We start from the raw sequence: 43,550 nt of genomic DNA, 5'->3' as shown, positions 1-43,550 counted from the left end.
TCCACCGCGGTGACGGCGCCGGTGCCCGTCCGGGCGCCCCAGGGGCCCCAGGACCCCGCTCCGGGCCGGACGAGCGGCTCCCAGCCAGTAGAGTCAGCCGCCATCGGCGGGCGCCCGCCCGCCGGATTGCCAGGGAGCGAAGCGTGCTGATCCCACACGACACCCGGATCGCCCTCGACACGGTGGTCGATCTGGTGAACACCGCACCGGAGTCAGAGCTGCCGGAGAGCGAGCAGACCGACGGGCTCGCCGATGTCGAGGCGCTGTACGACTTCGCGGAGCGCCATCTCATCAGCGGCGTCGGCGGGCTCGCCGAGAAGGATCTGCGAGCCGTACAGGATGTACGCGGGCGGTTCGCGGAGATCTTCGCGGCGCCCGACGCCCGTACGGCGGCCGATCTCGTCAACCGGCTGGTGGCCGCCGCGGGGACCACCCCTCAGCTCACCGACCACGACGGCTACGACTGGCACGTCCACTACTTCGCCCCGGACGCCTCGATCGCCGACCACCTCGCGGCCGACTGCGGCATGGCGCTGGCGTTCATCGTCGTGGCGGGCGAGCAGGAACGGCTGCGGCGCTGCGAGGCACCGGACTGCCGGCACGCGTTCGTCGATCTGTCCCGCAACCGCTCCCGCCGCTACTGCTCCAGCCGCACCTGCGGTAATCGGCTGCATGTCGCCGCGTACCGGGCCCGGCGCAAGGAAGCGGCCGGCTGACGCTCCCCGCACCGGCGCCCCGTACGCGGGGGCGGGTCGGGGACGGGCGCCGTTCCGGGGCTCACAGCAGGAAGAGATCGTGCAGCGCGGCCATCAGCAGCAGACTGCCGATCACCGTGAGGAAGATCATCAGGGGCGGCTGGGAGAGCGCGAAGAGGCAGCCGCGCGGCTCTTCGGCAGGGGGTGCGGGGGCTTCGCCCCGGGATGTGTCCACCATCTCGGGTTGATCATGGCGCAGTTGCCCCCGCGTTGGCGATCAACACGCCTTTTCCGGAAGGGAGTTCACTCCCTTCGTGGCCGGGAGGAATCGCTACGGCGTCCGATCCGCCGTCACACTTTCGGAACGCCGGGTTTCAGCGCGGGGCGGCGCTGGAGGAGCGCACGACGAGTTCCGGCTGGAGCACCACGCTGCGGTGCTCATGGGTGCCGTCGTCGTCCGCCTCCTCCAGAAGGAGTTCCGCCGCCATCCGCCCCATCACCATGGCGGGCTGACGTACCGACGTGAGCGGTACGGCGGCCGCGGCGGCGAACTCGATGTCGTCGTAGCCGACGATGGCCACGTCCTGCGGGACGCGCACCCCGGCGGCGTACAGCGACTGCAGGACGCCCAGGGCGAGCAGGTCGTTGGCGCAGAAGACGGCGGTGGGGCGGGGCACGAGGCCGAGCAGCCTGGCTCCCGCGTCACGTCCCGCGGCGACGTCCAGACGGTCGGAGGGGATCTCGACGAGGGCCTCGGGCGGGAGTCCGGCCGCGGCGAGGGCGGTCAGCGCGCCCTCTCGGCGGTCCCTGATCTGCTGGAGGTCGCCGGGGCCGCTCACAAAGGCGACGGAGCGGTGGCCTGCCGAGACGAGGTGCCCGACGGCGAGTGCGCCGCCGCGGACGTCGTCGACGGAGACGGCGCAGGACTCTCCGCCGGAGGAGACACGGTCCACCAGCACGAACGGAATCCGGTGGCGGCTGAACGCCTCCAGATTGCGGCCCGTGGCGTCCGCGGGGGTGACCAGCACTCCGCAGACCCGTTGCTCAGCGAAGAGTCCGAGGTAGTCGGCCTCCTCAGTGGGGCTCTGGTCGCTGTTGCACACCATGACGCCGAGCCCGGCCTGCCGTGCTGCCCGCTCGGCACCGCGGGCCACGTCCACGAAGAACGGGTTGCCCATGTCGAGGACGAGCAGCGCCATGATCCGGCTCCGGCCGGCCCTGAGCTGCCGGGCCGACTCACTGCGTACGTATCCGAGGTCCTCGATGGCGGCCAGCACCCGGGCACGAGTGTCCGGCAGCACCGCCTCGGGCCGGTTGATCACGTTGGAGACGGTGCCCACCGAGACTCCGGCCTGCCGGGCCACGTCCTTGATCCCTGCCACACGCCCCACTTGCCCTGCCCCACTGGTCACACCGAATGAATTGTTTCAATTCGAACCGGACGGTAACCCCATCAGCGTGGGCCGTCAAGAAACCACGTCGTGAATCGATTCACACCGAAATCGGCCCGGCGCTCAGAGACCGTGCTTCTTCAGGATGGCCTCGATGTCGCTGAAGTCCTCGCCGGGCGCCGCGGCCTGCTCCTTCTTCGGCTGCGGCCTGGGCCGCTCCCCCTGGACGCCGGACGTCAGCGGGGGCGCAGACGCGGCAGGGGCCACCGCCGACTTCTGTGCCGCACGGGCAGCCTTGCGCTCCTCGCGGGTGGTGCCGCGCCTGCGCTCGACCGTCCGCGTGGTCATGAAGAGCAGCCAGGCCAGCCCGAGCACCCCGAAGCCGAGCCAGACACTCGGCTTGAAGGCGATACCGGACACCCACTCGACGACCCCGGTCATCACCAGTCCGACCGGTACGAGCGAGTACGCGGCGATCCGGGTGGCCGTGAGGAACCGCTTGCGGTACGCGGTGACCGCGGCGATCCCGAGTCCCGCCGCCGACGCCGCGGAAAAGATGGTCTCGGCAAGCATCGCGGCCTCCAGGGGCATGGGGAAACGTCCCTTCCATCCTGCACCGCCGCTCCTGCCGGGGCCACGACCCGCGCCCACATCAGGGACTTTTCAGGGCCGCCCTCCTCCCCAGGTCCCGATTGGGAAGCTTCCTCCCGGCCTGAAAGACTGAATTCATGAGCGAATCCACACCCTCGGCACCGGTCGTCCTCGACATCTGGTGCGACCTCGAGTGCCCCGACTGCCATCAGGCCCTCACCGACGTACACGCCCTGCGCGCCCGGTACGGCGACCGGCTGGACGTACGACTGCGGCACTTCCCGCTGGAGAAGCACAAGCACGCCTACGCCGCGGCGCAGGCCTCCGAGGAGGCGTACGTACAGGGCAAGGGCTGGCCGTACATCGAGGCCGTGCTCGCCCGGAGCGCCGACCTGTCCCGCGCGGGCGAGCCGACGCTGATCGATGTGGCACGTGAACTCGGGCTGGACGACGACGAGTTCGACACCGCACTGATCGACGGCCGGCATCTCCTGATCGTCGACGCCGATCAGGCCGAGGGCAAGGCCATCGGTGTGACCGGGACTCCGACGTATGTGATCGGCGACGAGCGTCTGGACGGCGGCAAGAGCCAGGAGGGGCTCCGCGAGCGGATCGAGGAGATCGCCGACCGGCTGCTCGCCGCGCGGGGCTGACAGCCGGACCGGATCGCCGCGGGCCCGGCCAGACCGTCTACAGCGCCTTGGCCAGGTTGTGTTTCGTCGTCCCGTAACCGAGGGACTCGTACAGCCGGACTGCCGGTGTGTTGGTCGCGAAGACATGCAGACCGAGCCGGTCGACGCCCGCGGCGAGCGCCATGCCTTCCGCCTGGAGCATCAGCGTGCGGCCGTATCCGCGCCCCCGGTACTCCTCGCGCACCTCGACGTCGTAGACCCACCCGATCCGGTCCCCTGGGGCCTTTTCGTACCGTCCCACCCACACGTGGCCCACCGTCACGCCGTCGTGGACGAGGACATGCAGGTGCATGCCGTCGGTGGAGAGTCCGTTCGGCAGCTCCCTGGCGTGGTCGGACTCGGACTTCAGCCTGGCCTGCTCCTCGGGGACACCGCGGTCGACCCAGTCCTGCGCGTAGGCGGCGACGGCGGCGCTCTCCCACAGCGCGAACTCCTCCTGGGACATGGAGCGCGCGATGTGCCCGCCGGGCAGTGCGGGCGCGTCCTGCGGGAGCTGCTTGACCATGTTCCGGCTGCGCTCCGTGTATCCGAGCGCGGTGGCCAGCCGCCGGGCGGGCTCGTTGTCCGCGGGGGCCTCCAGGCGGACCTGGACGCAGCCCCACCCCCTCAGCACCTCCTCGGCTGCGAGTGCGGCGATGGTGCCGCGGCCCCGCCTCCGGTGCGACTCGTCGATGCGCAGGGCGCGGAGCACCCCTGCCGTCGCGCCGAACGCCGGGTCGGTGGCGATCTCCAGGCCGCCGACGGGGCGTCCGTTGTCGCACACGTCGTAGGCGCGTTCCCGTGCGCCGTCGGCGCCTTGTCTGCTCGGCCCGGTCGGCCGCAGGGTGGTGGTCATCAGAGGTGTTCTATCCGCTGCGCGGCGGCCCGTCACCCGCTTTTGCGGCTTTACGGGTCGAGGTCGTTCCCCGCACGCTCGTCGAAGACGCGCATGGCCTTCGCCGTCACCGGGCCGGGGGCGCCGGGAAGTTCCCGCGCGTCGACCCGGTGAACGGCCTGGATGTCGCGCGTGGTGGAGGTCAGGAAGATCTCCTCGGCACGGTCGAGCACATCCGGCGACAGCTCGGTCTCCTGGGCTCCGGTCCATTCCACGGCCAGGGCGCGGGTGATCCCGGCGAGGCAGCCCGAGGCGACCGGCGGCGTGTGGATCTGCCCGTCGATCACCACGAAGACGTTGGATCCTGTGCCCTCGCAGAGCTGCCCGGCCGTGTTGGCGAAGAGCGCCTCGGAGGCGCCCTGGCTGCGGGCGCGGGCGAGTGCGACGACGTTCTCGGCGTACGAGGTGGTCTTGAGTCCGGCGACCGCGCTGTGTTCGTTACGCGTCCAGGGGACGGTGATCACGGCCGTGGAGTCGGGGCGGCGCCCCACCTCCCCCAGGGCGACGACGAGACCGGGCGCGTTGTCGCCGCGGTCCGAGCCGAGCGGGGAGATACCGCCGGTGTACGTGATGCGCAGCCGTCCGAGCGGCAGGGGTGTGGCGTCGATCACCGTCTGTGCGGCACGGCGGATCTCGTCGTGGTCCGGGTCCGGGAGGCCGAGCCCCCTGGCCGAACGGGTCAGCCGGTCCAGGTGCCGGGTCAGGGCGAAGGGGCGGCCCTCGACGGTCTTGACCGTCTCGAAGACACCGTCCCCGACGGTGAGCCCGTGGTCGAGCACGGACACCCGTGCGTCGTCGGCCTCGCGCAGCTCGCCGTTGACCCAGATCCTCATGACGCGGTCCTTCCTGTCTCCTCGTAGGTGCCCGACGCTACAGCGAGCAGCCTGGACGCCTTCAGTTCGGTCTCGTCCCATTCGCGCTCGGGGTCGGAGCCCCAGGTGATGCCCGCTCCGGTTCCGAAGCGCAGGACCGGGGCGCCGCCGGTGCGGTCGATCCAGAACGTCCGTATCCCGACGGCGAGGCCCGCGGTGGCGCGGTCGGCGTCCACCCAGCCGATCCCTCCGCAGTACGGTCCGCGCGGCGATGTCTCCAGGGCTTCGATGATCCGCAGCGCACTGGACTTCGGTGCCCCGGTGACGGAGCCGGGCGGGAACGCCGCCGCGAGCAGTTCCGGCCACCCCGCACCGTCCGCCAGCTGCCCCCGGACAGTGGAGACGAGGTGGACGAGGCCGGGGTGCTTCTCGATCACACAGAGATCGGGGACGGTGACGCTCCCGGTCGCGCAGACCCGTCCCAGGTCGTTGCGGACCAGGTCGACGATCATCACGTTCTCCGCGTGGTCCTTCTCCAGCAGATCGCCCTCGGTGCGCCCCGTGCCCTTGATCGGTCCGGACTCGACCGTCCGGCCGTCACGCTTCAGGAAGAGCTCGGGGGACGCGGTGGCGATCTCGACGCCCTGCGCCGGCAGCCGGATCGTTCCCGCGTACGGGGCGGGGTTGCCGCGCGCGAGCAGCGCGGTGAGGGCGTCCACATCGCTGCCCGCCGGGTCCGGCAGCGGCGCGGACATCACCCGGCAGAGGTTCGCCTGATAGACCTCACCCGCGGCGATGTGTTCACGGATACGCCGCACACCGGCCATGTAGGCGGCCTTGTCCAGGGACGAGGACCAGTCCCCGACAGCGGGCCCGCGCCAGGCTCCGGGCAGCGGCGGCGGCACCTGCTCGGTCCGTACGTCGGAGAAGCGGGCGCAGACGAGACCGCCTTCGAAATCGGCACAGACGGCCCAGAAACCGGAGGAGTCGAGGGCCGCGGGATCACTGGTCACATCCCGCAGACCGGAGGCGACGAGGCCGCCGAAGCGGGCCATGGGAGCGAGGTCGTACACCCTGGTGAGTCTAGGACGGTGTGCCGTGACCTGCGTCGGGGCGAGTGCACCTCGGCAAGCTGCGCAAACGCGTTTTTGTACTGGCCCGGGAATCCGCTAGAGTTCAACACGTCGCCGGGACGCGCAAGCGAACCGGGAATGACAAGCGGACGTAGCTCAGTTGGTAGAGCGCAACCTTGCCAAGGTTGAGGTCGCCAGTTCGAACCTGGTCGTCCGCTCGCAGAAAGTGAGGGATCTTCCCGACCCCTCACTCCTGGTGGAGTGGCCGAGAGGCGAGGCAACGGCCTGCAAAGCCGTCTACACGGGTTCAAATCCCGTCTCCACCTCCAAGGACGATTAGCTCAGCGGGAGAGCACTTCCCTGACACGGAAGGGGTCACTGGTTCAATCCCAGTATCGTCCACCGGTCCGCAAGGATCCCCGCGCGATTAGCTCAGCGGGAGAGCGCTTCCCTGACACGGAAGAGGTCACTGGTTCAATCCCAGTATCGCGCACGCAGTACACGCAGGGTCACCCTGCGCGATTAGCTCAGCGGGAGAGCGCTTCCCTGACACGGAAGAGGTCACTGGTTCAATCCCAGTATCGCGCACCATCCGAAACCCCCGGTCGTCTCGACGACCGGGGGTTTCAGCGTTTCACGGGGAGAGCATCCTGCGGGCCCGGACGCGGAGCGCCCGGGCCGTGCTGCGGATATGCGGGGCTCAGGAGGAGAAGAGCATCCGGCCGAAGCCCTTCTGGCGGTGGTGACCGCCGTGGTGCCCGCCCTGGTGGTGCTGCGGGGCACCCCACGCGGGGGCGGGCGCGGCGGCGGGATACCCCTGCTGGACCGGCGGCGCGGGAGCGGGCGGGGCCTGCTGCGTCCACTGCGACTCCAGGCGGGTCAGGGACTCCAGCTCGCCGTAGTCGAGGAATATCCCGCGGCATCCGCTGCACTGCTCGATCTGGACACCGTTGCGGTTGTACGTGTGCATCTGCGCGTGACACTTGGGGCACTGCATCATCTGGTCGGCTCCTCGCCGTCGGTTAGCCGTCGCCGGAATTCATTCCCGGCTGCGGTCGGTTCACCCTACGACGAGCGTTCTGCGGCCAACTCGGGCGGGAGGGACGCAATTCGGGCGCAGGCGTCGATCATCAACTGCTCCACTTCATCCGGACTGCGTGCCTCCGCAGCGGACTTGGCGAAGGCGAGTGCGGCGGTCTGCACCGTCAGCGCCCGCGCAGGTACGTCCAGCTCGGGCCACGGGTCCCCCTGGGCACGCACGGCCGGGCCGCCCGCGGCGCGGTAGGCGTCGAGGAAGCGCAGCCAGATGTCGGGCGGCAGCAGTCCGGCCGCGTACCAGGCCGCGGGCCGCGCGAGGTCCCAGGCCGCGTCGCCGAGACCCGTGTCGTCCACGTCGATGAGCAGCCAGGGGCCGTGCGGTGCGGGGTGCCGGACCAACTGGCCGAGGTGCAGGTCGCCGTGGCAGAGGAACGCGGCCCGGTGCGCGGGCGCGGGTGCTTCGTCGCGGGCCCAGGCGGGCAGACTGCGCCAGGCCGCCAGGACGGGGTGGGTGGCCGGGTCGTGCGGCCGGGCCGCGCACATCCGGGCGACGGCCAGGGCGGCCTTGGCGGGGCCGCGCATCGGCGGGAGCGGCAGGGGCGGCTGCGTGCCGTGGAGCCGGGCGAGGAGGACGGCCGCCTCCTCCCAGGGAGCGGCGTCGGGGTACGAGGGGTCGACGGGTACGCCGTGCGGCCAGAGCGTGACGGGGCGGCCTTCGAGGAGCGTGGGAGTGGGGTCCGGTTCATGGTGGGCGGGGCCGTGATCGTTCGTCGCGACCGGGTCACCGGCTCGTGGTGCCGGGACGGGCGGGAGGAGGATGCCGGCCAGGGCGGGCGTCGCGGCCAGGGCCAGGCGGGCGGCCAGGGCCGGCCCGTCCGTGCCCGGGGCGTGGGCCTTGGCCACGATCTTCCCTCTGCGGACGACCGTGCCGTCCGCACGGTCCGCCAGCACCTGAGCGGGGGCGCAGTCGCAGGCCGTGGCCCGTGGATGGGCGCTGTCGTGCGCCAGGTCGCCCAGTGCGCGTACGACCGTGGTGGTGGTCATGGACTCCCCCGGCGATGACGGGTCCGGCCCGGTCGGCGGTCCCGGCCATGAGCGTACGTGCCGGGCCCGGGACTGGGCCGGGGCCGGTCCTGGTCCGGTCCTGGTCCCGGTCCGCCGTGCTGAAAAGGGTCCGGACAGCGCGATGTCCGGCCAGCTCCCCAGCTGGCCGGACAAACGCTGCCGTCCGCCGCACCCCCGTCCCCACGGGGTTGTTGGCCGGATGTCCCGGTCCGGACCGCTCTTCCGGACCCGGGGCGCCGCTCAGCGCCCCAGCATCACGCCCACGGACGACGCTTGTGTGACCACTGCGTCCCAGCCGCCGAAGACGACTACGAGCAGGGCCGCCAGAGGAAGAACCATGGCCGTCGCCACCAGCGGGTGGCGCGTACCGGACGGGCGGGTGCCGAACGAGGCGTACGCCTTGCGTCCCTGCGTGCGGATCGTGGTCCGCATGGCCGTGTCCGACATGGTTCCTCTCCTGACCTGATGTGGAGCGGCGGGCGTGTTACCTCGGGGGACGAGTGCTGCGCCCGCCGCTTGACCTCAACATTAGGGAACCCTGGGGCACGGGTCGTCATGCCCGCGTACCGATTGCCGGGCCTCCCGGAGGATGAGCTGTCGGTAGTCGGCGTACTCCCCTGGGTGGAGATCCTGCGCTACGCCTTGGGGTCATCCCGGAGGGGTCGCTCGGAGGCGTCCTCCCTGGGAACCGGTTGTTCGACCAGGGCCAGCACCCTGGTCGCCATGAAGCGGGCGGTGCGGACGATTGATCCACTGCGCGTGACTTCACTCACTTCGACCACCCCTCGGCGGACGGCCGTCTCCACCCTGCGGCCTGCCCTGGAGGCCACCACCTCGTACGTCCTGGTCGTGTCTCCCGCGTCCACGACTATCTCCACGCGATCGCCCTTCACTGATCCAATCCCCCTTCTGCGACGCTCCATTGAGATCTCGCACGGGCCGGGGCGCCTGGATCCACCGCTCCCTGACCACTCCTCAAGTTTCCCACCCGGCACTGACAATCGATTCTCGGGCGAGGGCGCGGCCTCTGAGCGTGCCGGGCGCCGGGTACGTAAGCTGTGCCTCGTCAGGCGGACCAGGCAGCGGGGATGGGCAGACGATGGCGATGATGCGGCTCCGGCGCGAGGACCCGCGTCTCGTCGGCTCGTTCAGGCTGCACCGGCGGCTCGGCGCGGGTGGTATGGGCGTCGTCTATCTGGGTTCCGACCGGCGGGGCCAGCGCGTGGCGCTCAAGGTGATCCGCCCGGATCTGGCGGAGGATCAGGAGTTCCGTTCACGTTTCGCGCGCGAGGTGTCCGCCGCCAGGCGGATTCGCGGCGGCTGTACGGCGCGCCTGGTGGCCGCCGACCTGGAGGCGGACCGCCCGTGGTTCGCGACGCAGTACGTGCCCGGCCCCTCGCTCCACGACAAGGTCGCCGAGGAGGGTCCGTTGTCGGCCGCCGAGGTCGCCTCGATCGGGGCGGCGCTCTCGGAAGGTCTTGTGGCGGTCCACGAGGCCGGTGTCGTCCACCGTGACCTGAAGCCGTCGAACATCCTCCTCTCCCCCAAGGGCCCCCGGATCATCGACTTCGGTATCGCCTGGGCGACCGGGGCGAGCACTCTCACGCATGTCGGTACGGCGGTGGGCTCCCCCGGCTTTCTGGCGCCCGAGCAGGTGCGGGGCGCGGCGGTGACGCCCGCCACGGACGTCTTCTCGCTGGGAGCCACGCTGGCTTACGCGGCGATGGCCGATTCGCCCTTCGGGCACGGCAGTTCCGAAGTGATGCTGTACCGCGTGGTGCACGAGGAGCCGCAGCTGTACGACGTGCACGACGCGCTCGCCCCGCTGGTCCGTGCCTGCCTGGCGAAGGACCCGGAGGAGCGGCCGAGCACGCTGCAACTCTCCATGCGGCTGAAGGAGATCGCGGCGCGCGAGGCACAGGGCTTGCACGACAGCCGGCCTCCCGCGCAGCGGTCGGCTCCGGACACGGACCGGCCCACCGGCCGTCTGGACGGCCCGTACACCGAGCAGCAGACGCGGCGCGCGGGCGACGGTTCCGATTCGGTCTCCAGGCCGCAGGGGCAGCGGCCCTCTTCGTCCCGGTCCTCCGCGCCCCGTACCGGCGGCTCGCGTCCGCAGCCGGCGCGCAGCACGACACGCTCGGGGAAGCGTCCGAACGGAACGCAGGGGACCAACGGGGCGCAGGGGCGTCCGGGTACCCGTCCCGGGGCCCGGACCACCTCGACCGGCCGGCGGCCGGCCAATCCTCGTCTGCTGCGGCAGCGGCTGGTCGTCTTCGTGGTCGTGACGTTGCTGGTGGCGCTGGGAATCGCGGCGGCCCAGGGGTGCCAGGGCCCGGCGCGCGGGCTGGGCGGCGGGCAGCCGCAGGAGCGGACCCACGAGCTGACGCAGACGCAGTTGCTGGAGTAGGGGCGGGGTTCCGTCAGCTCCGGGGGCGTCCGGTTGCCACCGCGTAGAAGGCGACGGCCGCCGCCGCACCCACGTTGAGCGAGTCGACGCCGTGCGCCATGGGGATGCGTACCCATTCGTCGGCGGCCATGAGCGCCTGGGTGGAGAGGCCGTCGCCCTCGGCGCCGAGCATCAGCGCGACCCGTTCCAGCTGGTGGGGTGCGGCGTCGTCGATGCTCGAAGCCTTCTCGTCCGGGGTGAGGGCGAGGAGTTTGAAGCCCGCCTCCCGTACCCCGTCCAGGGCCTTGGGCCAGGTGTCGAGGCGGGCGTACGGGACGGAGAACACGGCGCCCATGGACACCTTGACCGAGCGCCGGTAGAGCGGGTCGGCGCAGTCCGGGGAGAGCAGGACCGCGTCCATGCCGAGGGCGGCGGCGCTCCGGAAGATCGCGCCGATGTTGGTGTGGTCGTTGACCGCCTCCATGACGACCACCCGACGGGCGGTGCGCAGCAGTTCGTCGGCCGTGGGCAGCGGTTTGCGCTGCATGGAGGCGAGGGCGCCGCGGTGCACGTGGTAGCCGGTCACCCGCTCGGCGAGCTCGGGCGTGACCGCGTACACCGGGGCGGGGACCTCGTCCATGACGTCGCGCATCACGTCGACCCACTTGGCGGAGAGCAGCATGGAGCGCATCTCGTACCCGGCGTGCTTGGCGCGCCTGATGACCTTCTCGCCCTCGGCGATGAAAAGGCCCTCGGCGGGCTCGCGCCGGCGTCGGAGTTCGACGTCGGTCAGGCCGGTGTAGTCGCGCAGGCGGGGGTCGTCGGGGTCGTCGACGGTGATGATGTCAGCCACAGGGTGATACTGCCTTGTCCGGTGTGTCGTGCCAACGGCTCGGAAGAAGATCCGTTACCGCTGGTTACTCGGCGGGGGTGATGACGGAGTCCGGACCGACGGTGACGACATCGCCGATGACGATCACGGCCGGCGGGCGTACGTCCTCGGCGACGGCCCGTTCGCCGACGTTCGCGAGGGTGGCGTCGACCCGGCGCTGGGCTGCCGTGGTGCCCTCCTGGACCAGCGCGACCGGGGTGTCGGGGGACTTGCCGTGGGCGATGAGCGCGGCTGCGATGGCGCCGATCTTGTCGACGGCCATCAGGAGGACGAGGGTGCCGCGCAGCTGCGCGAGGGCCGCCCAGTCGACCAGGGAACGCGGGTCCTCGGGGGCCACGTGGCCGCTGACCACGGTGAACTCGTGGGCGACACCGCGGTGGGTGACGGGGATTCCGGCCGCGCTCGGGACGGAGATGGAGCTGGAGATACCGGGGACGACCGTGCAGGGGATGCCCTCCGCGGCCAGCGCCTGGGCCTCCTCCATGCCGCGGCCGAAGACGAAGGGGTCGCCGCCCTTGAGGCGGACGACGGCCTTGCCCGCCTTGGCGTGCTCGATGAGCGCCTGGTTGATCGCCTCCTGGGCCATGAAACGGCCGTACGGGATCTTGGCGGCGTCTATCACCTCGACGTGCGGCGGGAGTTCGTCGAGGAGGTCGCGGGGGCCGAGCCGGTCGGCGATGACGACGTCGGCCTCGGCGAGGAGGCGGCGGCCCCGGACCGTGATCAGGTCGGGGTCGCCCGGTCCGCCGCCGACCAGCGAGACGCCGGGGGCGTGGGTGCGGTGGTGCGGGGCGGCGAGGGTGCCGTCGCGCAGTCCCTCGACGATGGCGTCGCGGATGGCGGCCGAGTGGCGGGGGTCGCGGCCCTGCGAGGTGGTGGTGAGCACGGCGACGGTGACACCCTCGCTGCGGCCGGTGGCCGGGGTCCACGCGGTGGCGGCCTCGGCGTCGTCACTGCGGACGCACCAGGTGCGGGTGCGTTCGGCCTCGGCGGACGCGGCGTCGTTCGCCGCGGCGTCGGTGGAGGCGATGAGGGCGTACCAGGTGTCGGTGAGGTCGCCGTCCTGGTAGCGGCGGCGCTCCCAGCGGATCTCGCCGGCGTCGGCCATGGCCTCGACGGAAGGGGTCGCGGACGGGGACACCAGGGTGATGTCCGCGCCGGCCGCGATGAGCGCGGGCAGACGGCGCTGCGCGACCTGGCCGCCGCCGACGACGACTACGCGGCGCCCGCGCAGGCGCAGTCCGACGGGGTAGGCGGGGTGCTCGGCGTGCTCGGCCATGGTTGTGCGGGCTCCTCGGGCAGGGTGCGGTGCAGTGCGTGCGCGGGTGCAGTGCGGGTGCGGTGCGTGTGCATTGCAGTGCAGGTGCGGTGTGCTGCGGGCCGCTGCGGCGGTGGAGCGGCTGTGACGTGCGGGTTCTGGGTGTGGTGGGGCGTGGGACCACGATACGGGGTGTGAGGGTGGGGACGTCGTGTGTGCGGGGGTGGCGGGTGGGTGCGGGGGTGGCGGCGCCGGCGGCGGGCTTGTTCCCCTACCCGCCCCTTCCCGTAACCGGGGCTCCGCCCCGGACCCCGCTCCTCAAACGCCGGAGGGGCTGAAAGATGGGGACGCCGGGCGGGCTGCGGTGCAGGCCGCCCGGCGTCACGGGTTACTTCTCCGTCACGCCTGCCGAGTCGAACGTCGCCACCTCGTGCATCGCGCGGGCCGCGCTCTGCACGATGGGGAGCGCGAGGAGTGCGCCCGTGCCCTCGCCGAGGCGGAGGTCGAGGTCGACCAGGGGACGCAGGCCCAGCTTGTTGAGGGCCGCGATGTGGCCCGGCTCGGCGCTGCGGTGGCCTGCGATGCAGGCGGCGAGGGCCTCCGGGGCGATCGCCCTGGCGACCAGTGCCGCCGCTCCCGCGCTGACACCGTCCAGGATGACCGGCGTACGCAGCGAAGCACCGCCTAGCAGGAATCCGGCCATCGCCGCGTGCTCCAGACCGCCGACCGCGGCGAGCACGCCGATGGGGTCGGACGGGTCGGGCTGGTGGAGGTCCAGAGCGCGGCGGACGACGTCGACCTTGCGGGCGTGCATCTCGTCGTTGATCCCGGTGCCGCGGCCGGTCACCTCGGCCGGGTCGATCCCCGTGTACACGCAGATCAGCGCCGCCGAAGCCGTCGTGTTGGCGATGCCCATCTCGCCGGTCAGCAGGCCCTTGTTGCCTGCCGCCACAAGGTCGCGGGCCGTCTCGATACCCACCTCGATGGCGGCCAGCACCTCCTCGCGGCTCAGTGCGGGGCCGGTCGTGAAGTCGGCCGTTCCCGCACGGACCTTCCGGGGAAGGAGTCCGGGCGTCGCGGGCAGGTCGGACGCGACACCGACGTCGACCACACAGACCTCCGCGCCCACCTGGGCCGCGAAGGCGTTGCACACCGCTCCGCCGCCGAGGAAGTTGGCGACCATCTGCGCCGTCACTTCCTGCGGCCACGCCGTAACGCCCTGGGCGTGCACGCCGTGGTCCCCGGCGAAGATCGCGACTGCCGCGGGCTCCGGGATCGGCGGCGGGCACATCCGGGAGAGCCCGGACAGCTGTGCGGAGATGATCTCCAGCATGCCGAGGGCGCCCGCAGGCTTGGTCATCCGCTTCTGGCGTTCCCATGCCTCGCCGAGCGCCTTCGCGTCCAGCGGGCGGATGTTGGAGATGGTCTCCTGGAGCAGGTCGTGCGGCTCCTCGCCGGGGAGCGCGCGGCGGCCGTACGTCTCCTCGTGCACGACCCACGAGAGCGGGCGGCGCTTGGACCAGCCGGCCTGCATCAGCTCGGGCTCCTCGGGGAACTCGTCGACGTAACCGACACAGAGGTACGCGACGACTTCGAGGTGATCGGGCAGTCCGAGCGCACGGACCATCTCGCGCTCGTCGAAGAAGCTGACCCAGCCGACGCCGAGCCCTTCGGCCCGGGCGGCGAGCCAGAGGTTCTCCACAGCGAGGGCCGAGGAGTACGGGGCCATCTGCGGCTGCGTGTGACGGCCGAGGGTGTGGCGGCCACCGCGGGTGGGGTCGGCGGTGACGACGATGTTCACCGGGGTGTCGAGGATGGCCTCGATCTTCAGTTCCTTGAACTGCTTGGCCCGGCCCTTGGGGAGCGAGTTGGCGTACGCGTCGCGCTGGCGCTGTGCCAGTTCGTGCATGGACCGCCGCGTCTCCGCCGAGCGGATGACGACGAAGTCCCAGGGCTGCGAGTGGCCCACGCTGGGCGCCGTGTGCGCGGCCTCCAGGACGCGGAGCAGCACCTCGTGCGGGATCGGGTCGCTGCGGAAGCCATTGCGGATGTCGCGGCGCTCGCGCATCACCCGGAGCACCGCCTCGCGCTCGGCGTCGTCGTAGCCGGGGGCGGGCGGGGAGACCGCGGCGGGTGCGGCGGTCTCCTCGGGCAGCTGGGGTGCGGCGGCCTCGTCGAGCGGCTGGGGTGCGGGGGTCTCCGCGAGCGGCTGGGGCGCGGCGGCGTCGTCGAGCGGCTGGGGCGCGGACGCTGTCTCGGTCGGCTCGGGTACGGAAGCTGTCGCGGGAGGCTGGGGTGCGGGGCTCTCCTCTACCGGCTGCGGTGCGGGGGTCTCCGCGAGGGGCTGCGGTGCGGGGGTCTCCGCGACCGGCTGGGGTTCGGCGGGTGTCGCGGACGGCTCGGGTGCGGGGACTGTCGCGGACGGCTCGGGTGCGGCGGGTGTCGCAGTCGGCTGGGGTGCTTCGGCGGCCAGCGGCGTGGGCTCCTCGGCGGGGGCTTCTGTCGGGATCTCTGCCGGAGGTGCTGCCGGAGCCGCTGCAGCAACGGCCGTCTGTGCCGGTTCCGCGATTTCCGGGGTCTCGATGATCTCGGGGCCCGTGACAGGTTCCGGTTCGACCGTTGCCACCGGTTCTGCCGGGGCGGCGGGGGCCGGTGCGGCCTCGACCACGGGCTCCGGAGGGGCCGTCACCTCGGGAGCCGCCTCCTGCTCGGGCTCCGCGATTGCTGCTTCGGCTTCTGCGGCTACCGGCGCCGGTTCGGGCACAGGAACAGGAACGGGAACAGGTTCCGGGGCGACTGCCACGGACTCGGGCTGCGGCTGCGGTGCCGGGGTGGCGGGCACCGGCTCCGGCGGGGCCGGCTGCTCGGCGACCGGCGTCGGGGCGAGGTGCGGCGGCGTCGGTACGAAGCCCTCCACCGCCACGAACCGGCCCAGGGTGTCGCTCTCGAGCACGGGGGTGGGGACGGGGGCAGGGGTGGTGGGGGCCACCGGCTCGGCAATGGCCTCCGCCGCGGACTCGACCGGAAGCTCTGCCGGAACCTCGACCGGGGCCTCGGCCACCGGCTCGGGGACGACCGTTTCTGCTGGGGCCGCCTGCTCGGGCTGCGGTGCCTCGGGGATCCACGGGGCCGGGGCCTGGGCCTGGGGCGGGATCTCGCTCAGTTGGGCGGCGGGCAAGGGCGCCGGCCCTTCGGCCGGAACGTCGAAGTATTCGGGACCCGTGGTCGGCGGACCCGCGTGCCGGGCCGGCGGCGGGGTCTGCGGTGCGGCCGTGGGGCCGCGGTCGGCCAGGGAGCGGACCACTCCGCCGCTCGGCGTGCCGCCGAACGAGGGCGCCTCGGTGGAGGCGGGGCCCCGGTGCAGCGGCCGGCGCGTGGGAGCGGTGGCGGTGACCGTGGCGGTCTGGGCGCCCACGGCGACCGGTGCGGGGGCCTGCGCCTGAACCGGTGCCTGTGCGGGCGCGGGGATGCGTACACCGTTGAGGTCGACGGAACCGGTGTCGCGGCCACCGGACTCGTGCGTGCCGGCGGTCTGTTCGGCCTGCGCGGCCTGGACCTGCCCGCCGTACGAGTGGCCATGCGCCGGGGCCGGGGCCTGCGCGTACTGCGGCTGGTACGTGGCCTGCTCGGGTGCCGGTGCGTACGCCGCCGGCTCGGCCGGGGCCGCCTGCGGGTCGCTCCAGGCGCCCTGGGAAGTGGGCATCAGGAGAAGATCGTCGTCCTCGGGTGCGTGCTCGGAGGGATCGAGGAAGGTGTAGGCGTCCGGGGCGGGGACGCCCGGCTGCTCCACCATGCCTGCGTTCTCCGGCAGTCCCTCGCCCGGGATCTGGCCGGTGTCAGTCATGCGTACCCCTCGCCCATCGTCAGTGCTCCTTCGGCCCTTCGCCCGGGACGCCCGAACCACGGCACGCCGGTGCTCGTCAACAAGAACGAGCGGGCTCGCCGCGCGGCACGAATCGCCCGCGGACCTATACATTCTCGCGGCCGTTCGCCGCCGCGGCAGCTACTTCTGCCACGGCTAGCTGTGGACTGCGCCACGTTGCGCGTCCCCCGGTTGTGCCGTACCACAGCGAGGACCAAAACGGTCCCCTTTTCCGGACATTGACGAACGAAGCGACGAACGACCGGGCGCGGTACAACGATCGGCCAGCCTACCTCCCGTCGTGTCCGACCGGGTCAGGGGGCGAGGTCCGAACGCACTCCGGAGAGCAGGAAGACGACAGAACGTTCTCGCTCCGACCATGCGGACGTGTCGAGTTCGACGGTCTGCAGGAGGGCGCAGTCGACCCGGTATCCGTTCGCGGAGAGTGCGCCGCCGAGTGCTTCCGCCTCGTCCCTGGTCGAGGCGTGCGTGACGATGCGTTCGGGGCGGCGGTCCGCCACGGCGGTGACGACGGGGACGCCGCCGCCTCCGATGCGTACGACATCCGGTTCGGGCAGGCGTTCCAGGACGTGCGGGGCGCGGCCCTGGACGACCTGGAGCGGGACGCCGAAGGTGCGGGCCGCGGCCGTCGTACGGGCGCAGGCCTCCGGGTCGCTGTCCACGGCCAGGACGGCCGCGCCGAAGCGGGCGGCCTCCACCGCGAGGGCGCCGCTGCCGGAGCCGATGTCCCAGACGAGGTCGCCGGTCCGGGGGCCGAGGCGGGCCAACTGGGCGGCGCGCAGGCCCGGGAACTCGCCTTCGCCGGTCTCCGCCGGGTCCGCGGCGCCGTCGCGGTACGCCCCGGCGGGCAGCCCCCAGCCCCGTACGCCCTGGGGGTACGCGGGGTGGCGGCCGGCGATCCAGGCGCCGGTGGCGGTGGTTTCGGGGCCGCCGCCGATGACGATGACGACGTTCGGGTCGCGCCAGGTGTGGTCGGCGGCCTTGTCGGAGGTGAGGACGGTGACCTGTTCGCGGGCGGTGCCGAGTTCCTCGCAGATCACGAAGGTGCGGTGGACGCCGTCGAGGAGAAGGGCGAGTTCGGCGGGGCCCGCACCGGGCGAGGTGAGGACGGCGACCTTGTGGTGGGCGCGGCAGACGTTGACGGCCCGGCGCAGGGTGCGGGGGTGGGCGACGACGACCTGGGCGTCGTCCCACGGCATTCCGGCGCGGGCGAAGGCGGTGGCGACGGAGGAGACGGCGGGGACGACTTCGACTTCCAGGCCGTGTTCGGGTGCGTGCAGGGTGCGTACGACGCCGAAGAAGCCGGGGTCGCCGTCGGCGAGGACCACGGCGCTGCCGCGGTGTCCGGCGATCCTGCGGGCGGCGAGGTCGACGCTGCCTAGGCGGATGCGTTCGGCGCGCTCAGGGACTTCGGGGAGCGCGAGGTGGTGCGCGGCTCCGGCGACGAGCGTGGCGGCCGAGAGCGCGGCCGTGGCGGCGCGGCTGAGCGGCGAGCCGTCCCAGCCGATCACCGTGACCCGGTCGGCCATCGTCGTCAGTCTCCTGGGGGTGTAGCAGGCGGGGGCTGCCCGGGGGTGGCGGGCACGGTGAGAGTACCTGGTCCGTACCTGGCGGTGGCCAGGGGCTCCGGTTGTCAGTTCCAGTCGTTGTAGCTGCCGTAGCCGCCCGCGTCGGCCAGCTGCTCGGCGACCCCTTCGAGGTCCTCGGGGAGGAGGCCCCAGACGATCAGGTCGGTCCTGATGTCGGTCCAGCCGCCGTCGGTGCCGTTCTCGGTCCTGGTACGCGCTATCCGCGCGTTGCGCAGGACCCCTTCGCTGATGCAGCCCAGTTTCTGGGCGACCTGCTGGGATGCGGTGTTGTCGGCGGGGGTGCGCAGTTCGATGCGCTCGAAGCGCTGGTCGCGGAAGAGCCATTCGGCGAGTGCCAGCACGGATTCGGTGGCGTAACCCTCGCCGCGCGCCCAGGGGGCGGTGATGTAGCGGACCTCGGTCGCGAGGGTGCGCCAGTCGGTGTTGAGGAGGCGGACGGAGCCGACGAGGCGCTGGGTGAGGAATTCGGTGACGGCGAAGACGATGCCGTTGCCCTGGGTGCGTTCAGCAGGAGCGATCCTGCGGACCCACCGTTCGGCGTCGACCTGCGTGTAGGGGTGCGGTCCGTCGGTCCAGGCGGTGACGAGCTCGTCGTTCATCATCTCGATGTACGCGGGTACGTCGGCCATGTCGAAGGGGCGCAGCACCAATCTGTCCGTGCTGATGGAGATGGACGGAAAGGTGGATGTCATGCGCAGCTCCATGCCGAAGACCGTGTAAAGGCACAGCATGCAGCATCCGCCCGGCGTTGCGCATGGCCGGGTCGGTACGGCGGAGCCCCGCACACCCCGATGGGGTGTGCGGGGCTCGGTGCGCAAGTGCCCTGCGGGGGTCAGGACTTGGCGGGGGTACCGAAGGACGGGACGATCGAGCCCTGGTAGGTGTCCTCGATGAACTTCTCGACCTCGTCGGAGTTCAGGAGCTTCGCGAGCTTCTCGACGCGGGCGTCCTTCTCGTTGCCCTCCTTGACGGCCAGGAAGTTGGCGTACGGGTTGCCCTCGGACTTCTCCAGGGCGAGGGAGTCCTTGCCGGGCTTGAGCTTGGCCTCGATGGCGTAGTTGCCGTTGATGACGGCGGCGTCCACGTCGCTCAGGGCGCGGGGCACGGTGGCGGCCTCCAGCTCCTTGAACTCCAGGCCCTTCTTGTCCGTGATGTCGCTGAGCTTGGCGTTGGTGCCGACGCCGGGCTTGAGGGTGATCAGGCCGTTCTCGGCGAGGAGCTGAAGGGCGCGGCCCTCGTTGGTGGTGTCGTTCGGTACGGCGATGGTCTGGCCGGACTTGATGTCCTTGATGTCCTTGACGCTCTTGGAGTAGAGGCCCAGGGGCTCCAGGTGCACGTTGACGACCGGGACGATGTGGGTGTTGTTCTGCTTGTTGAAGTCGTCCAGGTAAGGCTTGTGCTGGAAGAAGTTGGCGTCGACCTGGCCGGTCTCGGTCGCGGTGTTCGGCAGGACGTAGTCCGTGAACTCCTTGACCTCCAGCTTGAGGCCCGCCTTGTCCGCCAGGTTCTTCTTGACGAAGTTCAGGATGTCGCCGTGGGGCGTCGGGGACGCCGCGACGACGAGCGCCTTGGAGGTGTCGGCCTTGGCACCGGTCTCGCCCTTGGCGGCCGGGTCGGAGTCCGTACCGCAGGCGCTGAGCCCGAGGGCGAGGGCGGCGGTGGCGGCGGCAGCTGCGGTGATCTTGATGTTCTTACGCACGAAAAGTGCCTCTTTCGGTGGTGATGGTGGAGCGCCCGGACAAGGAGTTCGGGCTTGGGGGAGGTAAGACCGTCCGGCGAATGGGGGGTGGAAGAAGGAGCGGGGCTGGGTGCGTGCAGCTGCAAGGCGGAGGATTGAGCCAACGCGGAGCGTTGGTGATTGACGACAACGCCGCAGATGTGCGTGCCCAGCCCCGCGACGCCGCCCCCCATTTGCCGGACGGTCTTAAGTCTCAGGTGGTGGTGCGGCCTCGGCGGGCCAGCAGGCGTACGGCTCCGTCGCCGATCAGCTGGACCACGGTCACGATGACGACCAGGAGCACGACGGTGACGAGCATGAACTGGTTGTCGAAGCGCTGGAATCCGTACGTGACGGCCTTGGAGCCGAGCCCTTCGCCGCCGACGGCGCCCGCCATCGCGGAGTAGCCGATGAGGACGATGACGGTCGTGGTGACGCCCGAGATCAGCGAGGGCAGGGCCTGCGGGAGGAGGACCTTGCGGACGATCGTCGGGATGGACCCGCCCATGGACTGGACGGCTTCGACGAGCCCGTGGTCGACCTCGCGGATCGCCGTCTCGACGAGCCGGGCGAAGAAGGGGACGGCGCCCACGGCGAGCGGGACGATCATGGCGGTCGGGCCGATGAACGTGCCGACGACCCAAGTGGTGAACGGGATCAGCGCGATCAGCAGGATGATGAAGGGCAGTGAGCGGCCGATGTTCACGATCACGCCGATGACCTTGTTCACCGCGGTGTTCTGCAGCAGGCCGCCCTTGTCCGTGAGGACCAGGAGGACGCCGAGCGGCAGGCCGGCCAGGACCGTGACGAGCGCGGACCACAGCACCATGTAGAGGGTGTCGACGGTGCCCTGGGTCAGCAGTGGCTGCATTTCGGACCAGGTCACTTGACGGCCTCCTTGGCGAGCGGGGCGGGGGTCTGCGCGGGTACGCCGGGTGCTGCGGGTTCCACGACCTCGGCCTGGAGTCCCTGCTCGCGCAGGAAGCCGATCGGGACGACGTTCTCCTCGAAGCGGCCGGGGAGCTCGATGCGCATCCGTCCGATCTGGTTGCCGCCGACGGTGTCCATGGCGGCGCCCAGGATCGAGATGTCGATGTTGTACGTACGGGAGAGCTGGGAGATCACCGGCCGGCCGGCGGCCTCACCGTGGAAGGTGACGTCGACGACCGTGCTGTCCGGGCCGGATGCCGTGCCGCCGACGGGGAACAGCTCGTGGGCCAGTTCGGAGCCGGGGGTAGCGAGGAGTTCGCGGACGGTGCCGGACTCGATGACGCGGCCCTTGCGCATCAGCGCGGCCGAGTCGCAGACCGTCTTGACGACGTCCATCTCGTGCGTGATGAGCAGGACGGTGAGACCGAGCTGCTGGTTGAGGTCGCGCAGCAGCTGGAGGATCGAGCGGGTGGTCTCGGGGTCGAGGGCGGAGGTCGCCTCGTCGGAGAGCAGCACCTTGGGGTCGCCGGCCAGGGCGCGGGCGATGCCGACGCGCTGCTTCTGGCCGCCGGAGAGCTGGCCGGGGTACGCCTTCGCCTTGTCGGAGAGGCCGACCAGGTCGAGAAGTTCGAGTGCCTTGCGGGCCCGGTCGCGGCCGGAGACGCCGAGGATCTCCAGGGGGAGTTCGACGTTGTCCTGGACGGTGCGGGAGGCCAGCAGGTTGAAGTGCTGGAAGACCATGCCGATGCGGCTGCGGGCCTCCCGCAGCTCCTTGCCGGCGCGGTGGCCCCGGCCCGCGAGCGCGGTGAGGTCCTGGCCCGCGACGGTCACGGTGCCGGAGGTGGGGCGTTCCAGCAGGTTGACGCAGCGGATCAGGGAGGACTTACCGGCGCCGCTCTGTCCGATGACGCCGTACACCTCACCCTCGCGGACGTGCAGGTCGACGCCGTCGAGGGCGGTGACCTCTCGGCCGCGCGACTGATAGACCTTCGTGAGGCCCGTAGTGGTGATCACAGGGGTTTCCGTCACTGTCGAGTGCGCGGCGCGGTGTCCGCCGGGCACGGGGCGTTCGTCTGGTGAGACTGTTCGCAGTGGTTGACCGGTAGGTCTCGGCACAGCTGATCGCGGCGGACGGCCGGAAGGCAGCGCGTGCTCGGGCCGGCACGTTCCGCTGGGTGCGGACGGCGTCGGCTCGGTCTCGCTTCGGGGCGTGAGACTCAGGCGTGGGCCCTCAGAAGGCGCGCATTCGACACATACAACGAGCACCGGGCGTGGTGATCGCCTCGGTCGCAGGGATGCGGTAGCTCGTCGTGGTCATGTGCCCCAGTAAAACAGACGTGCCGCCGCCGCCCACCAGCGCGTCCGGATAGCGGACAGCCGTGGATGGTCGTCCGGGCCGCCTCTCCGCGACCCGGGGGATTTCGCGCTCACGGCTCTGACCTGCACCGATACGGGTGTTCCGGTGCTGTGGCCGGGGTGCGGTGCGGTCCGGTGGCGGACGCCGTCTGTGGTCAAGGCCACGATCTTGGCTCGGCAGCGGGGCCGAACCGGCCGCCCCTGCCCGCGTCGCGGGGCCGCACGCGGGGGCTCTCCCCGTCCGTAATACCCTCGGTTCATGCTTGACGCCCTGACGGTCGCGGTCGCCGTGTCCGCGCTCGCCCTTGCCGCCTGGTGCGGATTCGCCGCTTTCCGGGACCAGCCGACGAAGGACTGGCACTTCATCGGGATGGCCGTCGTCACGGTGCTGGCGCTGGCGCAGCTCGTGGTCGGGATCGTGCAGCTGGCCCGCGGTGAGCGGCCCGAGCAGGGGATGACCGTCTTCATCGCCTATCTGATCGGCGCCTTCGCGGCCGTGCCCGCGGCCGGTTTCCTCTCGCTGACCGAGCGGACCCGGTGGGGTTCGGTGACGGTGGCGGCGGGCGCGGTCGTACTGGCCGTCCTCGAAGTGCGGCTCTACGACATCTGGGGAAACTGACCGTGACCGACACCGATCGCACCACCGAGGGCTCCCGCAGGCAGCCGTTCGAACTCGGCACCGGTCCGGGGCGCGTACTGGTCTGGTTCTACGGGGTGTTCACCGTGGCCGCCGCCTCCCGGTCGATCGTCCAGATGATCCTGGACTTCGACAGGGCGCCGCTCGCCTACATGCTGTCGGCCGCCGCCGCCGTCGTGTACGGCTTCATCACGTACTCGCTGGTGCGGGGCGGGGAGAAGGCACGCAGGGCGGCGCTGGTGTGCTGCGCCGCCGAGCTCGTGGGTGTGCTCGTCGTCGGTACGTGGACGATGGTGGAGCCGTCGGCCTTCCCGGACGCCACCGTCTGGTCGGACTTCGGTACGGGTTACCTGCTCATCCCGGTGATCCTGCCGGTCACCGGGATGATCTGGCTGCGACGCGCGAAGCGCGCGTAACCCGCTCGCGTACGGCACCGCACGCGTACGACGTCGGGTCAGGCGCTCCTGTTCAGGCGCTCGCCACGTAGGCGGATGCCGCGGCGTCCTTCTCCAGCAGGATCAGCCGGACGCCGTCCTGCCCGGTGGTGTCCCCCACGCGTGCGTAGCCCTCCCGGCGGTAGAGCCGCAGGTTGCCCTCGCTCCGGTGCCCCGTGTGGAGCCGGAAGCGCGTGGTCTCACGGCCGGCCGTGAGACCTGATTCCGCCGCGCGCAGCAGACGGGCGCCGAGGCCGTGTCCCTGGAGCCGGGGGTGGACGCAGAGCTTGCCTATCTCCCCGATGCCGTCCGGGTCGGTGGAACCGCGTACCGAACCCACGACTTCGTCGCCGAGCCGGGCCACGAACACCAGGTCCGTGCCGACTTCCTCGCGGACCGATTCGAGGCTCTGCACGAGCGGGTCGATCCGGTAGTTGCCGTAGAGCTCCGCCTCGCTCTGGAAACAGAGGTATCGGAGTTTGAAGATCTGCTCGACGTCCTGTGTGGTCGCCGCCGAGATGGTCACGCTCATGCCCATGTGTGCATGCCTCCCGCTCACCTGATCCGCCGGTTGTCTACCGCTCCATTCCCCGCAGTTCAGGAGCTACAACCTCCGCCGCGAGCATTCTGCGCAGACATCCAAGGCATCGGGAACGCATCGGACCCAAACTCCCCTGTGACATACCCAACCTTCCTGCGATTTCCCGGTAGGTCGGATCGGTGGGGGAAAGCATCGCCTCCAGCAGCCGCGCGCACCCGCCGGGCAGCCGCTCCACCGCCGTGCGTAACACCCGGCGTGTGTCGGCCCCGAGGGCGCTGCGCTCCGGGCTGCCGTAGGCGTCCGCGGCGGGTTCGGCGCCGCCGTACGGGTATTCGTGACGGGCCGTTCGCCGGGTGCGCCGGGCCTCCGCGCGTACGGCGTCGCGTACCCAGCGGGCCGGGTCGCCCGGCGGCCCCTGCGCCGCTAGGCGCTCGAACAGCCGGAGCCATACGGCCTGTTCGAGGTCTGCGGGGTCTGCGGAAGCGGCCTGGGCCTCGGCCCGCGCCTCCGCGCGGACCAGCGGGAGCAGGGCCTGCACGACGGCCGGTCCTGCGGGGGGCGGGGCATGATCGATGAGCGTCATGCCCCACCCGACGTGCCGCGCGGGCAGCCGGTTGCCGTCCGCGGGACGCGCCACCCGACCGGGGTCCGGCCGGCCCGGTGCTGACGGCCGGCCGGAAACGGTTCTAGCGTGCGTTGAAGTCGGCCGCCGCGAGCAGGGCGGTGTCCGGGTTGTCGGAGAAGACACCGTCGATGCCGGCCTCGAAGTACGTCCGGAGCGCGCCGAACGCGTCACCGTACGCGGCGGGGTCGGTGCCCCGGCGGAACTCGGCGGGCAGGAAGCTGTTCTCGTTGCGCATCGTGTACGGGTGCAGGATCAGGTCCTGGGCGTGCGCGTCCCGGACGAGGGTCGTCGGTGTGGTGAGCCGTCCCGCGCCGTCCTTGGGTATGACCAGGTCGAGCGTGGGGCCGATGCCCTGTGCGAAGGACGCCATCCACTTCAGGCCCTCGGGCCGCACCAGGTCGGCGACGGTACGCGGGTCACCGGCCTCCACGAAGTCCCAGGGGCGCGTCGCCGCGCCGGACAGCAGGACGACCCGGGGTGTGGCGACGAGTTTCGACAGCCGCTGCATCGAGCTCGGCTCGAAGGACTGCAGGATGAGCGGGGAGTTCTCGCGGTGCCTGCCGTGGCGGCGCAGCAGCCGGGCGAGCGGCTCCTCCAGGCCGAGGCCGAGGGAGCGGAAGTACGTGGGGTGCTTGGTCTCGACGTACAGCCAGACCGGCGCTCCGCGCCTGCGTCCTTCCCGGTCGGCCCAGCGCAGGACCTCGTCGAGGGTGGGGATCTCCCAGCGGCCGTCGTAGAGGGTGTTCTCCTGGCGGGTGCCGGGAATGCGCTCCTTGGCGCGCAGCGTCTTCAGTTCGGCGAGGGTGAAGTCCTCGGTGAACCAGCCGGTGAGGGAGACGCCGTCGATCTTCTTCGTCGCCCTGCGGCTCGCGAACTCGAGGTGCTCGGCGACGTCCGTGGTGCCGGTGATGTCGTTCTCGTGGCGGCAGACGAGGTGGCCGTCCTTCGTCGGCACGAGGTCCTGCTCGACGATGTGCGCGCCCATGTCCAGGGCCAGCTGGTACGCGCCGATGGTGTGCTCGGGCCGGTAGCCGCTGGCGCCGCGGTGGCCGATGACGGTCGGAACGGGCAGGTCGCGGTAGCCGCCGCGGCCCTTGCCCTGCCCGCTGGTGCCGCGCTCTGTGGCGGCGGCCGTCCCGGTCAGGCCGAGGGCTGCCGTGCCGAGCACCGCGGCCCCCAGGAGGGTCCGCCTGCCGGGGCTCTTCTGCGCACGCTCTGTCATGAATGCTCCTCGCTGTGATGTCGGGCACCTGGTCGAGCGAGGCCTGATCGTAGGCAGCTACGCCATCAGCAGGGCAGCTTGTGGACGAACGTGGCGGAAACACACGTCAACACTGCGTATCCACTTCGTGAACCCGATGTGCGATCAGTGAGTACCCGCGAGTATCGTCCTCACCTGCACGGACCTTCATTCGCACCCCGCCCAGGCCGCCCGGCCACGACACCGGAGGAACCGTTGTCCCGTCTCACGGTCATCAAGGCAGTGCTCGGACCGATCCTGCGTCTGATGTTCCGCCCCCAGGTGGAGGGCGCCAAGAACATCCCCGGGACCGGGCCTGTGATCCTCGCGGGCAACCACCTGACGTTCATCGACTCGATGATCATGCCGATCTGCTGCGACCGGCCGGTGTTCTACATCGGCAAGGACGAGTACGTCACGGGCAAGGGGCTCAAGGGCCGGCTCATGGCCTGGTTCTTCACGGGCTCCGGAATGATCCCGGTGGACCGGGACGGCGGGCGCGGCGGAGTCGCGGCGCTGATGACGGGCCGCCGGGTGCTGGACGAGGGCCACGCCTTCGCCATCTACCCGGAGGGCACCCGCTCCCCCGACGGCCGCCTCTACCGGGGCCGTACGGGCATCGCCCGGCTGACCCTGATGACGGGCGCCCCCGTGGTCCCCTTCGCGATGATCGGCACCGACAAGGTCCAGCCGGGCGGCGCCGGGCTGCCCCGCCCGGGCAAGGTCACGGTCCGCTTCGGCGAGCCGATGGAGTTCTCCCGCTACGAGGGCATGGACCGCGACCGCTATGTGCTGCGTGCCGTGACGGACTCGGTGATGGCCGAAGTGATGCGGCTGTCCGGCCAGGAGTACGTCGACATGTACGCCACGAAGGCGAAGGCCGCGTGAGCTGACGCGCTCCGCGCCGTACGGAAGGGCCCGTACCCCGGTCAGGGGGTACGGGCCCTTCCGTCTGTCACCGCTTCCTACGGGTGCTCGACGCCGTCCTCCAGCTTCTGGCCCCGCAGCAGGAACCAGGCGGCGACGGCCGTCGCCAGCAGGACGGCGGCGCCGATGCCCGCGGCGAGCCGCAGCCCCTCGACGAACGCCTCCTGTGCGGCCGACACCAGGGGCGCCGCCTGTGCCTCGGGGAGTGTGGTGGCCGCCTCGACGGCGCCGCCCAGCGACTCGTGGGCGGCGGCCGCCGTATCGGGAGCGATGCCGGCCGGGGTCACGAAGCCCTGGTAGACGCCCGTGACGATGGAGCCGAGCAGGGCGATGCCGAGGGCCGCGCCGAGTTCGTACGCCGTCTCGGAGACCGCGGACGCCGAGCCTGCCTGTTCCTTGGGGACGGTGGAGAGAATGACGTCGGCGGTGACGGTGAAGGCGAATCCGGCGCCGACGCCGACGACCAGCAGCATCACGCCGAGCATCGGGTATCCGGTGTCCTTGCTCAGCAGCGTCACCGAGGCTAGCGACACGCCGACGGCGGCGAGGCCGCCCGTCACCACCGAACGTACGGAGTAGCGGCGGGCCGCCACTCCGGCCATCAGTCCTGCGGCCACCGCCCCGATGGCCGCGGGCAGTTCGGCGAGTCCGGCCTCCAGCGGGCCGCGTCCCTGGACCAGTTGGAGGAACTGGGAGAGGAAGAAGACCAGTCCGGCGAGGCCGAGGATGGTCAGGAGGTCGGCGAGTACCGCGCCCGAGAAGCCCCGGTGGTGGAAGAGCCGCATGTCCAGCAGCGGTGCGGGGAGCTTCAGCTGCCTGCGTACGAACCAGGCGAGCGCCGCCACTCCGATGACGGCGGAGGCCGCCACCTCCCAGCTCCCGCCGTGGGCGGCCAGCTCCTTGATGGCGTACACGACAGCGATCATGCCGATGAGCGAGAGTCCGACACTGGTCAGGTCCCAGGGGCCCGGCGCCGGGTTCTTGGATTCGGGGATCAGCTTGATGCCGACGACGACGAGGACGGCCATCACCGGCAGGTTGATGAGGAAGACCGAGCCCCACCAGAAGTGTTCGAGCAGGAAGCCGCCCATGACGGGGCCGACGGCCGCGCCCGCGGAGGCCATGGCGCCCCAGATACCGATGGCGAGGCTGCGTTCGCGCGGGTCGTGGAAGAGGTTGCGGATCAGGGCGAGCGTGGAGGGCATGAGAGTGGCGCCCGCGACACCGAGCAGTGCCCGCGCCAGGATCATCATCTCGGGGCTCGTCGCGTAGGCGTTGAGCACCGAGACCGCGCCGAAGGCGACGGCGCCGGTCAGCAGCAGCTTCTTGCGGCCGATGCGGTCGCCGAGGCTGCCCATGGAGACGAGCAGTCCGGCGATGACGAAGGAGTAGACGTCGCCGATCCAGAGCAGCTGGGTGCCGGTGGGTGCGAGGTCCTCGCTGAGGAACGGGGTCGCAAGGCCGAGGACGGTCGCGTCGACGGCCACCAGCAGCACGGCGAGGACGAGGACGGCCAGGGCGATCCATCGCCCCGGTCGACGCACGACGTCCTTGGTGTCCGTCTGCTGGTAGATGCTGGTCATTGCTCCACGCTCCTGCGTGCTCCGCCGAGCAACAGCTCGACGATCATGTACTGGAAGTCCTTGGCGGCGACCCTGCCGGCCTGTACGGCCCAGGCGCCGTTGCCGATGAGCCCGTAGAGGGCCTCGGTGAGCCAGGCGGGGGTGAGGTCGATACGGAACTCGCCGCGTTCCTGGCCGCGCCGGAAGAAGGCGGCGACCCGGGCGTCGAGCCGGTTCCAGCCCTCGTTCACTTCGTCGCCCTCGAACAGCTGGTTCTCGGTGACCAGGAAGGAGAGCAGTCCCGCGCCGGGTTCGACGGCCGCGACGAAGCGGCGCAGCCCCTCCTCCGCGGTGCCCTCGTCGAGCGCCGCGGCGTCCAGGGCCGCCTCGAATTCCTGGATGCCCAGATTCTCCAGCGCCTTGACCAGCGCGTCCCGCCCGGCGAAGTGCCGGTGCAGGGTGGCGCGGCCGATGCCCGCAGCCTTGGCGACCTCGTCCATCGTGGCGGTGGATTTGTGGGTCAGCAGGGCGGCGGCGCTGCGCAGCACCTGCTCACGGTCGAGAGTCATGAGACGACCATAACCCACGTGAGACATTAATGTCTCATCTGTTTCTCGGGGATGTCCCTCCAGGAAATGCCTCGCCCCTCCCGGCAGCTGCGGGCACCATGGGCCGATGAAGCCGCTGCTGCTGATCGACATCGACGGTCCGCTCAATCCGTACGCGGCTCTGTCCCGCCGCGCGGCACCGGTGGGCTACCGCAGGCACCGGATGCGGCCGACGGGGTGGACGCACGGACCCGCGCTGCCTGTCCTGCTCAATCCGGGGCACGGCGACGCGCTGCTGACCCTCGGCGAGCGGTACGAGCTGGTCTGGGCCACGACCTGGATGGACGAGGCCAACGAGTGGATCGGCCCGCATCTCGGGCTGCCCACGCTGCCGTACATCGACTGGCCCTCCATGCACGGCAGCTCGCCGGAGGGGACGTACTGGAAGACGCCCTACGTCGTGGAGTACGCGGCCGGGCGGCCGTTCGCCTGGATCGACGACGAGATCGGTGAACGGGACCGGGAGTGGGTGCGTGCCCACCACCCGGTCCGGGCGCTGCTGCGGCAGATCGATCCGCGCATCGGACTGGAGCAGGCCGACTTCGACGCGCTCGCCGACTGGGCCGTCAGTCCTTGAGGAGCACGAGATCCAGATCGCGCAGGTGGTCCCGGTCGGTGATCACGTCCAGGGCGGCGATCCTCCCGTCCACGAACGTGAAGCCCATGACGGAGAACTGCTGCCCCTCGCGGATCGAGACGACGCCCAGCTCCCCGTCGACGAGGGCGAGCTGCGAGGACCGGGCGAACGGCGCGAACATCATCGCCTGACGGGCCACCGCCGCCGCTCCCCGCACCGGCACTCCCGCGCCCGCGTCGGAGCGGGCCACGACGTCCGGGTCGAGCACGGCGACCAGTGCCTCGAAGTCGCCGTCGCGGGCGGCTGCGAGGAACGCGTCGACCACAGTGCGCCTGCGCGTCAGACCGGGGTCGGTGACGGGGTCGGCGCCCTGCACTCGGCGGCGGGCCCGGCTCGCGAGCTGACGGGCCGCCGCCGGGGTCCGGTCCACGATCCGGGCGACCTCGTCGAAGGGCACGGCGAACATGTCGTGCAGCACGAACGCCAGCCGCTCGGCCGGATCCAGGGTCTCCAGCACCACGAGCATGGCCACGCCGACCGAGTCCACGAGCAGCGCCTGCTGCTCCGGGTCACCGCTGTCGGGCCCGCCGCTCGCCGGCTCGCGCCCGGGCGCCGTCGGCGGGTCGAGGGGCTCCTCGCGCCGTGAGCGGCGCGAGCGCAGCATGTCCAGGCAGACCCGGCCGACGACGGTGGTCAGCCAGCCGCCCAGGTTCTCGATGTCCCCGGCCCCGGCACGGCTCAGCCGCAGCCAGGCCTCCTGGACCGCGTCCTCGGCCTCGCTCTGCGAGCCGAGCATCCGGTGGGCGACCGCCTTGAGGTGCCCCCGGTTCTCCTCGAAGCGCTCTGCCAGGTACGCGTTCTCGTCCACTGCACCGTCCTCCGTCGTGATCCTTTGTCACTCTGACGGATCGGACGGGCGATGTGTGACGGGTTCCGTCAGCTCCAGGGCAGTGTGGCGCGATGCCGCCAGTACGCCTCGGGGTCCTCCACCAGCGCGTCGAGCCGGGCCCGCCGCTCCTCGTCGAGGTCCAGGACGGCGGCGTGGAGGTTCCCGGAGAGCTGGTTGACCGTGGCCGCGCCGGAGAGGACGACGCCGGCCCACGGCTGGTGCAGGACGAGCGCGAGCGCGACCGCGTCACTGTCGAGTCCCGCCTCGGCGGCGATCTCCCGCACCACGGCGGGGGCCTCGGTGCCGGCGAGCCGGCCGTTGGCCATGCCCTCCTTGACGATCACGGTGAGCCCGGCGTCGTGGGCCTCGGCGAGCGCGGGGCCGGCGGAGGTCTCCAGGACGTTGTAGGTGGCCTGGACGGTACGGAAGAGGGGGGCGCCGTCGACGGTCACGGCGAGCGCGGCCCGGATGGCGTCGGCCTGGCCCGGTCCGCTGGTGGAGAGTCCGACGCTGACGCCTTCGGCGGCGTGCTCGGCGAGGCGCGCGTGCAGTTCCTTGTCCGTGAGGGCCGGGCTGTCGGCGGTCACGGAGTGGATCTGATAGAGGTCGAGCCGGTCCCCCAGCAGCGCCTCGGTCTCGGCGCGCTGACGCTCGTACGTCGCGAGTCCGTGGTCCTTGACCTCGTGCGCCTCGGCGTCCACACGCCAGTCGGCGGTGTAGGTGTAGCCCCATTTGCTGCCGATGACGACGTCGGTGACCTCGGGGCGGGCCGTAAGCCAGCCGGCGAGGAACTCCTCGGAGCGGCCGTAGGAACGGGCGGCGTCGAAGTAGCGGACGCCCTGGGCGTAGGCGGCGTCGAGGAGTTCATGGGTGCGGGCACGCAGTTCCTCGACGCTGCGGTCCCCGGGGAGGTCCCGGTCGCGGTGGAGGTTGATGTAGCCGGGTCTGGCGACGGCGGCCAGGCCCAAACCGATGTGGGCGGTCGGGGTCGTAGCGGTGGCCAGCCTGGCGAAGGGCATCGCGGGCTCCTCGTGGGTCGGGTCGGTACTCCTTCCCGTCCAACGTAGCCCGCGACGCCGTTCCTACACCTGCTGACGTCGCTGACCTTCCCCGCGCCTACCTGCGGGCGGTCGCCCAGGCGTGCTGCGTGGCCAGGTCGGCCTTGACCTCGGCGAGCTGTACGGCGACGGCTGACGGGGCCGTACCGCCGCGGCCGTCACGGGAGGCGAGGGCGCCCTTCACGTTGAGGACGGTCCTGACCTCAGGGGTGAGGTGCTCGGAGATCTTCGCGAACTGCTCGTCGGTGAGCTGGTCCAGCTCGATGCCGTGCTGCTCGCACTCCTTGACGCACTCGCCGGCGACCTCGTGCGCGACCCGGAACGGGACGCCCTGCTTGACCAGCCATTCGGCGATGTCGGTGGCGAGCGAGAAACCGGCCGGGGCCAGCTCCTCCATGCGCTCCCGGTTGACGGTGAGCGTCGCCATCATGCCGGTGAAGGCGGGCAGCAGCACTTCGAGCTGGTCGCAGGAGTCGAAGACCGGCTCCTTGTCCTCCTGGAGGTCGCGGTTGTACGCGAGCGGGAGGGCCTTGAGCGTGGCCATGAGGCCCGTCAGATTGCCGATGAGGCGCCCCGACTTGCCGCGCGCGAGCTCGGCGATGTCCGGGTTCTTCTTCTGCGGCATGATCGAGGAGCCGGTGGAGAAGGCGTCGTGCAGGGTGACGAAGGAGAACTCCTTCGTGTTCCAGATGATGATCTCTTCCGCGATCCGGGAGAGGTTGATGCCGGTCATCGCGGTGATGAAGGCGAATTCGGCCACGAAGTCGCGGGACGCCGTGCCGTCGATGGAGTTGGCGACGGAGCCGCGCTCGAAGCCGAGGTCGGCGGCGACGGCCTCGGGGTCGAGACCGAGCGACGAACCTGCCAGTGCACCGGAGCCGTACGGCGAGACGGCGGTCCGCTCGTCCCACTGCCGCAGCCGCTCGGCGTCCCTGGACAGGGACTGCACATGGGCCAGCACGTGGTGGGCGAAGAGGACGGGCTGCGCGTGCTGGAGGTGCGTACGGCCGGGCATGGCCACGTCCGGGTGGGCCTCGGCGAGGCCGACCAGGGCGTCCTGGAGGTCGGCGACGAGGCCGCCGATGATCCGGGCGTGGTCACGCAGGTACATCCGGAAGAGCGTGGCGACCTGGTCGTTGCGGGAGCGGCCCGCGCGCAGCTTGCCGCCGAGGTCGGGGCCGAGGTGCTCCAGCAGGCCGCGTTCCAGGGCGGTGTGGACGTCCTCGTCGGCGATCGTGCCGACGAAGGTGCCCGAGGTCACGTCTTCTTCGAGCCGGTCGAGTCCGGCGAGCATGCGGGTCAGCTCGTCCTCGGTGAGCAGACCGGCCTTGTGCAGCACGCGCGCGTGGGCGCGGGAGCCGGCGATGTCGTACGGGGCCAGGCGCCAGTCGAAGTGGACCGAGGCGGAGAGTTTCGCCAGGGCCTCGGCTGGGCCGTCGGCGAACCGGCCGCCCCAGAGGCGGACATCGCCGGTGTTGCTGCTCACGGTTGCTCCTTGTTGTGCGGATGGGCGGGGCGGGGGATTCATTCCCCACCCCGCCCCTTCCCGTAACCGGGGGCTCCGCCCCCGGACCCCCGCTCCTCGAACTCCGGAGGGGCTGAAAGTGTGTCAGGCCAGGTCGCGCTTGGCGGCGATCTTCGAGGAGAGTCCGAAGATCTCGATGAAGCCCTGCGCCTTGGACTGGTCGAACGTGTCGCCCGAGTCGTAGGTGGCGAGGTTGAAGTCGTAGAGCGACTGCTCGGACTTCCGGCCGTTGACGACGGCGCGGCCCGCGTGCAGGGTCATCCGGATGTCACCGGTGACGTGCTGGTTGGCCTCGTTGATGAAGCCGTCCAGGGCGCGCTTGAGCGGGGAGAACCACAGGCCGTCGTAGACCATCTCGCCCCAGCGCTGCTCGACCTGCCGCTTGTAGCGGGCCAGCTCGCGCTCGACGGTGACGTTCTCCAGCTCCTGGTGCGCGGTGATCAGTGCGATCGCGCCCGGGGCCTCGTACACCTCACGCGACTTGATGCCCACGAGGCGGTCCTCGACCATGTCGATCCGGCCGATGCCCTGGGCTCCGGCCCGCTCGTTGAGCTGCTGGATCGCCTGGAGCACCGTGACGGGCTTGCCGTCGATGGCGACCGGGACGCCCTCCTTGAAGGAGATGACGACCTCGTCGGCCTCGCGGGGGATCGCCGGGTTCTGCGTGTACTCGTAGATGTCCTCGATCGGCGCGTTCCAGATGTCCTCCAGGAAGCCCGTCTCGACCGCGCGCCCGAAGACGTTCTGGTCGATGGAGTACGGGGACTTCTTGGTGGTCGCGATCGGGAGGTTCTTCTCCTCGCAGAAGGCGATCGCCTTGTCGCGGGTCATCGCGTAGTCGCGGACCGGGGCGATGCACTTCAGGTCGGGGCCGAGCGCGGAGATTCCGGCCTCGAAGCGGACCTGGTCGTTGCCCTTGCCGGTGCAGCCGTGGGCGACGATGCCGGCGTTGTGCTTCTTCGCGGCGGCGACGAGGTGCTTGACGATCGTCGGCCGGGAGAGCGCCGAGACCAGCGGGTAGCGGTCCATGTAGAGGGCGTTGGCCTTGATCGCCGGGAGGCAGTACTCCTCGGCGAACTCGTCCTTGGCGTCCGCGACCTCGGCCTCGACGGCGCCACAGGCGAGCGCGCGCTTACGGATGACGTCCAGGTCCTCGCCGCCCTGGCCGACGTCCACGGCAACGGCGATGACCTCGGCGCCCGTCTCCTCGGCGATCCAGCCGATGGCGACGGAGGTGTCCAGGCCGCCCGAGTAGGCGAGTACGACGCGCTCGGTCACGGGTTTCTCCTTACGGTGCAATCACTGATGAGTATAACTATGCAGTCCTCCGTATGCTTTGTCAAAGCTCCAGGTCAGGAGGGTCCGACAGCAGAGGCCGTCCTAAATGAGGGCGACTCCTGGTTCCGGCCCCCTCTACGATCGGCGCCTGACGAAGGGGCGCGATGATCCACGACGACGGGGCCGCGGAGCGGCTGGCCCGGGGCGTGCCGCTGCACAAGGCACTGGACACCACATCGGCCGAGGCGTGGGTGACCCTCGATGTGGACATACGGACGCTTCCCTGGAAGTCGTGGCCGCTGCTGCGGATGGAGCCTGCGGTGCACCGCAGGTGGCTGAGCTGGGACCGGCAGGACCCGCTGCCCCGGATCGGCCGGCCGAGCACTCCGGCCCGGCAGCCCCCGCTCGCACTGATCCTGTGCCACCCCGACGGCCGGACCCGTGAGGCGGCGCTGGACTCGGTGCGTCAGGCTCCCGAACTGCGCCCGCTCCTGGTGCTGCGCTGCGCCGACTGGGCGGAGCCGGTGCGCGAGCGCGCCCGGGCCCTGCTCGCCGAAGTGCCCGGCCCCGAGCTGATCCCGCTGGCAACGCTGATCCTGCGGCTGGCCGGGCGCGCGCAGGGCGGTTTCGCCCTCGCACTGCTGGAGAGCAGCCTGCGCGAGGGACCGGCGGCCGACGTCGAGGCACTGATGGCGCATCCGGACCGCGCGACGCGTCGCCTCGCCCACCGGATCGCGGTCGATCGGCGGCTGCTTTCGCCGATGAGGCTGGCCGTCGTCGCCACGACCGAAGGCGATGTCACCCTCCAGGACCTGTGCGCGGAAGCGGCCCTCGCCCGCCTGCGCGAAGGTGCCGAGCCCGCCGTGCTCGACCGGCTGCTGAGCGCACGCGCACCCCGTGTGCGGTCGGCGGGGGTCACCGCCTTGCGCGGGGCCGGGCGGCACAGCGAGGCGGAGCCCTACCTCACCGACCGCTCCGGCCTCGTACGGGCCTGCGCGCGCTACGTCCTGCGGAAGGCCGGAGTCGACCCGCTCCCCCGCTACCGGACCCTGTGCTCCGGACCATCCGTGCCTCCGGGGGCGGCGGCCGGACTCGGCGAGTGCGGTGCGCGGTCGGACACCGAGACGCTGTGGACGCTGTCGGAGCACCCGGTCGCCGCCGTACGCGTCCAGGCGATCACCGGCCTGCGCGCGCTGGACGCGGTCTCCTTCGAGCGGATGCGCCCGCTGCTGGACGATCCCGCGCCCGCCGTGGTCCGGGGCGCGACGCTCGCCCTGCTCCCCGACGCCGGCCGGTTCGAAGAGGACTGGCTGCGGGCACGCCTCGCTCCGGAGCAGCCGCGTGCGACACGCGTGGCGGCGGAGCGCCTGGTGCGCGCACGTTCCCGGCGCGCGCGTCGCCCCGCCGGCTGAACCGGCCCTGCCCGGACGGGAGTCGGCGGCAGTCATAATTCGCGTATGGGAAAAACGTATGAGCGTATCGACGGACGGCTCAGGACCTTCATAGAAGCGCAGCACATCTTCTTCACCGCGACCGCTCCGCTCGACGCGGAGGGCACGGTCAACCTCTCCCCCAAGGGCGTGAGCGGTTCGTTCGCCGTCGTCGACGAGCGGACCGTGGCGTATCTGGACTTCGCCGGGAGCACCGCGGAGACCATCGCCCATCTCCGCGAGAACGGCCGCGTCACCTTGATGTGGTGCGCCTTCCAGGGGCCGCCGAACATCGTCCGGGTGCACGGGCGCGGGGAGCCGGTCTTCCGGGACGATCCGCGGTTCGCCGGGCTGCTGAGCCACTTTCCGGACGTGGACCCCTCGCAGCACGGGCTGCGGGCGATCATCGTGGTGACGGCGGAGACCATCCGGGACTCCTGCGGATTCGCGGTGCCGTATCTCTCGTACGACGAGGACCGCTCGCTGCACGCCGACCGCTTCGCGCGGGACGACGACGACAGTCTCAACGCGTACTTCGAGAAGAAGCCGGACATCGCCACGAGCATGGACGGGCTGCCCGGCCTGCCGCTACCCCTGCCGCCGATGCCCGTGACGCCCGGCGGGTGACCCGCTGGGCCGTACGGAGCAGGCGCGGTGGGGGCTCCCCCGCCCTGCCCGTACGGTCCGGATCATGCGCAGACTTCTGGTCACCGGTTCGGTACTGCTGGCTCTGGTGGGTTCGGTCGCGGCCGGGGAGCCCGGTGCTCCGCCCCTGCCGGAGCGGCTCGCCGACACCGGTGGCGGCTCGCAGCTGATCACCGCCGAGGCCGCGTCCGCGGGCTCCACCACCGGGACGGTCACCTGGTGGGAGCGGCGGTGGGGCAGGTGGGTGGCGGCCGGGTCGGCGCCGGCCCGCTTCGGGGCGGAGGGGCTGGCCGAGGGCGGCACCCGGAAGCAGGGCACGAACACCACGCCCACGGGGCTCTACGACCTGCCGTACGCCTTCGGGATCAAGCGGGCCCCGGCCGGGACCGGGTATCCCTACCGCCGTGTCAACGAGCGTTCCTGGTGGTGCCAGGACAACTCGGCGCGTGCGTACAACCGGTGGGTGGAGCCGAGGCCCGCGGACTGCCGGGCCGGGCAGGCCGAGCACCTGGTCACCTACGGCACCCAGTACGCCCATGCGCTCGTCATCGGCTTCAACTACGAACGGCCGGTACGGGGTCGGGGCGCCGGGATCTTCCTCCACGTCAACGGCCGTGGTGCGACGGCCGGTTGCGTGTCCGTGCCCGCGGCGGCGATGAGCCGGATCCTGGCCTGGGCGGATCCGGCACGTCGTCCGCACATCGCGATCGGGACCCGCTCGGGGGCGACCGCGATCACGCGCTACTAGGGCCGGACAGGCCCTAGGGCCTGTCCGGCGGCCTCAGCGGTCGTTCTGGGCGAGACGCAGCAGGTGGTCGGCGAGTGCCTGGCCGCCCGCCGGGTCCCGGCTGATCAGCATCAGGGTGTCGTCGCCCGCGATGGTGCCGAGGATGTCGTGCAGTTCGGCCTGGTCGATGGCCGAGGCGAGGAACTGCGCGGCCCCCGGGGGCGTACGCAGGACGACCAGGTTGGCCGATGCCTCCGCCGAGATGAGGAGTTCGGCGGAGAGCCTGCGCATCCGCTCCTCCTTGGCGGAGCCGCCGAGCGGCGCCTGCGGGGTGCGGAAACCGCCCTCGCTCGGCACCGCGTAGATCAGCTCGCCACCGGTGTTACGGATCTTCACCGCGCCCAGCTCGTCCAGATCGCGGGAGAGCGTCGCCTGGGTGACGCTCAGCCCGTCGTCGGCGAGGAGCTTGGCCAGCTGGCTCTGCGAGCGCACCGGCTGCCGGTTCAGGATGTCCACGATCCGGCGGTGGCGGGCCGTGCGGGTCTGCGGCACGGACGGCCCGCCGTGCTCGGTTTCCTGCGCCTCGGTCATCGTCGTCGCCTCATTCTCCGGATCGTCATTCCCCGGATTGTCCGTCCCCGTATGCCGCGTCGAGAGCGCCAGGCAGAACCCGCAGGAACGCGTCCACCTCCGCGTCGCCGATGATCAGCGGCGGCATGAGCCGTACGACATCGGGGGCGGGCGCGTTCACCAGGAGTCCGGCTCCCTGGGCCGCCTGCTGCACCTTCGGTGCGAGGGGTCCGGTGAGCACGATACCCAGCAGCAGGCCGGAGCCCCGGACGTGGGAGACCAGGGGGTGGCCCAGGCCCTCCACTCCGTCGCGGATCTTCTCGCCCAGACGCTTCACGTTGTCCAGGGCGCCGTCGGCGGCCAGCGTGTCCAGGACGGCGAGTCCGGCCGCGCAGGCGACCGGGTTGCCGCCGAACGTCGTGCCGTGGTGACCGGGCTTCAGCAGCTCGGCCGCCGCGCCGAACGCGACGGTTGCGCCGATCGGCAGTCCGCCGCCGAGGCCCTTGGCGAGGGTCACGAGGTCCGGCTCGACCCCCTGGTGCGCCTGGTGCTCGAACCAGTGGCCGCAGCGGCCGATCCCGGTCTGCACCTCGTCGAGCACGAGGAGGGTGCCGGTGGCCCGGGTGATCTCCCTGGCCGCTTCCAGGTAGCCCCTGGGCGGCACGGCAACGCCGATCTCGCCCTGGATCGGCTCGATGATCAGCAGCGCGGTGTCGGTGGTCACCGCGGCCCGGAGCGCTTCGATATCGCCGAACGGGACGTGTGTGACGTCACCGGGCAGCGGGACGAACGGCTCGCGCTTCTTGGCCTGGCCGGTGAGGGCGAGCGCGCCCATGGTCCGGCCGTGGAAGCCGCCGTCGGTGGCGACCATGTGCGTACGCCCGGTCAGCCGGCCGATCTTGAAAGCCGCTTCGTTGGCCTCGGCGCCCGAGTTGGAGAAGTAGACCCTGCCCGCCCGGCCGAAGAGCTGGAGCAGCCGTTCGGCCAGGGCGACCGGGGGTTCGGCGATGAAGAGGTTGGAGACGTGGCCGAGGGACGCGATCTGGGTGGAGACGGCCTCGACGACCGCGGGGTGGGCGTGGCCCAGCGCGTTCACCGCGATACCGCCGACGAAGTCGAGGTATTCGGTGCCGTCGGCGTCCCAGACACGGGCACCGGCGCCGCGGACGAGCGGGAGCTGCGGGGTGCCGTAGTTGTCCATCAGCGCGCCCTGCCAGCGCTGCGAGAGCTCCTCGTTGCTCATGACTCCCCCTGGGTTTCGCTCGGTGCGTCGGCCACGACCATCGTGCCGACCCCTTCGTCGGTGAAGATCTCCAGCAGGATCGAGTGCTGGACCCGGCCGTCGATGACACGGGCGGTCCCGACCCCGTTGCGTACGGCGTGGAGGCACCCCTGCATCTTCGGGACCATGCCGCTGGAGAGACTGGGCAGCAGCTTCTCCAGCTCGGTGGCGGTGAGCCTGCTGATCACGTCGTCGCTGTTGGGCCAGTCCTCGTAGAGGCCCTCGACGTCGGTGAGGACCATCAGCGTCTCGGCGTTCAGCGCGGCGGCGAGCGCGGCTGCCGCCGTGTCCGCGTTGACGTTGTAGACGTGGTTGTCGTCGGCGGACCGCGCGATGGAGGAGACGACCGGAATCCGGCCGTCGTCGAGCAGTGCCTGTATGGCCCCTGTGTCGATCGCGGTGATCTCGCCGACCCGGCCGATGTCGACGAGCTCGCCGTCGATGGTGGGCCGGTGCTGGACCGCGGTGATGGTGTGGGCGTCCTCGCCCGTCATGCCGACGGCGAGCGGGCCGTGCTGGTTGAGCAGACCGACCAGCTCGCGCTGGACCTGCCCGGCCAGCACCATCCGTACGACGTCCATCGCCTCGGGCGTGGTGACCCGGAGTCCGGCCTTGAACTCGCTGACGAGGCCCTGCTTGTCGAGCTGGGCGCTGATCTGCGGGCCGCCGCCGTGCACGACGACGGGCTTGAGGCCGGCGTGGCGCAGGAAGACGACGTCCTGGGCGAAGGCCGCCTTCAGCTCCTCGTCGATCATGGCGTTGCCGCCGAACTTGATGACGACGGTCTTGCCGTTGTGCCGGGTCAGCCAGGGCAGCGCCTCGATGAGGATCTGCGCCTTCGGCAGTGCGGTGTGCTTCCGCGCCGGGGTACTCATGAGCTGTACGCGCTGTTCTCGTGGACGTACTCCGCGGTCAGGTCGTTGGCCCAGATGACGGCCGACTCGCTGCCTTCGGAGAGGTCGGCGGTGATCTTCACCTCGCGGTAGCGCATGTCGACGAGCTCGCGGTCCTCGCCCACGCCGCCGTTCTTGCAGACCCAGACGTCGTTGATGGCGACGTTCAGCCGGTCCGGGTCGAAGGCGGCCCTGGTGGTGCCGATCGCGGAGAGGACACGGCCCCAGTTGGGGTCCTCGCCGTGGATGGCGCACTTGAGGAGGTTGTTACGGGCGATGGTCCGGCCGACCTCGACGGCGTCGTCCTCCGTCGCCGCGTTGATCACCTCGATGCGGATGTCCTTGGAGGCACCTTCGGCGTCGCCGATCAGCTGACGGGCGAGGTCGTCGCAGACCGTACGCACGGCCTCGGCGAACTCGTCCTGTGCGGGCGTGATTCCGCTCGCCCCCGAGGCGAGCAGCAGCACGGTGTCGTTGGTCGACATGCAGCCGTCGGAGTCGACGCGGTCGAAGGTGGTGCGGGTGGCGTCGCGCAGTGCGGCGTCGAGCGCGGGGGCGGCCACGTCGGCGTCGGTGGTGAGGACGACCAGCATGGTGGCGAGGCCGGGGGCGAGCATGCCCGCACCCTTGGCCATGCCGCCGACGGTCCACCCGTCCCGGGTGGCCACGCTCGTCTTGTGGACGGTGTCGGTGGTCTTGATCGCGATGGCGGCCTTCTCGCCGCCGTGCGGGGTCAGCTGGGCGACGGCCTTGTCGATACCCGGGAGCAGTTTGTCCATGGGCAGCAGCAGGCCGATCAGCCCGGTGGAGGCGACGGCGACCGTGCCCGCGCCGTGACCGCCCGTCTCGTCGTACCCGGCGCCGTTCAGGGACTCGGCGGCCTTCTCGGCGGTGGCGTGGGTGTCCTGGAAGCCCTTGGGACCCGTACAGGCGTTGGCGCCGCCGGAGTTGAGCACGACGGCGGTGACCTCGCCGCCCTTGAGCACCTGCTCCGACCAGAGGACGGGGGCGGCCTTGACGCGGTTGGAGGTGAAGACTCCCGCGGCGGCGCATCGCGGCCCCTGGTTGACCACGAGGGCCAGGTCCGGGTTACCGCTCTCCTTGATTCCGGCGGCGATGCCCGCCGCCGAGAATCCCTGTGCTGCCGTGACGCTCACGGTGCGACTCCGATCGTGGAAAGACCTGTGTCCTCGGGGAGCCCGAGGGCGATGTTCATGCTCTGCAGGGCGCCGCCCGCGGTGCCCTTGGCGAGGTTGTCGATGGCGCTGATCACGATGATCCGGCCCGCGGCCTCGTCGTGGGCGACCTGGACCTGTACGGCGTTGGAACCGTAGACGGACGCTGTGGCGGGCCACTGCCCCTCGGGGAGCAGGTCCACGAACGGCTCGTCCGCGAACGCCTTCTCGTACGCCGTACGCAGGGTCTCGGCGTTCACGCCGGGCTTCGCCTTCGCGCTGCAGGTGGCGAGGATCCCGCGGGGCATGGGGGCGAGGGTCGGTGTGAAGGAGACGGTCACCGGCTCCCCGGCGGCGGCGCTGAGGTTCTGGATCATCTCGGGCGTGTGCCGGTGGCCACCGCCGACGCCGTACGGGGACATGTTGCCCATCACCTCGGAGCCGAGCAGGTGCGGCTTGGCCGCTTTGCCCGCCCCGGACGTGCCGGAAGCGGCGACGACCACGGCCTCGGGTTCGGCGAGTCCGGCCGCGTACGCGGGGAAGAGCGCGAGGGAGACGGCGGTCGGGTAGCAGCCGGGCACCGCGACGCGCTTGGCCCCGGCCAGTGCCGCCCGGGCGCCGGGCAGCTCGGGCAGGCCGTAGGGCCAGGTGCCGGCATGCGGCGATCCGTAGAACTTCTCCCAGTCGACGGCGTCCTTCAGCCGGAAGTCGGCGCCCATGTCGACCACGAGCACCTCGTCCCCCAGCTGCTCGGCGACGGCCGCGGACTCTCCGTGCGGGAGGGCGAGGAAGACGACGTCGTGCCCGGCGAGGACCTCGGCGGTGGTCGGCCGGAGCACACGGTCGGCGAGCGGCCTGAGGTGCGGCTGGAGGGGGCCGAGCCGCTGCCCCGCGTTGGAATGTGCGGTGAGGGCCCCGATCTCGACCTGGGGGTGGACCAGCAGGAGACGGAGCAGCTCCCCGCCCGCATATCCGCTCGCCCCTGCTACCGCTGCGCGTACCACCATCGAAATCCTCCTCGTTGATGGCATGACTATACGCAGTGCTGCACTTTTATGCAAAGACCCCAAAAAGAAAGGCAGGGAGGGTTTCCCACTCCTTGCCACTATCAAGATATAGCGCACCGGGGGGCTTGCGGCAAGACCCCGGTCGTGCCGCAGAATCGCCCGTCGAAGCGAAGTACCTGGGGGAATGGATGAAGGCTTTGATGATCGATGTGATCGTGGTCGGCGGCGGACCGACCGGCTTGATGCTGGCCTGCGAGCTGCGGCTGCACGGGGTGCGGGTGGTCGTGCTGGAGAAGCTGGCCGAGCCGACCGACCAGGGCCGCGGGCAGGGCCTGCACGCACGCAGCGTCGAGGTGATGGACCAGCGCGGCCTGCTGGACCGGTTCCTCGCGGTCAGTGAGAAGTTCCAGGTCGGTGGTCTCTTCGGCGGCATCGCCAAGCCGTGGCCGGACCTGCTGGACACCGCTCACCCGTACGGCCTCGCCACTCCGCAGCCGGTCACCGAGCGGCTGCTCAACGAGCGGGCCGTCGAACTGGGTGCCGAGATCCGGCGCGGATGTGAGATGACCAAGCTGAGCCAGGACGAGGACGGGGTGACCGTCGAGCTGGCGGACGGCACGCAGTTGCGCTCGCGCTACCTCGTCGGGTGCGACGGCGGTCGCAGCGCGGTGCGCAAGCAGCTCGGTATCGGCTTCCCCGGCACGCCCGCCACGGTCGAGACGCTGCTGGGCGAGATGGTGCTGACCGAGGACCCGGCGACGATCACATCCGTCATCGAGGAGGTCCGCAAGACGCAGCTGCGGTTCGGGGCCCAGCCCCTCGGGGACGGGGTGTACCGCGTCGTCGTGCCCGCCGACGGGGTGGCCGAGGACCGTACGGCAGGGCCGGTCCTCCAGGACTTCCAGAAGCAGCTGCGCGCGCTCGCGGGCACCGACTTCGGCGCGCACTCGCCGCGCTGGCTCTCCCGGTTCGGCGACGCCACCCGGCAGGCCGAGCGCTACCGGGCCGGCCGGGCACTGCTGGCCGGCGACGCCGCGCACATCCACCCGCCGACCGGCGGGCAGGGGCTCAACCTCGGCGTCCAGGACGCTTTCAACCTCGGCTGGAAGCTGGCCGCCGCGGTCGACGGCTGGGCGCCGGAGGGTCTGCTCGACACCTACCAGGCCGAACGGCACCCGGTGGGCGCCCGCGTGCTGGACAACACCCGCGCGCAGATCACGCTGCTGGGGACCGATCCGGGTGCGACCGCGCTGCGGGAACTGTTCACGAAGCTGATGGACTTCGAGGAGGTGAACCGGTACGTGACCGGGATGATCACCGCGGTCGACGTGCGCTACGACTTCGGCGAGGGCCATGAACTGCTCGGCCGACGGATGCGGGACATCGAGCTGAAGCAGGGACGCCTCTACGAGCTGATGCACGGCGGTCGCGGGCTGCTGCTCGACCGGACCGGCCGGCTCTCGGTGGAGGGCTGGGCGGACCGGGTCGACCACGTCGTCGAAGTAGGCGAGGAACTGGACGCGCCCGCGGTGCTGCTGCGGCCGGACGGTCACGTGGCGTGGGTCGGTGACGATCAGCAGGAGCTGCTCGGGCGGCTGTCGGAGTGGTTCGGCGCTGCCGCCGGCTGAGGTCCTGGCGGGCGGCCGGATACTGAGGCCCGCGCGGGCCTCAGTAT

The 43,550-nt window shown here is 71.3% G+C and carries 43 protein-coding genes and 5 tRNA genes; 16 read left to right on the top strand and 32 right to left on the bottom strand.

Going from position 1 to position 43,550, the window contains the following annotated elements; genetic code table 11:
• Positions 1 to 143 precede the first annotated feature (143 nt).
• Positions 144 to 716, top strand: a complete 573-nt coding sequence (locus ACWGO0_RS32125; RefSeq protein WP_453543056.1) for a CGNR zinc finger domain-containing protein — start codon at positions 144 to 146, stop codon at positions 714 to 716.
• 61 nt (positions 717 to 777) lie between these two features.
• Here ACWGO0_RS32125 and ACWGO0_RS32120 read toward each other — a convergent pair whose 3' ends face one another.
• The 3 genes from ACWGO0_RS32120 to ACWGO0_RS32110 form a co-directional block, all read right to left on the bottom strand.
• Entirely contained in the window at positions 778 to 933 is a 156-nt protein-coding gene (locus ACWGO0_RS32120; protein WP_164711272.1) for a hypothetical protein, read from the bottom strand.
• Positions 934 to 1,069: 136 nt separating this feature from the next.
• The gene (locus tag ACWGO0_RS32115) at positions 1,070 to 2,086 is read right to left on the bottom strand and encodes a LacI family DNA-binding transcriptional regulator (RefSeq protein ID WP_453543052.1); all 1,017 of its coding nucleotides are present in this window, start codon (positions 2,084 to 2,086) and stop codon (positions 1,070 to 1,072) included.
• Positions 2,087 to 2,209: 123 nt separating this feature from the next.
• Positions 2,210 to 2,659, bottom strand: a complete 450-nt coding sequence (locus tag ACWGO0_RS32110) for a hypothetical protein (RefSeq protein ID WP_453543064.1) — start codon at positions 2,657 to 2,659, stop codon at positions 2,210 to 2,212.
• Positions 2,660 to 2,814: 155 nt separating this feature from the next.
• On the opposite strand from ACWGO0_RS32110, the gene ACWGO0_RS32105 reads away from it, so the two are divergent.
• A complete protein-coding gene (locus ACWGO0_RS32105; protein ID WP_453543050.1) occupies positions 2,815 to 3,330 on the top strand; it encodes a DsbA family protein in 516 nt (171 codons plus the stop codon).
• Positions 3,331 to 3,367: 37 nt separating this feature from the next.
• Here the strand turns inward: ACWGO0_RS32105 and ACWGO0_RS32100 are convergent, their stop codons facing one another.
• The 3 genes from ACWGO0_RS32100 to ACWGO0_RS32090 are packed head-to-tail and all read right to left on the bottom strand — an operon-like array spanning position 3,368 to position 6,110.
• Complete coding sequence (locus ACWGO0_RS32100; protein ID WP_453543048.1) at positions 3,368 to 4,204, bottom strand: GNAT family N-acetyltransferase; 837 nt, start codon at positions 4,202 to 4,204, stop codon at positions 3,368 to 3,370.
• A 50-nt stretch (positions 4,205 to 4,254) separates the two neighbouring features.
• Entirely contained in the window at positions 4,255 to 5,076 is an 822-nt protein-coding gene (locus ACWGO0_RS32095; protein ID WP_453543045.1) for an aminotransferase class IV, read from the bottom strand.
• Complete coding sequence (locus tag ACWGO0_RS32090) at positions 5,073 to 6,110, bottom strand: chorismate-binding protein (RefSeq protein WP_453543061.1); 1,038 nt, start codon at positions 6,108 to 6,110, stop codon at positions 5,073 to 5,075. Before ACWGO0_RS32090 ends, ACWGO0_RS32095 begins: the two co-directional genes overlap by 4 nt.
• A 163-nt stretch (positions 6,111 to 6,273) precedes the next feature.
• Here ACWGO0_RS32090 and ACWGO0_RS32085 point away from each other — a divergent pair.
• The 5 genes from ACWGO0_RS32085 to ACWGO0_RS32065 all read left to right on the top strand — a co-directional run bounded on the left by ACWGO0_RS32085 (position 6,274) and on the right by ACWGO0_RS32065 (position 6,719).
• A tRNA-Gly gene (locus ACWGO0_RS32085) sits at positions 6,274 to 6,346 on the top strand.
• A 37-nt stretch (positions 6,347 to 6,383) separates the two neighbouring features.
• A tRNA-Cys gene (locus ACWGO0_RS32080) sits at positions 6,384 to 6,457 on the top strand.
• A gap of 1 nt (position 6,458) precedes the next feature.
• Positions 6,459 to 6,530: transfer RNA gene (locus ACWGO0_RS32075), tRNA-Val, on the top strand.
• A gap of 19 nt (positions 6,531 to 6,549) precedes the next feature.
• Positions 6,550 to 6,621 (top strand) — tRNA-Val (locus ACWGO0_RS32070).
• Positions 6,622 to 6,644: 23 nt separating this feature from the next.
• Positions 6,645 to 6,719, top strand: a tRNA-Val gene (locus ACWGO0_RS32065).
• Positions 6,720 to 6,828: 109 nt separating this feature from the next.
• On the opposite strand, the gene ACWGO0_RS32060 is transcribed toward ACWGO0_RS32065, so the two are convergent.
• The 4 genes from ACWGO0_RS32060 to ACWGO0_RS32045 all read right to left on the bottom strand — a co-directional run bounded on the left by ACWGO0_RS32060 (position 6,829) and on the right by ACWGO0_RS32045 (position 9,124).
• Positions 6,829 to 7,128, bottom strand: coding sequence for a TFIIB-type zinc ribbon-containing protein (locus ACWGO0_RS32060; protein WP_453543042.1), 300 nt, complete (start codon positions 7,126 to 7,128; stop codon positions 6,829 to 6,831).
• 65 nt (positions 7,129 to 7,193) lie between these two features.
• The gene (locus ACWGO0_RS32055; protein ID WP_453543039.1) at positions 7,194 to 8,210 is read right to left on the bottom strand and encodes an aminoglycoside phosphotransferase family protein; all 1,017 of its coding nucleotides are present in this window, start codon (positions 8,208 to 8,210) and stop codon (positions 7,194 to 7,196) included.
• Positions 8,211 to 8,471: 261 nt separating this feature from the next.
• Positions 8,472 to 8,678, bottom strand: a complete 207-nt coding sequence (locus tag ACWGO0_RS32050) for a hypothetical protein (protein WP_453543036.1) — start codon at positions 8,676 to 8,678, stop codon at positions 8,472 to 8,474.
• Positions 8,679 to 8,866: 188 nt separating this feature from the next.
• On the bottom strand, positions 8,867 to 9,124 hold the full coding sequence (locus ACWGO0_RS32045) for a hypothetical protein (protein ID WP_453543033.1): 258 nt from the start codon (positions 9,122 to 9,124) through the stop codon (positions 8,867 to 8,869).
• A gap of 206 nt (positions 9,125 to 9,330) precedes the next feature.
• Between ACWGO0_RS32045 and ACWGO0_RS32040 the strand changes: the two genes are divergently transcribed.
• Positions 9,331 to 10,641, top strand: a complete 1,311-nt coding sequence (locus ACWGO0_RS32040) for a serine/threonine-protein kinase (RefSeq protein ID WP_453543030.1) — start codon at positions 9,331 to 9,333, stop codon at positions 10,639 to 10,641.
• Positions 10,642 to 10,654: 13 nt separating this feature from the next.
• Here the strand turns inward: ACWGO0_RS32040 and ACWGO0_RS32035 are convergent, their stop codons facing one another.
• The 8 genes from ACWGO0_RS32035 to ACWGO0_RS32000 all read right to left on the bottom strand — a co-directional run bounded on the left by ACWGO0_RS32035 (position 10,655) and on the right by ACWGO0_RS32000 (position 21,903).
• On the bottom strand, positions 10,655 to 11,473 hold the full coding sequence (locus ACWGO0_RS32035) for a TrmH family RNA methyltransferase (protein WP_453543027.1): 819 nt from the start codon (positions 11,471 to 11,473) through the stop codon (positions 10,655 to 10,657).
• Positions 11,474 to 11,537: 64 nt separating this feature from the next.
• Positions 11,538 to 12,791: a uroporphyrinogen-III C-methyltransferase gene (gene cobA, locus ACWGO0_RS32030; RefSeq protein ID WP_453543023.1), complete on the bottom strand. Its 1,254-nt coding sequence runs from the start codon at positions 12,789 to 12,791 to the stop codon at positions 11,538 to 11,540.
• 367 nt (positions 12,792 to 13,158) lie between these two features.
• Positions 13,159 to 16,614, bottom strand: a complete 3,456-nt coding sequence (cobT, locus tag ACWGO0_RS32025; protein WP_453543020.1) for a nicotinate-nucleotide--dimethylbenzimidazole phosphoribosyltransferase — start codon at positions 16,612 to 16,614, stop codon at positions 13,159 to 13,161.
• Positions 16,615 to 16,946: 332 nt separating this feature from the next.
• On the bottom strand, positions 16,947 to 18,182 hold the full coding sequence (gene cbiE, locus ACWGO0_RS32020; RefSeq protein ID WP_453543017.1) for a precorrin-6y C5,15-methyltransferase (decarboxylating) subunit CbiE: 1,236 nt from the start codon (positions 18,180 to 18,182) through the stop codon (positions 16,947 to 16,949).
• Positions 18,183 to 18,286: 104 nt separating this feature from the next.
• Positions 18,287 to 18,973 (bottom strand): GNAT family N-acetyltransferase, encoded by a 687-nt coding sequence (locus tag ACWGO0_RS32015; protein ID WP_453543014.1) that lies wholly within the window; start codon positions 18,971 to 18,973, stop codon positions 18,287 to 18,289.
• A gap of 101 nt (positions 18,974 to 19,074) precedes the next feature.
• Complete coding sequence (locus ACWGO0_RS32010) at positions 19,075 to 19,941, bottom strand: MetQ/NlpA family ABC transporter substrate-binding protein (RefSeq protein WP_453543011.1); 867 nt, start codon at positions 19,939 to 19,941, stop codon at positions 19,075 to 19,077.
• Between the two features lie 232 nt (positions 19,942 to 20,173).
• On the bottom strand, positions 20,174 to 20,845 hold the full coding sequence (locus tag ACWGO0_RS32005; protein ID WP_453543008.1) for a methionine ABC transporter permease: 672 nt from the start codon (positions 20,843 to 20,845) through the stop codon (positions 20,174 to 20,176).
• Positions 20,842 to 21,903 (bottom strand): methionine ABC transporter ATP-binding protein, encoded by a 1,062-nt coding sequence (locus ACWGO0_RS32000; protein ID WP_453543005.1) that lies wholly within the window; start codon positions 21,901 to 21,903, stop codon positions 20,842 to 20,844. Before ACWGO0_RS32000 ends, ACWGO0_RS32005 begins: the two co-directional genes overlap by 4 nt.
• A 601-nt stretch (positions 21,904 to 22,504) precedes the next feature.
• Here ACWGO0_RS32000 and ACWGO0_RS31995 point away from each other — a divergent pair.
• On the top strand, positions 22,505 to 22,864 hold the full coding sequence (locus ACWGO0_RS31995) for a hypothetical protein (protein ID WP_453543002.1): 360 nt from the start codon (positions 22,505 to 22,507) through the stop codon (positions 22,862 to 22,864).
• Positions 22,865 to 22,866: 2 nt separating this feature from the next.
• Positions 22,867 to 23,298 carry a hypothetical protein gene (locus ACWGO0_RS31990; RefSeq protein WP_453542999.1) on the top strand — a complete coding sequence of 144 codons (432 nt, stop codon included), beginning with the start codon at positions 22,867 to 22,869 and terminating at the stop codon, positions 23,296 to 23,298.
• Positions 23,299 to 23,350: 52 nt separating this feature from the next.
• On the opposite strand, the gene ACWGO0_RS31985 is transcribed toward ACWGO0_RS31990, so the two are convergent.
• The 3 genes from ACWGO0_RS31985 to ACWGO0_RS31975 all read right to left on the bottom strand — a co-directional run bounded on the left by ACWGO0_RS31985 (position 23,351) and on the right by ACWGO0_RS31975 (position 25,704).
• Positions 23,351 to 23,854, bottom strand: coding sequence for a GNAT family N-acetyltransferase (locus tag ACWGO0_RS31985; RefSeq protein WP_453542996.1), 504 nt, complete (start codon positions 23,852 to 23,854; stop codon positions 23,351 to 23,353).
• Between the two features lie 37 nt (positions 23,855 to 23,891).
• The gene (locus ACWGO0_RS31980) at positions 23,892 to 24,440 is read right to left on the bottom strand and encodes an RNA polymerase sigma factor (RefSeq protein ID WP_453543059.1); all 549 of its coding nucleotides are present in this window, start codon (positions 24,438 to 24,440) and stop codon (positions 23,892 to 23,894) included.
• Positions 24,441 to 24,543: 103 nt separating this feature from the next.
• Positions 24,544 to 25,704 (bottom strand): glycerophosphodiester phosphodiesterase, encoded by a 1,161-nt coding sequence (locus ACWGO0_RS31975; RefSeq protein ID WP_453542993.1) that lies wholly within the window; start codon positions 25,702 to 25,704, stop codon positions 24,544 to 24,546.
• A gap of 234 nt (positions 25,705 to 25,938) precedes the next feature.
• Between ACWGO0_RS31975 and ACWGO0_RS31970 the strand changes: the two genes are divergently transcribed.
• Complete coding sequence (locus tag ACWGO0_RS31970) at positions 25,939 to 26,610, top strand: lysophospholipid acyltransferase family protein (RefSeq protein ID WP_453542990.1); 672 nt, start codon at positions 25,939 to 25,941, stop codon at positions 26,608 to 26,610.
• 77 nt (positions 26,611 to 26,687) lie between these two features.
• Here ACWGO0_RS31970 and ACWGO0_RS31965 read toward each other — a convergent pair whose 3' ends face one another.
• The gene (locus ACWGO0_RS31965; RefSeq protein WP_453542988.1) at positions 26,688 to 28,232 is read right to left on the bottom strand and encodes an MFS transporter; all 1,545 of its coding nucleotides are present in this window, start codon (positions 28,230 to 28,232) and stop codon (positions 26,688 to 26,690) included.
• Entirely contained in the window at positions 28,229 to 28,780 is a 552-nt protein-coding gene (locus ACWGO0_RS31960) for a TetR/AcrR family transcriptional regulator (RefSeq protein WP_453542986.1), read from the bottom strand. Before ACWGO0_RS31960 ends, ACWGO0_RS31965 begins: the two co-directional genes overlap by 4 nt.
• Positions 28,781 to 28,886: 106 nt before the next feature.
• Between ACWGO0_RS31960 and ACWGO0_RS31955 the strand changes: the two genes are divergently transcribed.
• A complete protein-coding gene (locus ACWGO0_RS31955; protein WP_453542983.1) occupies positions 28,887 to 29,396 on the top strand; it encodes a hypothetical protein in 510 nt (169 codons plus the stop codon).
• Here ACWGO0_RS31955 and ACWGO0_RS31950 read toward each other — a convergent pair.
• From ACWGO0_RS31950 to ACWGO0_RS31935, 4 genes are all read right to left on the bottom strand, one after another.
• The gene (locus ACWGO0_RS31950; RefSeq protein ID WP_453542980.1) at positions 29,386 to 30,264 is read right to left on the bottom strand and encodes a sigma-70 family RNA polymerase sigma factor; all 879 of its coding nucleotides are present in this window, start codon (positions 30,262 to 30,264) and stop codon (positions 29,386 to 29,388) included. The two genes, ACWGO0_RS31955 and ACWGO0_RS31950, sit on opposite strands and share 11 nt — an antisense overlap.
• A gap of 68 nt (positions 30,265 to 30,332) precedes the next feature.
• Positions 30,333 to 31,304 (bottom strand): aldo/keto reductase, encoded by a 972-nt coding sequence (locus ACWGO0_RS31945; protein WP_453542977.1) that lies wholly within the window; start codon positions 31,302 to 31,304, stop codon positions 30,333 to 30,335.
• Positions 31,305 to 31,401: 97 nt separating this feature from the next.
• Entirely contained in the window at positions 31,402 to 32,829 is a 1,428-nt protein-coding gene (gene argH, locus ACWGO0_RS31940; protein WP_453542974.1) for an argininosuccinate lyase, read from the bottom strand.
• 123 nt (positions 32,830 to 32,952) lie between these two features.
• On the bottom strand, positions 32,953 to 34,146 hold the full coding sequence (locus tag ACWGO0_RS31935) for an argininosuccinate synthase (RefSeq protein ID WP_453542971.1): 1,194 nt from the start codon (positions 34,144 to 34,146) through the stop codon (positions 32,953 to 32,955).
• 164 nt (positions 34,147 to 34,310) lie between these two features.
• On the opposite strand from ACWGO0_RS31935, the gene ACWGO0_RS31930 reads away from it, so the two are divergent.
• The 3 genes from ACWGO0_RS31930 to ACWGO0_RS31920 all read left to right on the top strand — a co-directional run bounded on the left by ACWGO0_RS31930 (position 34,311) and on the right by ACWGO0_RS31920 (position 36,969).
• Complete coding sequence (locus tag ACWGO0_RS31930; protein ID WP_453542968.1) at positions 34,311 to 35,558, top strand: hypothetical protein; 1,248 nt, start codon at positions 34,311 to 34,313, stop codon at positions 35,556 to 35,558.
• Positions 35,559 to 35,603: 45 nt separating this feature from the next.
• A complete protein-coding gene (locus ACWGO0_RS31925) occupies positions 35,604 to 36,203 on the top strand; it encodes a pyridoxamine 5'-phosphate oxidase family protein (RefSeq protein WP_453542965.1) in 600 nt (199 codons plus the stop codon).
• 64 nt (positions 36,204 to 36,267) lie between these two features.
• The gene (locus ACWGO0_RS31920) at positions 36,268 to 36,969 is read left to right on the top strand and encodes a L,D-transpeptidase family protein (RefSeq protein ID WP_453542962.1); all 702 of its coding nucleotides are present in this window, start codon (positions 36,268 to 36,270) and stop codon (positions 36,967 to 36,969) included.
• A 33-nt stretch (positions 36,970 to 37,002) separates the two neighbouring features.
• On the opposite strand, the gene ACWGO0_RS31915 is transcribed toward ACWGO0_RS31920, so the two are convergent.
• Genes ACWGO0_RS31915 through argC form a run of 5 tightly spaced genes read right to left on the bottom strand, consistent with a single transcriptional unit; the run spans position 37,003 to position 41,875 of the window.
• On the bottom strand, positions 37,003 to 37,539 hold the full coding sequence (locus tag ACWGO0_RS31915; RefSeq protein WP_018515284.1) for an arginine repressor: 537 nt from the start codon (positions 37,537 to 37,539) through the stop codon (positions 37,003 to 37,005).
• Between the two features lie 25 nt (positions 37,540 to 37,564).
• Positions 37,565 to 38,761, bottom strand: coding sequence for an acetylornithine transaminase (locus tag ACWGO0_RS31910; protein ID WP_453542958.1), 1,197 nt, complete (start codon positions 38,759 to 38,761; stop codon positions 37,565 to 37,567).
• Complete coding sequence (argB, locus tag ACWGO0_RS31905) at positions 38,758 to 39,675, bottom strand: acetylglutamate kinase (RefSeq protein WP_453542955.1); 918 nt, start codon at positions 39,673 to 39,675, stop codon at positions 38,758 to 38,760. The genes ACWGO0_RS31910 and argB overlap by 4 nt, the downstream gene beginning before the upstream one ends.
• Positions 39,672 to 40,850, bottom strand: a complete 1,179-nt coding sequence (argJ, locus tag ACWGO0_RS31900; protein ID WP_453542952.1) for a bifunctional glutamate N-acetyltransferase/amino-acid acetyltransferase ArgJ — start codon at positions 40,848 to 40,850, stop codon at positions 39,672 to 39,674. Before argJ ends, argB begins: the two co-directional genes overlap by 4 nt.
• Complete coding sequence (argC, locus tag ACWGO0_RS31895) at positions 40,847 to 41,875, bottom strand: N-acetyl-gamma-glutamyl-phosphate reductase (protein ID WP_453542949.1); 1,029 nt, start codon at positions 41,873 to 41,875, stop codon at positions 40,847 to 40,849. Before argC ends, argJ begins: the two co-directional genes overlap by 4 nt.
• Before the next feature lie 200 nt (positions 41,876 to 42,075).
• Between argC and rox the strand changes: the two genes are divergently transcribed.
• Entirely contained in the window at positions 42,076 to 43,503 is a 1,428-nt protein-coding gene (rox, locus tag ACWGO0_RS31890; RefSeq protein WP_453542946.1) for a rifampin monooxygenase, read from the top strand.
• Positions 43,504 to 43,550: the final 47 nt, after the last annotated feature.

The organism is Streptomyces sp. NPDC055749 (assembly GCF_053617235.1).
This window is presented reverse-complemented; position numbering and strand designations above follow the sequence as displayed.

Excerpts from the sequence above, each read along its gene's own strand:
- ACWGO0_RS32050 (WP_453543036.1), bottom strand. The coding sequence starts at position 8,678 with ATGTCGGACACGGCCATGCGGACCACGATCCGCACGCAGGGACGCAAG.
- argC (WP_453542949.1), bottom strand. The coding sequence starts at position 41,875 with ATGGTGGTACGCGCAGCGGTAGCAGGGGCGAGCGGATATGCGGGCGGG.
- ACWGO0_RS31945 (WP_453542977.1), bottom strand. The coding sequence starts at position 31,304 with ATGCCCTTCGCCAGGCTGGCCACCGCTACGACCCCGACCGCCCACATC.
- ACWGO0_RS32015 (WP_453543014.1), bottom strand. The coding sequence starts at position 18,973 with ATGCTGTGCCTTTACACGGTCTTCGGCATGGAGCTGCGCATGACATCC.
- ACWGO0_RS31955 (WP_453542983.1), top strand. The coding sequence starts at position 28,887 with ATGAAGCCGCTGCTGCTGATCGACATCGACGGTCCGCTCAATCCGTAC.
- ACWGO0_RS31915 (WP_018515284.1), bottom strand. The coding sequence starts at position 37,539 with ATGACCGAGGCGCAGGAAACCGAGCACGGCGGGCCGTCCGTGCCGCAG.
- cobT (WP_453543020.1), bottom strand. The coding sequence starts at position 16,614 with ATGACTGACACCGGCCAGATCCCGGGCGAGGGACTGCCGGAGAACGCA.
- ACWGO0_RS32100 (WP_453543048.1), bottom strand. The coding sequence starts at position 4,204 with ATGACCACCACCCTGCGGCCGACCGGGCCGAGCAGACAAGGCGCCGAC.
- ACWGO0_RS31910 (WP_453542958.1), bottom strand. The coding sequence starts at position 38,761 with ATGAGCAACGAGGAGCTCTCGCAGCGCTGGCAGGGCGCGCTGATGGAC.
- ACWGO0_RS31925 (WP_453542965.1), top strand. The coding sequence starts at position 35,604 with ATGGGAAAAACGTATGAGCGTATCGACGGACGGCTCAGGACCTTCATA.
- ACWGO0_RS31960 (WP_453542986.1), bottom strand. The coding sequence starts at position 28,780 with ATGACTCTCGACCGTGAGCAGGTGCTGCGCAGCGCCGCCGCCCTGCTG.
- ACWGO0_RS31975 (WP_453542993.1), bottom strand. The coding sequence starts at position 25,704 with ATGACAGAGCGTGCGCAGAAGAGCCCCGGCAGGCGGACCCTCCTGGGG.
- ACWGO0_RS32060 (WP_453543042.1), bottom strand. The coding sequence starts at position 7,128 with ATGATGCAGTGCCCCAAGTGTCACGCGCAGATGCACACGTACAACCGC.
- cobA (WP_453543023.1), bottom strand. The coding sequence starts at position 12,791 with ATGGCCGAGCACGCCGAGCACCCCGCCTACCCCGTCGGACTGCGCCTG.
- ACWGO0_RS32095 (WP_453543045.1), bottom strand. The coding sequence starts at position 5,076 with ATGAGGATCTGGGTCAACGGCGAGCTGCGCGAGGCCGACGACGCACGG.
- ACWGO0_RS31930 (WP_453542968.1), top strand. The coding sequence starts at position 34,311 with ATGATCCACGACGACGGGGCCGCGGAGCGGCTGGCCCGGGGCGTGCCG.
- ACWGO0_RS32055 (WP_453543039.1), bottom strand. The coding sequence starts at position 8,210 with ATGACCACCACCACGGTCGTACGCGCACTGGGCGACCTGGCGCACGAC.
- ACWGO0_RS32040 (WP_453543030.1), top strand. The coding sequence starts at position 9,331 with ATGGCGATGATGCGGCTCCGGCGCGAGGACCCGCGTCTCGTCGGCTCG.
- ACWGO0_RS31980 (WP_453543059.1), bottom strand. The coding sequence starts at position 24,440 with ATGACGCTCATCGATCATGCCCCGCCCCCCGCAGGACCGGCCGTCGTG.
- cbiE (WP_453543017.1), bottom strand. The coding sequence starts at position 18,182 with ATGGCCGACCGGGTCACGGTGATCGGCTGGGACGGCTCGCCGCTCAGC.
- ACWGO0_RS32105 (WP_453543050.1), top strand. The coding sequence starts at position 2,815 with ATGAGCGAATCCACACCCTCGGCACCGGTCGTCCTCGACATCTGGTGC.
- ACWGO0_RS31920 (WP_453542962.1), top strand. The coding sequence starts at position 36,268 with ATGCGCAGACTTCTGGTCACCGGTTCGGTACTGCTGGCTCTGGTGGGT.
- ACWGO0_RS32090 (WP_453543061.1), bottom strand. The coding sequence starts at position 6,110 with ATGGCCCGCTTCGGCGGCCTCGTCGCCTCCGGTCTGCGGGATGTGACC.
- ACWGO0_RS31965 (WP_453542988.1), bottom strand. The coding sequence starts at position 28,232 with ATGACCAGCATCTACCAGCAGACGGACACCAAGGACGTCGTGCGTCGA.
- ACWGO0_RS31995 (WP_453543002.1), top strand. The coding sequence starts at position 22,505 with ATGCTTGACGCCCTGACGGTCGCGGTCGCCGTGTCCGCGCTCGCCCTT.
- argB (WP_453542955.1), bottom strand. The coding sequence starts at position 39,675 with ATGAGTACCCCGGCGCGGAAGCACACCGCACTGCCGAAGGCGCAGATC.
- ACWGO0_RS31985 (WP_453542996.1), bottom strand. The coding sequence starts at position 23,854 with ATGGGCATGAGCGTGACCATCTCGGCGGCGACCACACAGGACGTCGAG.
- rox (WP_453542946.1), top strand. The coding sequence starts at position 42,076 with ATGATCGATGTGATCGTGGTCGGCGGCGGACCGACCGGCTTGATGCTG.
- ACWGO0_RS32120 (WP_164711272.1), bottom strand. The coding sequence starts at position 933 with ATGGTGGACACATCCCGGGGCGAAGCCCCCGCACCCCCTGCCGAAGAG.
- ACWGO0_RS32110 (WP_453543064.1), bottom strand. The coding sequence starts at position 2,659 with ATGCTTGCCGAGACCATCTTTTCCGCGGCGTCGGCGGCGGGACTCGGG.